Source organism: Methanobrevibacter sp. UBA212, assembly GCF_905233225.1.
GTDB lineage: Archaea > Methanobacteriota > Methanobacteria > Methanobacteriales > Methanobacteriaceae > Methanocatella.
In genome coordinates this window covers 1-57,671 of record NZ_CAJODJ010000003.1, presented here as the reverse complement: position 1 = coordinate 57,671, position 57,671 = coordinate 1, and the positions used below count along the sequence as shown (strand labels likewise).

At 38.5% G+C, this 57,671-nt stretch carries 55 protein-coding genes, 5 tRNA genes and 2 pseudogenes (1 of these 62 running past the window's edge); 25 read left to right on the top strand and 37 right to left on the bottom strand.

The features are described from left to right. The 10 genes and pseudogenes from QZ138_RS01105 to QZ138_RS01060 all read right to left on the bottom strand — a co-directional run. Positions 1-144, bottom strand: partial view of a DNA-directed RNA polymerase subunit A' gene (locus QZ138_RS01105; protein ID WP_292885123.1) — the beginning only. Its footprint begins 2,637 nt before the window's first position; only the first 144 of its 2,781 coding nucleotides appear in the window; it begins with the start codon at positions 142-144; the stop codon falls past the left edge of the window. Positions 145-168: 24 nt separating this feature from the next. After that, on the bottom strand, positions 169-1,983 hold the full coding sequence (rpoB, locus tag QZ138_RS01100) for a DNA-directed RNA polymerase subunit B (RefSeq protein WP_292885136.1): 1,815 nt from the start codon (positions 1,981-1,983) through the stop codon (positions 169-171). A 39-nt stretch (positions 1,984-2,022) separates the two neighbouring features. Then, a pseudogene (locus QZ138_RS01095) lies at positions 2,023-2,694 on the bottom strand (carboxypeptidase-like regulatory domain-containing protein); the annotation flags it as partial. Positions 2,695-2,703: 9 nt separating this feature from the next. Next, the gene (locus QZ138_RS01090) at positions 2,704-4,248 is read right to left on the bottom strand and encodes a DNA-directed RNA polymerase subunit B'' (RefSeq protein ID WP_292885121.1); all 1,545 of its coding nucleotides are present in this window, start codon (positions 4,246-4,248) and stop codon (positions 2,704-2,706) included. 233 nt (positions 4,249-4,481) lie between these two features. After that, complete coding sequence (locus tag QZ138_RS01085; RefSeq protein WP_292600363.1) at positions 4,482-4,715, bottom strand: DNA-directed RNA polymerase subunit H; 234 nt, start codon at positions 4,713-4,715, stop codon at positions 4,482-4,484. A gap of 42 nt (positions 4,716-4,757) precedes the next feature. Next, a tRNA-Lys gene (locus QZ138_RS01080) sits at positions 4,758-4,831 on the bottom strand. A gap of 30 nt (positions 4,832-4,861) precedes the next feature. Then, positions 4,862-4,933 (bottom strand) — tRNA-Asp (locus QZ138_RS01075). Between the two features lie 114 nt (positions 4,934-5,047). Next, a tRNA-Tyr gene (locus tag QZ138_RS01070) sits at positions 5,048-5,121 on the bottom strand. A gap of 6 nt (positions 5,122-5,127) precedes the next feature. After that, a tRNA-Pro gene (locus QZ138_RS01065) sits at positions 5,128-5,202 on the bottom strand. Positions 5,203-5,318: 116 nt separating this feature from the next. Next, positions 5,319-5,392: transfer RNA gene (locus tag QZ138_RS01060), tRNA-Thr, on the bottom strand. 116 nt (positions 5,393-5,508) lie between these two features. Between QZ138_RS01060 and thiM the strand changes: the two genes are divergently transcribed. Continuing rightward, entirely contained in the window at positions 5,509-6,375 is an 867-nt protein-coding gene (gene thiM / locus QZ138_RS01055) for a hydroxyethylthiazole kinase (protein ID WP_292885119.1), read from the top strand. After that, positions 6,372-6,992, top strand: coding sequence for a thiamine phosphate synthase (thiE, locus tag QZ138_RS01050; protein ID WP_292885116.1), 621 nt, complete (start codon positions 6,372-6,374; stop codon positions 6,990-6,992). Before thiM ends, thiE begins: the two co-directional genes overlap by 4 nt. Here thiE and QZ138_RS01045 read toward each other — a convergent pair. The 4 genes from QZ138_RS01045 to QZ138_RS01030 are packed head-to-tail and all read right to left on the bottom strand — an operon-like array spanning position 6,989 to position 10,680. Further along, positions 6,989-8,206, bottom strand: a complete 1,218-nt coding sequence (locus QZ138_RS01045) for a phosphoglycerate kinase (protein WP_292885114.1) — start codon at positions 8,204-8,206, stop codon at positions 6,989-6,991. The two genes, thiE and QZ138_RS01045, sit on opposite strands and share 4 nt — an antisense overlap. Before the next feature lie 9 nt (positions 8,207-8,215). Then, positions 8,216-8,884 (bottom strand): triose-phosphate isomerase, encoded by a 669-nt coding sequence (gene tpiA / locus QZ138_RS01040; RefSeq protein WP_292600369.1) that lies wholly within the window; start codon positions 8,882-8,884, stop codon positions 8,216-8,218. Between the two features lie 46 nt (positions 8,885-8,930). After that, on the bottom strand, positions 8,931-9,809 hold the full coding sequence (locus QZ138_RS01035) for a site-specific DNA-methyltransferase (protein WP_292885111.1): 879 nt from the start codon (positions 9,807-9,809) through the stop codon (positions 8,931-8,933). Position 9,810: 1 nt separating this feature from the next. After that, positions 9,811-10,680 (bottom strand): hypothetical protein, encoded by an 870-nt coding sequence (locus QZ138_RS01030; RefSeq protein ID WP_292885108.1) that lies wholly within the window; start codon positions 10,678-10,680, stop codon positions 9,811-9,813. A 131-nt stretch (positions 10,681-10,811) separates the two neighbouring features. Here QZ138_RS01030 and twy1 point away from each other — a divergent pair, with 131 nt between their 5' ends. Beyond that, positions 10,812-11,729, top strand: coding sequence for a 4-demethylwyosine synthase TYW1 (gene twy1 / locus QZ138_RS01025; RefSeq protein WP_292885105.1), 918 nt, complete (start codon positions 10,812-10,814; stop codon positions 11,727-11,729). Between the two features lie 51 nt (positions 11,730-11,780). Here twy1 and sucC read toward each other — a convergent pair whose 3' ends face one another. The 5 genes from sucC to QZ138_RS01000 are packed head-to-tail and all read right to left on the bottom strand — an operon-like array spanning position 11,781 to position 15,728. Next, positions 11,781-12,899, bottom strand: a complete 1,119-nt coding sequence (gene sucC / locus QZ138_RS01020) for an ADP-forming succinate--CoA ligase subunit beta (RefSeq protein ID WP_292885102.1) — start codon at positions 12,897-12,899, stop codon at positions 11,781-11,783. A gap of 8 nt (positions 12,900-12,907) precedes the next feature. Further along, positions 12,908-13,456, bottom strand: a complete 549-nt coding sequence (locus tag QZ138_RS01015) for a 2-oxoacid:ferredoxin oxidoreductase subunit gamma (protein WP_292600861.1) — start codon at positions 13,454-13,456, stop codon at positions 12,908-12,910. A gap of 9 nt (positions 13,457-13,465) precedes the next feature. After that, complete coding sequence (locus QZ138_RS01010) at positions 13,466-14,326, bottom strand: 2-oxoacid:ferredoxin oxidoreductase subunit beta (protein ID WP_292885099.1); 861 nt, start codon at positions 14,324-14,326, stop codon at positions 13,466-13,468. A gap of 1 nt (position 14,327) precedes the next feature. Then, positions 14,328-15,458 (bottom strand): 2-oxoacid:acceptor oxidoreductase subunit alpha, encoded by a 1,131-nt coding sequence (locus QZ138_RS01005; protein WP_292885097.1) that lies wholly within the window; start codon positions 15,456-15,458, stop codon positions 14,328-14,330. Positions 15,459-15,467: 9 nt separating this feature from the next. Further along, complete coding sequence (locus QZ138_RS01000) at positions 15,468-15,728, bottom strand: ferredoxin family protein (protein WP_292600867.1); 261 nt, start codon at positions 15,726-15,728, stop codon at positions 15,468-15,470. A gap of 135 nt (positions 15,729-15,863) precedes the next feature. Here QZ138_RS01000 and QZ138_RS00995 point away from each other — a divergent pair, with 135 nt between their 5' ends. Further along, positions 15,864-16,355 carry a fumarate hydratase C-terminal domain-containing protein gene (locus tag QZ138_RS00995; protein WP_292885095.1) on the top strand — a complete coding sequence of 164 codons (492 nt, stop codon included), beginning with the start codon at positions 15,864-15,866 and terminating at the stop codon, positions 16,353-16,355. 99 nt (positions 16,356-16,454) lie between these two features. Here QZ138_RS00995 and QZ138_RS00990 read toward each other — a convergent pair whose 3' ends face one another. Continuing rightward, positions 16,455-16,817, bottom strand: coding sequence for a hypothetical protein (locus tag QZ138_RS00990; RefSeq protein WP_292885093.1), 363 nt, complete (start codon positions 16,815-16,817; stop codon positions 16,455-16,457). Positions 16,818-17,181: 364 nt separating this feature from the next. Further along, entirely contained in the window at positions 17,182-17,916 is a 735-nt protein-coding gene (locus QZ138_RS00985) for a peptidylprolyl isomerase (RefSeq protein WP_292600851.1), read from the bottom strand. Between the two features lie 194 nt (positions 17,917-18,110). On the opposite strand from QZ138_RS00985, the gene QZ138_RS00980 reads away from it, so the two are divergent. Continuing rightward, the gene (locus QZ138_RS00980; RefSeq protein WP_292885090.1) at positions 18,111-19,205 is read left to right on the top strand and encodes a DUF763 domain-containing protein; all 1,095 of its coding nucleotides are present in this window, start codon (positions 18,111-18,113) and stop codon (positions 19,203-19,205) included. On the opposite strand, the gene QZ138_RS00975 is transcribed toward QZ138_RS00980, so the two are convergent. The 3 genes from QZ138_RS00975 to QZ138_RS00965 all read right to left on the bottom strand — a co-directional run bounded on the left by QZ138_RS00975 (position 19,202) and on the right by QZ138_RS00965 (position 21,845). Then, a complete protein-coding gene (locus tag QZ138_RS00975) occupies positions 19,202-19,741 on the bottom strand; it encodes a tRNA (cytidine(56)-2'-O)-methyltransferase (RefSeq protein ID WP_292600847.1) in 540 nt (179 codons plus the stop codon). The two genes, QZ138_RS00980 and QZ138_RS00975, sit on opposite strands and share 4 nt — an antisense overlap. A gap of 242 nt (positions 19,742-19,983) precedes the next feature. Next, positions 19,984-20,766, bottom strand: coding sequence for an adenosylcobinamide-GDP ribazoletransferase (gene cobS, locus QZ138_RS00970; RefSeq protein WP_292885087.1), 783 nt, complete (start codon positions 20,764-20,766; stop codon positions 19,984-19,986). Positions 20,767-20,768: 2 nt separating this feature from the next. Next, positions 20,769-21,845 (bottom strand): phosphatidylglycerophosphatase, encoded by a 1,077-nt coding sequence (locus QZ138_RS00965; RefSeq protein WP_292885084.1) that lies wholly within the window; start codon positions 21,843-21,845, stop codon positions 20,769-20,771. 65 nt (positions 21,846-21,910) lie between these two features. Here QZ138_RS00965 and larC point away from each other — a divergent pair, with 65 nt between their 5' ends. Together larC and queC are read left to right on the top strand one after the other, a co-directional pair. Next, positions 21,911-23,080 (top strand): nickel pincer cofactor biosynthesis protein LarC, encoded by a 1,170-nt coding sequence (larC, locus tag QZ138_RS00960; RefSeq protein WP_292885081.1) that lies wholly within the window; start codon positions 21,911-21,913, stop codon positions 23,078-23,080. Then, positions 23,077-23,739, top strand: a complete 663-nt coding sequence (gene queC, locus QZ138_RS00955; protein ID WP_292885078.1) for a 7-cyano-7-deazaguanine synthase QueC — start codon at positions 23,077-23,079, stop codon at positions 23,737-23,739. The genes larC and queC overlap by 4 nt, the downstream gene beginning before the upstream one ends. On the opposite strand, the gene QZ138_RS00950 is transcribed toward queC, so the two are convergent. The 3 genes from QZ138_RS00950 to QZ138_RS00940 form a co-directional block, all read right to left on the bottom strand. Next, positions 23,736-24,350, bottom strand: a complete 615-nt coding sequence (locus QZ138_RS00950) for a vWA domain-containing protein (protein ID WP_292885075.1) — start codon at positions 24,348-24,350, stop codon at positions 23,736-23,738. The genes queC and QZ138_RS00950 overlap by 4 nt on opposite strands. Positions 24,351-24,465: 115 nt before the next feature. Then, positions 24,466-24,717 carry a transcriptional regulator gene (locus QZ138_RS00945; protein ID WP_292885073.1) on the bottom strand — a complete coding sequence of 84 codons (252 nt, stop codon included), beginning with the start codon at positions 24,715-24,717 and terminating at the stop codon, positions 24,466-24,468. Between the two features lie 10 nt (positions 24,718-24,727). Next, positions 24,728-25,741, bottom strand: a complete 1,014-nt coding sequence (locus QZ138_RS00940) for a M48 family metallopeptidase (RefSeq protein ID WP_292885070.1) — start codon at positions 25,739-25,741, stop codon at positions 24,728-24,730. A 254-nt stretch (positions 25,742-25,995) separates the two neighbouring features. Between QZ138_RS00940 and QZ138_RS00935 the strand changes: the two genes are divergently transcribed. From QZ138_RS00935 to budA, 10 genes and pseudogenes are all read left to right on the top strand, one after another. Continuing rightward, positions 25,996-26,718 (top strand): DUF4012 domain-containing protein, encoded by a 723-nt coding sequence (locus tag QZ138_RS00935; RefSeq protein ID WP_292885067.1) that lies wholly within the window; start codon positions 25,996-25,998, stop codon positions 26,716-26,718. Positions 26,719-26,860: 142 nt separating this feature from the next. Beyond that, positions 26,861-27,177, top strand: a pseudogene (locus tag QZ138_RS11370) (TfoX/Sxy family protein). Positions 27,178-27,375: 198 nt separating this feature from the next. Next, positions 27,376-28,533, top strand: a complete 1,158-nt coding sequence (locus QZ138_RS00925) for a KamA family radical SAM protein (RefSeq protein WP_292885063.1) — start codon at positions 27,376-27,378, stop codon at positions 28,531-28,533. Between the two features lie 354 nt (positions 28,534-28,887). Continuing rightward, positions 28,888-30,225 carry a type I glutamate--ammonia ligase gene (glnA, locus tag QZ138_RS00920; RefSeq protein ID WP_292885061.1) on the top strand — a complete coding sequence of 446 codons (1,338 nt, stop codon included), beginning with the start codon at positions 28,888-28,890 and terminating at the stop codon, positions 30,223-30,225. Positions 30,226-30,486: 261 nt separating this feature from the next. Further along, entirely contained in the window at positions 30,487-31,404 is a 918-nt protein-coding gene (locus QZ138_RS00915) for a glutamine amidotransferase (RefSeq protein WP_292885059.1), read from the top strand. A gap of 13 nt (positions 31,405-31,417) precedes the next feature. Next, complete coding sequence (locus QZ138_RS00910) at positions 31,418-32,071, top strand: tributyrin esterase (protein WP_292885057.1); 654 nt, start codon at positions 31,418-31,420, stop codon at positions 32,069-32,071. 11 nt (positions 32,072-32,082) lie between these two features. Continuing rightward, positions 32,083-33,156: a Coenzyme F420 hydrogenase/dehydrogenase, beta subunit C-terminal domain gene (locus QZ138_RS00905; protein ID WP_292885054.1), complete on the top strand. Its 1,074-nt coding sequence runs from the start codon at positions 32,083-32,085 to the stop codon at positions 33,154-33,156. Beyond that, positions 33,157-34,638: a glutamate synthase-related protein gene (locus QZ138_RS00900; protein ID WP_292600816.1), complete on the top strand. Its 1,482-nt coding sequence runs from the start codon at positions 33,157-33,159 to the stop codon at positions 34,636-34,638. It begins immediately after the preceding gene. Between the two features lie 24 nt (positions 34,639-34,662). Beyond that, entirely contained in the window at positions 34,663-37,308 is a 2,646-nt protein-coding gene (locus QZ138_RS00895) for a PEP/pyruvate-binding domain-containing protein (protein ID WP_292885051.1), read from the top strand. Positions 37,309-37,771: 463 nt separating this feature from the next. Then, complete coding sequence (budA, locus tag QZ138_RS00890) at positions 37,772-38,575, top strand: acetolactate decarboxylase (protein WP_292885048.1); 804 nt, start codon at positions 37,772-37,774, stop codon at positions 38,573-38,575. Between the two features lie 90 nt (positions 38,576-38,665). On the opposite strand, the gene QZ138_RS00885 is transcribed toward budA, so the two are convergent. The 5 genes from QZ138_RS00885 to QZ138_RS00865 form a co-directional block, all read right to left on the bottom strand. Beyond that, positions 38,666-38,836: a hypothetical protein gene (locus QZ138_RS00885; RefSeq protein WP_292885045.1), complete on the bottom strand. Its 171-nt coding sequence runs from the start codon at positions 38,834-38,836 to the stop codon at positions 38,666-38,668. 39 nt (positions 38,837-38,875) lie between these two features. Next, positions 38,876-39,118: a hypothetical protein gene (locus QZ138_RS00880; protein WP_292600808.1), complete on the bottom strand. Its 243-nt coding sequence runs from the start codon at positions 39,116-39,118 to the stop codon at positions 38,876-38,878. Positions 39,119-39,289: 171 nt separating this feature from the next. Continuing rightward, a complete protein-coding gene (locus QZ138_RS00875; RefSeq protein ID WP_292885042.1) occupies positions 39,290-40,291 on the bottom strand; it encodes an NADH-dependent flavin oxidoreductase in 1,002 nt (333 codons plus the stop codon). 105 nt (positions 40,292-40,396) lie between these two features. Then, positions 40,397-42,115: a sodium-extruding oxaloacetate decarboxylase subunit alpha gene (gene oadA / locus QZ138_RS00870; protein ID WP_292885040.1), complete on the bottom strand. Its 1,719-nt coding sequence runs from the start codon at positions 42,113-42,115 to the stop codon at positions 40,397-40,399. Between the two features lie 155 nt (positions 42,116-42,270). Beyond that, positions 42,271-43,365, bottom strand: a complete 1,095-nt coding sequence (locus QZ138_RS00865) for an inositol-3-phosphate synthase (protein ID WP_292600802.1) — start codon at positions 43,363-43,365, stop codon at positions 42,271-42,273. A gap of 347 nt (positions 43,366-43,712) precedes the next feature. Between QZ138_RS00865 and QZ138_RS00860 the strand changes: the two genes are divergently transcribed. From QZ138_RS00860 to QZ138_RS00850, 3 genes are all read left to right on the top strand, one after another. Next, positions 43,713-44,558 (top strand): UbiA family prenyltransferase, encoded by an 846-nt coding sequence (locus QZ138_RS00860; RefSeq protein WP_292885037.1) that lies wholly within the window; start codon positions 43,713-43,715, stop codon positions 44,556-44,558. A gap of 38 nt (positions 44,559-44,596) precedes the next feature. Continuing rightward, positions 44,597-46,165: a glycosyltransferase family 39 protein gene (locus QZ138_RS00855; RefSeq protein WP_292885034.1), complete on the top strand. Its 1,569-nt coding sequence runs from the start codon at positions 44,597-44,599 to the stop codon at positions 46,163-46,165. 429 nt (positions 46,166-46,594) lie between these two features. Next, positions 46,595-48,133 (top strand): NERD domain-containing protein, encoded by a 1,539-nt coding sequence (locus QZ138_RS00850; RefSeq protein ID WP_292885031.1) that lies wholly within the window; start codon positions 46,595-46,597, stop codon positions 48,131-48,133. 276 nt (positions 48,134-48,409) lie between these two features. Here the strand turns inward: QZ138_RS00850 and QZ138_RS00845 are convergent, their stop codons facing one another. After that, positions 48,410-49,462, bottom strand: a complete 1,053-nt coding sequence (locus tag QZ138_RS00845) for an N-acetylneuraminate synthase family protein (protein ID WP_292885029.1) — start codon at positions 49,460-49,462, stop codon at positions 48,410-48,412. Then, on the bottom strand, positions 49,446-51,131 hold the full coding sequence (locus tag QZ138_RS00840) for a cytidylyltransferase domain-containing protein (RefSeq protein ID WP_292885026.1): 1,686 nt from the start codon (positions 51,129-51,131) through the stop codon (positions 49,446-49,448). The genes QZ138_RS00845 and QZ138_RS00840 overlap by 17 nt, the downstream gene beginning before the upstream one ends. 87 nt (positions 51,132-51,218) lie before the next feature. Here QZ138_RS00840 and hypD point away from each other — a divergent pair, with 87 nt between their 5' ends. From hypD to QZ138_RS00825, 3 genes are read left to right on the top strand one after another with little or no spacing between them, the layout of a single operon-like run. After that, positions 51,219-52,265, top strand: a complete 1,047-nt coding sequence (gene hypD / locus QZ138_RS00835) for a hydrogenase formation protein HypD (protein ID WP_292600865.1) — start codon at positions 51,219-51,221, stop codon at positions 52,263-52,265. Position 52,266: 1 nt separating this feature from the next. Continuing rightward, positions 52,267-52,971 carry a phosphoglycolate phosphatase gene (locus QZ138_RS00830; protein WP_292885023.1) on the top strand — a complete coding sequence of 235 codons (705 nt, stop codon included), beginning with the start codon at positions 52,267-52,269 and terminating at the stop codon, positions 52,969-52,971. A 7-nt stretch (positions 52,972-52,978) separates the two neighbouring features. Beyond that, on the top strand, positions 52,979-54,286 hold the full coding sequence (locus QZ138_RS00825) for a TldD/PmbA family protein (protein WP_292885020.1): 1,308 nt from the start codon (positions 52,979-52,981) through the stop codon (positions 54,284-54,286). 23 nt (positions 54,287-54,309) lie between these two features. On the opposite strand, the gene QZ138_RS00820 is transcribed toward QZ138_RS00825, so the two are convergent. From QZ138_RS00820 to glp, 3 genes are read right to left on the bottom strand one after another with little or no spacing between them, the layout of a single operon-like run. Then, entirely contained in the window at positions 54,310-54,561 is a 252-nt protein-coding gene (locus QZ138_RS00820) for a hypothetical protein (RefSeq protein WP_292600785.1), read from the bottom strand. An 8-nt stretch (positions 54,562-54,569) separates the two neighbouring features. Next, entirely contained in the window at positions 54,570-55,031 is a 462-nt protein-coding gene (locus QZ138_RS00815; RefSeq protein ID WP_292885017.1) for a GyrI-like domain-containing protein, read from the bottom strand. Between the two features lie 26 nt (positions 55,032-55,057). Further along, a complete protein-coding gene (gene glp / locus QZ138_RS00810) occupies positions 55,058-56,281 on the bottom strand; it encodes a gephyrin-like molybdotransferase Glp (protein ID WP_292885014.1) in 1,224 nt (407 codons plus the stop codon). A gap of 109 nt (positions 56,282-56,390) precedes the next feature. On the opposite strand from glp, the gene eif1A reads away from it, so the two are divergent. Both eif1A and QZ138_RS00800 read left to right on the top strand, forming a co-directional pair. Next, positions 56,391-56,696, top strand: coding sequence for a translation initiation factor eIF-1A (eif1A, locus tag QZ138_RS00805; RefSeq protein ID WP_292600781.1), 306 nt, complete (start codon positions 56,391-56,393; stop codon positions 56,694-56,696). Positions 56,697-56,723: 27 nt separating this feature from the next. Continuing rightward, a complete protein-coding gene (locus QZ138_RS00800) occupies positions 56,724-57,497 on the top strand; it encodes a serine protein kinase RIO (RefSeq protein ID WP_292600779.1) in 774 nt (257 codons plus the stop codon). Positions 57,498-57,671: the final 174 nt, after the last annotated feature.

The following is a 57,671-nucleotide window of genomic DNA, read 5'->3' as shown; positions in this document are numbered from 1 at the left end:
ATCCATTAAACCTTTATCAATAGGGAACCCATCATCCTCATAGGTATCCGGAGTCTCAACAGTCACAACAGACATAGCACGAATATCTTCAGGAGACATTAGCCCAAAGTTGATTTGTTCTATTTTTTTTATAAATCCTTTCATGTATTGGCTCCTTTATAACTGTAATTATGCTTTGTCTCCTAAAACTAATTTAGGGAAAATACATAAACTCTTAAGTTCGTCTAATAATAATTTAAATGCGTATGAAATTTCAACAGGATATGTTTCTACATCTCCACAGATTGGACAGTATTTCTTATTTTTGTTTTTGTCATAAACTGCCAACATACCACAGTTTTCACAAACGATTGCTTCATATTTGTCAGATTCATCAAGAAGTCTTTCCTTTAAGGTCAATGCAGCACCGTGTGCAATGAGACAGTCTCTTTCCATTTCTCCGAATCTTAAACCACCTTCACGTGCTCTACCTTCAGTAGGTTGACGTGTAAGCACTTGCACTGGACCTCTTGAACGGGCATAAACCTTATCTGTGGTCATGTGGTGTAATTTTTGATAATATGCTACACCTACAAAGATTTCAGCGTCCAATCTTTCACCGGTTACACCATTGTATAGAGATTCACATCCTGCGGATTCAAATCCGTTATCAATAAGTTGCTGTTTGATTTCATCCTCAAGGGTCTGGTTGAACGGAGTTGCGTCAACACGTTCACCTTCAAGACAACCAGCCTTACCTGCGACCATTTCCAGCACCTGTCCGATGGACATCCTGGATGGAATCGCATGAGGGTTAACTATCAAATCAGGAACTACACCGAATTCAGTGAATGGCACATCTTCAGGGGACAATATTAAACCGACAACCCCTTTCTGACCGTGTCTTGATGCGAATTTGTCACCAAATTCAGGTTGTCTTGTATCCCTTACTCTGATTTTAGCTAATCTTGAACCTTCAACGGTTTCGGATAAAAGCACTGCATCAACAATACCCTTTTCACCGTGTCTTACAGTTACAGAAGTTTCCCTTCTTCTGTCTGCAACGGTTCCAAAGTCCTCTTCCAAAAATCTTGGAGGTGAAGTTTTACCGATTAACACATCACCGGATTCCACATATGATTCCGGGTTGACGACACCGTCTTCGTCAAGGTTTCTGTAAGCCTCTTCAGACCTGTATCCTTTGATGTTTTTGTCAGGTACCTCAAATCTGTCAACCTGACCACCGGCATACCTTTTTTCTGAAGTGTCATATGCCCTGAAGAAAGATGACCTTGCAAGACCCCTTTCAAGGGATCCCTTGTTGATGACCATTGCGTCCTCCATGTTATATCCTTCATAAGACATCAATGCAACAACAAAGTTCTGACCGGATGGCCTTAAATCATAATTGGTTGAATCGATGATACGTGTTTTAACGATAGGAGTTTGAGGATGGTGCAATAGATGTGCCCTGGTATCAGTACGTAATGCATAGTTGGAGACATATAATCCTAATGCCTGCTTTGTCATACCTGCTTCCATTGTGTTCCTTGGAGAGGAGTTGTGGTCTGAAAATGGAATGATTCCTGCACAGATACCTAACATTGTGGCAGGGTCGATTTCCAAGTGAGTATGATCTTCATTTATTTCAGCCAAACTCATAGCAATGTATGAATTTTCTTCCTCTTCAGCATCAAGATACTCTACAAGACCCTTGTTGATTAAATCGTCCCATTTTAATTTACCATTTGCAACTTTGTTCAAATGTTCTTCTCTTAATAATGGAACTCCATCTTTTACAATGATTAATGGTCTTCTTGCTCTTCCAGGATCATTGAATATGTAAATTTCCTCATTATCTTCATAATAAGTGATGTTCATTTCATAAGAGATTTCACCATTTCTTCTTTTCTCTCTCATCTCTTGGGTGAATTCGACTGGGTTTTCACAGTATCCTAAAAGTTCACCGTTAATGTAAATTTTGGTTTTGTTTGTAGTGACAATCTCTTTGGTCAGTATTACTTTGAAAACTTCATCATCATCTGAAACAGTGAATTTTCCATGGAAATCATTATATCCTCCTGCTTTTACAAGAACTGAATAATCGCCTAAAGGCACTTCCGGGATAATGCATTTTCCATCATTGCCAGTTACACCTTCAAATCTTGTACCTGAAGTTAATGAGACTGTAGCAGATTCTATAGCATCACTGTCCCTGTCAACTACTATGACATTAACATCTGTAACTATAACAGGTTCAACTTCACCATCATCTTCATCCGGCTCAATTTCACCATCGCTTTCCACTTCTTCAGGTTCAGGTTCTATTTCACCTTCATCTTCAACAGCTTCCTCAACAGGTTCAACTTCACCATCATCTTCACTGTCTTCAACAGGCACAATATCCCCAATAGATTCTACATCACCTGAAAAGATATCTTCAGGGAAATCTTCAGTATAAGATTCCCAAGATTTTCTAGGTTCATCTTTTGCAAATTCTGCAGAAAAGTCAGAATCTTCCCTTTTATCAGAGGTGTTGAAAAATTCTTCAATTTCAGACTCATATTCTTTTACTTTAGTTGATAAGGATTCATCATCAGCGTTTTCCAATAAAATATCAATGTTCTTTCTGACTTTTTCATAGGAAACTACTTCTTCAAATCCGAAATAATAATAAGCTCTTTTTATTTTTGCTTTAATATTTTTAGCCAACATCTCACCTCCCTAAATCAAATCTACATCCATAGTTTTAATAACATCAATAATCTCTTGTTCATCAGAACCTTCTGAAATATTACACATTAAAGCCAAGTTCTTTACCAAACCACAGTTAGGTCCTTCCGGAGTTTCGTTAGGACAAATCTTACCAAATTGTGTTGGATGCAAATCTCTTGCTTCAAAGTGAGGTTGACTTCTAGTTAATGGGGATACAACACGTCTTAAATGAGAAAGAGTTCCCATATAACTTGTTCTATCCAACAATTGACTTACACCAGCTCTTCCACCAACCCAGTTTCCAGTAGCGATTGCATGTTTGATGTTTTCTGTTAAAACATCACTACGTACCGCTTGCTTGATTGAAAGTTCTTTACCACGAGAAAGGCTTCTTTCAAGTTGGTAACTCATATCTCTTGTTAAGTTTGTGAAAGCAACTCTGAATAAATCTTCCATTAAATCTCCAGAAACTCTGAGTCTTTTGTTAGTATAATGGTCCTTGTCGTGAGGTTCTCTTTTTTCTTCAATAACCTCTAATAACATTTCAGTCATTTCAGCCAAATAGATAGCCTTATCATAACATCTTTCTTCTTCAGTTCCCATATGAGGTAATAAATAACGATTTACAACATCTTTTGCACGTTTTAAACGATAATCTTTAGGCATGTTTTTAGCTACCCTGTTACCAATGTATTTGATAGCTGCAAGTTGTAAGTAATCTCTTCTTTCTTCGTAAGACATGCCGTCCATTTCATTTTGATCTAATTTTAATGATTCATCAGACACCTGCAAATCATCCGCTATCATCATTTGGAAGTTATTATCATCTGAAATTGCAGTGATGATTTCTTCATCTGTAGCCAAACCGAGAGCCCTTAACAATATTACTAATGGAATTTCCCCTGGAAGGTATGGGAAAGAAATTCTTAAAAATACCCCATTTTTACGAGGTTTTTTATATTCCAAAGTAATCCTGGCTCTGAAACCACTTTTAATGGAAGTAACAACTGCTTTTGCATGTCTGTCTTCTGGTTCATCAAGACGTTCAAGGATAATTTTATTTGGAGCGATTTCTTCCATTGTCACAACAGCCCTTTCGGAACCGTTTACAATGAAGTATCCTCCTAAATCCTGAGGGTCTTCATGCTTTTCCATCAATTCTTCAGCACTGAGTCCATTGAGATGGCAAATGTCAGACTTAAGCATTACCGGCAATTCACCGATGTATACTTCTTCCAATTCGTTTTCTTCTCCGTCTTCATTTAATGCCATTTCAAGGTACATGTCTGCAGAATAATTTAAGTTTCTAAGTCTTGCTTCGGTTGGATCAATTTCACTACGAGAACCATCCGCCTCTTTATTAGACGGTTTTTCAATACGTACTTTACCGGTTTTTAAAGTGTATTTACCGTCATCTAAAGTGATAGGTTCGGTAATATCAATGATATTCTGAATTCTGTTATTCACAAAATCATTGTAGGATTTGATATGGTGATCCACCAAATCATATTTGTCAAAAAATGCATCAACTAATTTCCAATTATTCTCTGTCATGGATATCCTCCAACATTACGTACGCAATAAAAATAATTAACTAAATAAAAATAATAGTCTATTAGGATAAACCTAACTTAATTCATTTAATCATTATTCTTAATTTACTCCTAACTATCTCCTTTAAGATAATTCCTCTCAAACTAAGTTCAAATTTATTATAATGAATTTCTAAAAAACAAAAAAATACAGAAATTATACTATATTAAATTTCACACACTCTAAAATTATATTTAATCTTCAACAATTCTGTAGGTTACAAAAACACCTGCAGTTTGACTTTCTCTAGTAATCCTTAAAACGTTTCCAGGTTCAGCACCTATAGCTTTTACAACAGGATCATTAGATTTTATTTTAGGAAGGTCTTTAAAATCATAATCCACATCACTAAATTCGTCAGAAATCTCTTCTTCAGTCATGATTTCATGCTTTGGTACTAGCATATGGTCTTGAATATCAATTTTCAAATTTTTTCCTCCAACTAAAAAATTTAAATATAAAATTAGAAACAGGCCTGACGGGAATTGAACCCGCGGCCGCCTGGTTAAAAGCCAGGCGCTCTGCCAGACTGAGCTACAGGCCTATATGACTTTCATACTACTTAAGATATGAGCGCCCTGGCCGGGATTTGAACCCGAGTCGCGGGCTCGACAGGCCCACATGATAGCCCCTACACCACCAGGGCATATCCTCAAATAGTACACTATCAATTAATATAATTTTCATCATATATAAATGTTATGGAAAAATGACCATTTTTCACAAAAATATATATGAGTTCAAATAAATAAATTGAAAATCCCGCCTGCCGGACTTGAACCAGCAACATTTGGATCTACAGTCCAACGCTCTGCCAAATTGAGCTAAGGCGGGAAAAGATGGGTCCGCCCGGATTTGAACCGGAGTCTCAGGCTCCCAAAGCCCAAAGGATCGACCAAGCTACCCTACGGACCCACATACACATTGTATGTAGATGACATACTAATAATAGTATTGCACTTACAAGTATATAAACATTACTATTATTTTAATAATAGTCTAAAAAAATTATATAAAATTATAATATTAAAAGCCCCGGACGGGAATTGAACCCGCGACCACGAGATTACAAGTCTCGCGCTCTACCAGACTGAGCCACCGAGGCAATATAATAAAATCATATAACAATATAATTTATGCCAAAAGTCATTTAAATACTTTTCTATAAATCATATTTTTTTCATTAAAATTTAAATAATAAAAAATTTATAATTAATAATCATGACAAATGCTGAAAAAGAATTACTAAATAGAATAGACCTGAATTTAAAAATCATTAAAGAAAAAAACGCTTTAACACACTGCATAACAAATTCAGTTACTATCAATGACTGTGCAAATGCAGTGCTTGCCATCGGCGGCTCACCATTCATGGCAGAAGATGCCGAAGAGCTTGAAGAAGTAGTTACAATAGCCGATGTTCTTGTAATCAACATAGGCAAGTTAAGCAAAAATCAAATTGAATCTATGAAAATTAGCGCTAAAACCGCAAACAAAACTAATACCCCAATTATTTTGGATCCAGTTGGTGTCGGAGTGACCGAACTTAGAAACAAAACCACAATGGATTTAATTGAAAATTATGATATAACCGCAATTAGAGGAAATATCAGTGAAATAAAAGCTATTGCCAAATTAGCAGGAGTTTTGGATGAAAGCAACACTGCAAAAGGTGTTGACGTTAATGCTGATGACATAATAACTGAAGAAAATTTAAAGGCAAATGGAGATTTAATCTGCGAACTTGCAAAGAAATTGAATACCGTGATTTTAGCTAGCGGACCTCTTGATATATTAAGCGATGGCGAAACCACAGTCGTTATTGACAACGGTGACGACATGATGCCATTGATAACAGGCAGCGGCTGCATGCTATCATCAATCGTTGGAAGCTGCATTGGAGGATCCAATCCATTTGAAGGAAGCCTTGTTGCAATATTGGCAATGAACATTGCCGGAGAAAAGGCAAGAGCAAAAGTAGATGCAAAAGATGAAGGAACCGGTTCATTTAGAGCATACCTAATAGATTATCTCTATAAAACCGATAGCGAAACCTTGATAAATGAAGCAAACATTAAGATATTATGAAAAATCTAGACTTATCCCTTTACCTTGTCACCGACAAAAGCGATGATGTGGAAAAATTCCTAAAGACAATTGAAGAAGCAATTAAAGGCGGAGTCAGCTTAGTGCAAATCAGAGAAAAAACCGCAGAAACACTTGACTTTTATAATTTGGCATTGAAAGTGAAGGAAATAACTGAAAAACATGACGTTCCGTTAATCATAAACGACAGAGTCGACGTTGCACTCGCAGTTGATGCCGAAGGAGTTCATGTCGGCCAATCAGATATGCCATGTGATGTCACAAGAGCATTGGTCGGACCTGATAAAATAGTAGGCGTTTCAGCAGCGACAATTGAAGAGGCTCGAAAAGCCGAAAGTGACGGTGCCGATTATATTGGTACTGGAGCGGTATTTCCAACTGCAACAAAAGATGACGCTCCAAAAATCACAAAAAAAGATTTGAAAGAAATTGTGGAATCAATAAGTATTCCAGTTGTAGCCATTGGAGGCATTACATTAAACAATGCTCATGAGCTAAATAATACTGGAATTGCAGGATTATCTGTAGTGAGTGCTATAATGAGCTCAGAAAATCCAAAAAAATCATCAGAAGAGCTATTAAAAATATTTAATAGCTAATCTTTACTATTTTTTAAAGCTTCAACAGCTGCTAATTCTTTACCTGCAAGCATGCTTATGCAAGCTCCGCCACCACTGCTCAAATGGCTCATGTACTCTTCCAAACCAAGACCTGCGGTAGCAGCTGCAATGTGTCCTCCGCCAATCAATGTGAAACCATCTGAATTGGCCATAGCATTAATCAAATCCTCTGTACCCATTGCAAATTGAGGGTCTTCAAACACTCCTGCCGGACCATTGGCAAATATGTATTTTGCATTTCTGATTTCTTTTGCATAAAGTGCAATGGTCTTTTCGCCTATATCAAAAATGGATTCGTTTGGAATTTCACTGCTGTCGATATCAACCCTGTTTCCATTAATTTGGCATGCCACATCAATTGGATATTTTACCTTATCACCAAACCTTTCAATCAGCTCTTCTGATCTGGTAACCATATCCTCATATCCTTTAGCGATGATGAACTGCTTGTTGACTTCACCGATGTCTGCACCGGATGCCCACAAAACAATGTTTCCAACAATACCTGTTGTTAAAACTGAATCTGCGGTTCCGTTGCTCAATACATTTTCCATAACATCAATTGAGTCATCGGGCTTCATTCCACCAAGCAAAAATACGCAAGGATGTTCCACATTGTCAAGAGCATCCTGAATTACAGTCAGCTCCTTTTCCATTACCCTTCCGGCTGCGGAAGGAGTGTTCACTGTAAAACCTACCAATGACGGCTGGGACCTGTGGGCCGCTGCAAACGCATCATTTACAAAATAGTCAATTAGCGGAGACAATTGGGTTACAAGATGAGTTTTTGACTGTTCCAATGGAGTTCTTGAAAGGGTTTCTTCAGAGTAAAATCTTGCATTTTCAAGCAAAAGAATTTCATGAGGCTTTAAAGCTTTGATGGCTTCTTTTGCAGCATTTGAAAATAATGAATCAATATATTTTACCCTTAAATTTAAAATACCGGACAATGCATCGGCATGTTGGGCCAAAGTTGAAAAATCCTTTTTACCAGGACGAGATTGATGAGCCAAAAGAACCACTTTTGCACCCTTGCTGGAGAGTTCCTTAACCGTTTGAGCATGAAGCTTCAGTCTGGTATCATCAAGAATGATTCCGGAACTAGGATCCACAGGAGAATTAATGTCGATTCTCACAAGAACCGTTTTGTCTTCAACATCAAAATCGTCAATAGTTTTAAATTCCTTAGCCATTTTCTCACTCTATAATTTACTTACCAAATCAAGCAAAGCGTCTTTTGGACTTTCAGCCTTGATAATTCCTGATGCAAGCAATACTCCGTCTGCACCCAAATCCATAGCTGCCTTCATATCGTCCCCGGTAGTGATGCCTGCACCGCACAATACCTTAACATTTTTATTTATTGCTTTTACTTCGCGAACTGTATCCTCAACGACTTCAGGTTGAGCCTGAGATACCGGAATTCCTGTACCGATGAGTTCAGGAGGCTCAACTGCAACTGCATCCGGAGCAAGTGTTGCAACAGCCTTTGAAGTTTCAATATTGTTTGTGCATACGCATGATTCGATTTCATTGGCTTTGCACATTTTCACAACCTCATCGATGTCTGCCAATTTCATCCTTTGCTCTGAATGGTTAATTAAAGATCCGCTGATTCCCGCATCAATCAATGTATTGATTAGGTTGGAACCTGTGTGTCCTCCGGGAGATATTGCATCAATGTGTTGAGCAAAAATAGGCAGTGATGTTTCTTCACTGATTCTATAGATGTCTGCAGCCTGAGGAGCAGCAACCATAGTGATTCCAGATTCACTGGCAGCACTTTCAAGGTCATGTGCAAGTTCTAAAGCCTTTAAACCACTTGATTCTAAATAAGTTTTATAATTCAATATTACGATTGGAGTGTCCATATATATCCCACTAATAACTTTATGATTAAATATATTATTTACATCATTAAATAAATTTTTGATTGGAAATTCTAGTTTTTGCCAGGTCAATGTATTCCTGTTTTATGTCATAGCATATGTAGTTCCGGTTGTTTTTTCTGGCCGCAACTGCTGTTGTTCCGCTACCGCAAAACGGGTCCAGGACAACATCCCCCTCATAGCTGTATAGATTTATCAGCCTATGGGGCAGTTCAACTGGAAAAGGTGCAGGATGACCAATTCTTTTGGCGTTCACTGCAGGAAATGTCCAAACGCTTCTTGTCCATTCGATGAAATCATCCCTTTCAATGGTGTCTTTCTTGATTTGATTTTTATCCTTTGAGTAGGAGTCCTTTGAAAATACCAGAATATATTCATGATAATCCCTTAAAACAGGATTTGAAGCAGACATCCAACTTCCCCATGCGCATGATCCGCCTCCACTGGCAGATTTGTCCCAAATAATTTCTCCACGCATCAGAAACCCCAAATCCATCATTATCTCAATCACCATTGCATGCAGGGGAATATATGGCTTTCTTCCGATGTTTGCAACATTGATGCATGCCCTCCCACCTGTAACCAGCTTCTTGTATACCTCGCCAAAAACCGCAGTCAAAAGCGAGAGATACTCATCCAATGTCAAATCGCTGTCATATTCCTTTCCCACATTATACGGCGGAGAAGTTACCATCAGATGAATGCTGCTGTCCGGTATCTCATCCATAACTTCACTGGATTTACAGTAAAATTTATTCAGACCGCCTTCAGGAATTCTGTTTTCCAGATACTCTATATTTTTCGGCAGCTCGAATTCCTCAAACAGTTTTGAGCTATAAAACTTTTTTGAGTTGTGGGACTGCCTGACCACTGAACCAAATGATTTAGTTTGTGTTTTTCTTGACAAATTAAGACCTCTTCAGGAGATTTAAAAATTTCAATCCCTTTTCATGATATGTTTTTTCCCTGTTTGCAATTTCAATGAGATGACCCAACCTTTCGGGATTTTCCATTCCAGAGAAAAAATTCAGTTCCTGTTTAAATAATTGGTTCAAAGTAATATATAATTCATCGACATTGTCCATCCTGATGAATCCGTTTTTAATGCTTCTCTTTCTGGTGTTTCCATGATTAAGAGGAAATGGATTCAATGACCAGAAGCCCTGGATAATGCCCGAATTTTTCAGATAATCAGCCTTTTTGCAAAATCCGTTTGAAAGGGGAGCATTTCCCAAAACGATCAGTGGAATTTTGGATGCCTTGACGTTTGAAACCCTTATGTCAATGCATTTTCCAATCGCCTTTAAAATCGAATCCGAACGCGTGAAGCTTGGTCGTCCCTGATGGGTCCTGTAGTCTCCAATTTCTCTGACGTTGCCTGTAGCCTCATCGTATTGCCAGTTCCATACAAGAGACATTTTCACTTCAAATATCAGTTTTACATCATCAGGCATCAGCACTTTCTTGTTTTCCCTTGAGATGACGATGTCTGCAGGGGACTTGTGGGTTATTCCAATTGAGGGAATCTGCGCCTGCTGAATGACAAAGAGCTCCTCATCCTGAAGTATATGATTAAGCAAATCACAGACCCATTTTTCAGTATAATTTCCAATCAGCGAATTTCTGGCCTGCAGTGTTGATTTAGACCCGGAATATCCCTTGGGCCAATATGACACATACCTTCCATCATCAGTCCTGTAAAACAGCTGCTCATGGGATGCAAAATTTTTCGATTTATCAAAGAATAATTTTTCATGATTCTTGTTCCATAATCTCATAATAACTAATATTAAATTTAAACATATAAATAGATTTAACGAGATAAAGTAAATTTTGTTCACAAAAGGTAAAATTGCTTTTGACTTGTAAAAATGTATATACTACAAAATCCAAAAATAGATTTGATTTTATGTCATTTACCAAAAACCAGATTGAAAAATTAGAGAAAAGCGGATACAGATTTGTTGGAAAGCATGGCCATGCGGCAGTCAAGACATGCCATTGGACCAGACAAAGCATTTCCGATAAGGGAGTATGCTATAAGGAAAAGTTCTATGGGATCCAATCTCACAGATGTCTTCAGATGTCTCCGGCAGTTCCAAATTGCCAGCAGGAATGCGAATTCTGCTGGAGAGACCTGACATATACCCAAACCAGCTGGGAAGACGAGGAATATGACGAGCCAAAAGTGATTGTTGATGAGGCGATAAAGGCTCAGAATAATCTGTTATGCGGTTTTTATGGAAATGACAAGGCAAACAAGAAAAAACTTAAAGAGATGAGAAATCCGAACAATGCGGCCATATCCCTTGCGGGCGAGCCTACACTCTACCCAAAAATCGACGAGCTGATTGGTGAATTCAACCGCCGGGATTTCACAACATTTGTGGTGAGCAACGGCCAATGCGTTGAAAGATTAAGAAACCTGGAAAACGATCCGTATCAGCTATACCTTTCCTTAGATGCACCTTCAAAGAAAATATTTAATGACATCTGCAGACCTAGAATAAATGATGCATGGAATAATTTAAACGAATCACTTGAAACATTATCCAGTTTTGACTCACGCACATGCATACGAAATACCTGCGTTCGCGGAAAAAATATGGAAGACCCTGAAGGTTATGCGAAACTGATAAAAAAAGCTGACCCTGACTTTGTGGAAGTCAAAGCATACATGTATGTTGGATCATCACGTAAAAGACTAACTCTGGACAATATGCCAAAATTTGATGAAATAAAAGATTTTGCCTCTAAAATAGGTGATGCCTGTGGCAAGGAGATAGTAAATGAATCTGAAGTCAGCCGAGTGGTACTGCTCGAATGAACTTCCAGACACATCTAACCCTTAGTGTTATTTGAGTTTGAAACAGCAAAATCATTTGCCTTCGGCTTTCAGCTCATTGCAAAGTTGAACTGCTTTTTTAGCTGCCTTTTCCATTGATGTTTCATATGGAATTCCAGCTTCCTCTAAAAGCCTTTGACCTTCCTCTTCATTGGTTCCGGTTAATCTGATGACGATAGGAACCTTGCGCTCAACATTTTCCAAAGCCTTTATTACACCACGTGCAACATCATCAGCCTTGGTAATTCCTCCTAAAACATTCAGGAACACGACTTTAACAGGTTCATAGTTTAAGACGATGCTTAAAGCCTGATTGATGATTTGCTCTGAAGCTCCACCACCAATATCAAGGAATGTTGCAGGCTCTCCTCCATTGAGATTAATCATGTCCATAGCAGTCAGTGTCAATCCTGCGCCGTTACCGATTACAGCAATATCTCCGTTCAATTGGACAAAGTCCACTGCCTTTTTCTTATAGTTCATCCTTTCGACAAGGTCCTGATGCCTGTACAATGAATCGTTTTCAACAACCAATTTTGCGTCAGCTGCAATCAGGCCATCCGGAGTCAGGACCAATGGGTTGATTTCGGCAGTGTCTGCATCATATTTTTCAAATAATTGGTATAGTTTCCAGATGATGCTTCCCACAGGTGAAATCAATTCAGATGCAACACCCATTTTACGGGCGATTTCACGGGCTTCATATGGCAAGAAGTCAATCAAAGGATTTGGATAATACTTGATGATTTTTTCAGGGTTTGTTTTAGCCAAGTTTTCGATTTCGACCCCACCTTCCTTACTTGCAAGGATTACCGGCCTTCTAGCTCCCCTGTCAACAGAAACGGTGACAAAGAATTCATTTAATATTTCTGCCTTCTCTTCAATCAACAAATGATTTACCTTTTCGCCTTTAATTTCCATTCCTAAAATTTCATTGGCAACTTTTAGGGCTTCACCAGGGTTGTTTGCAAATTTTATACCTCCGGCTTTACCTCTTCCCCCGGTTAAAACTTGCGCCTTGACAACTACCGGAAACCCCATTTCAGAGGCTACCGCCATAGCTTCCTCAGGATAGTTTGCAACATGACCTTCCAGGATTGGGATTCCTTCCTTTCTAAAAATTTGTTTTGCTACACTTTCAAAAAATCTCATTATAACACCTATTCAGCTAAAGCATAACCCGCTTCGAAAGCAGCAACATTCTTTTCTTCGGTTCCTTTTGGAACACTGGCCTCAATTGCCTTGATGGCTGCCTCTTTGGATATCACTTTAGTAATTTTTGTAATGGCTCCGACCATAACGATATTGGCTACAATCTTAAGTCCGATTTCATCGGTGGCTGTCTTTGTAGCGGGAGCCTCATAAACTTCAATATTATGTTCCTCAATAAAATCTCTTACATCTTCAACATCGGTTGTGCCCGGATCAACAATCAAAATTCCGTTGTCCTTCAAATCCACGATATACTTGATTAAGGCCTCATTTGACATGGCCACTAAAATATCCGGACTTTGAACCTTCGGATAGTCGACTGCAGTGTCACTAATGACAACTTCACATTTGGAAGCCCCTCCACGAGCTTCAGGACCATAAGATTGGGTTTGAACAGCTTCTTTTTCATCAAAAAGACTTGCAGATTTACCTAAGATAATGCCTGCAAGAATTATTCCCTGACCTCCAAATCCACAAATTCTAATTTCAGTTCTCATATTATCCACCTATAATTCTGTTGAATATGCAGAGTTGATAAGAGTTTTCTTACCAGATTTTTCCACACTAATCCTTTCAAGGTTTTCTGTAAATTCATCTTTTTGGATATTGGCAAATTCACCAACAACGATTTTGCCTTCCAATTCTCTTGCGCTCATTCTGTCTGCAGCAGATTTGAATATGGTATTTGCCTTCATTACTGCAGCCATAGCAGTAGCAGTCTTGAGCTTGTTTTTACGGCCGAAGTAAGTTGGACATTGTGTTGCAACTTCGATGAATGAAAATCCTTTGTTTTTCAATCCTGCCTTGATTGACAAGACAAGATTTTCTATCTGCACTGTTGTCCATCTTGCGGAATAGCTTGCACCTGCTGCTGCAACGAGTTCTGCCAATTTGAATGGAGAATCCAAATTGCCGTAAGGAGCAGTTGTTCCGAAACTGCCTTTTGGTGAAGTAGGACTGATTTGACCACCAGTCATACCGTAAATGTTATTGTTGATACAGATTACAGTCAGATTAATGTTTCTTCTGGCCGCATGAATCAAATGATTACCACCGATAGAAGCCGCATCACCGTCACCGGTAAACACTACAACATCCAAATCCTTGTTTGCAGTTTTCAAACCGGTTGCGAAGCTCAATGCCCTTCCGTGAGTGGTGTGAAGTGAATCGCATTTAAGATATCCTGGAATTCTTGAAGAACATCCGATTCCGGAAACCATTGCGATATTATCGAAATCCATTTCTGCCTTTTCCATAGCTGCCAAAAATGCATTGATGATTGCACCATTTCCACAACCCGGACAGAAAATGTGAGGCAGTCTGTCTTCTCTTAAATATGGGAGAAATCTGTTCTTATTTTCTGACATTTTAGTTTCCTCCTATCTTGTTGATTTCATCTAAAATTTCATCAGGGGTCGGCAATAATCCTCCAATCACGCCCATGAGATGAACATTAGTGTCCTTTCCGAGTACACGGTCAACCTCATAATACATTTGACCCAGATTCATCTCTACAACGAGTACGTCGCTTGCGTTTTTGGTAATCTCTTTCAATTGTTCATCAGGGAATGGCCATGGAGTGTCGATTTTGACATAACCGACTTTCTGATTGTTTGCTCTTGCCCTGTTTGCCGCTTCAACTGCGGACCTTACAGGAGCTCCATATGAAACGATTATGATATCTGCATCTTCACAGCCTTCAGATTTAACAGAGCAGATCTTATCCTTATTGTTTAAAACCTTATCGCAGATTCTTTTTATTAAGTTATGATGAGTTTCAGGAGTGTTGGTGTCAGGATAACCTCTTTCATCGTGAGTGAGGCCTGTTACATGAATATTGAATCCGTCACCGAATGCAGGCATAGGAGTTGTTCCGTTTTCAATGTTTTCAAACGGCAGATAATCATCAGTCTTTTCAGGCTTTTTCCTTGCAACGACTTCAATATTGTCATCAACGACTATCTTTTCCCTCATGTGCCCTATGACCTCATCGGCCATGACCAATACCGGGCATCTGTATTCTTCAGCCAAATTAAATGCCTTTATTGTGAAATCGAAAAATTCCTGAACGCTTGATGGGGACAATGCAATCGGTTCGTAGTCTCCGTGTGATCCCCAACGGGCCTGCATCATATCTGATTGTGAAGCCATAGTCGGTTGAGCGGTTGATGGAGAGCCTCTTTGAACATCAACAATAACGATTGGAGTCTCTGTCATGAATGCATAACCGATATTTTCCTGCATTAATGAAATACCAGGACCTGAAGTGGCAGTCATTGATTTGGTTCCTCCCCATGAACCTCCAATGATAGCTCCTGCAGATGCGATTTCATCTTCCATTTGAACGAATGAACCTCCAACTTTTGGCAATTCTCTTGCTAAAGTTTCTGCAACTTCTGTAGATGGAGTAATAGGATAACCTGCAAAGAACCTACAGCCTGCAGCTATTGCTCCTTTAGCACATGCTTCATTTCCTTGAATAAAAAATTCTTCAGCCATTTTATACACCTACTTTCCATGCCTTGTGAATAATGGATTAAAATTAACATCTTCGTTCATCCACCAGTTTTCCGGCAAATCAACTGTAATTGCTTGGTCGGGACATGCAACTTCACAAGTACCGCATTTGGTACATCTTTCTTCGAATTTCACAAAGGGTAATTGAACTCCTTTCTTGTTTACTTCAGGAGATATTGCATATACGTTCTTATAACACATGAACAAGCAAAGATGACATCCTTTACACAAATTTTCATCAATAATAATCAATTTAAAATCTCCTATCATATTTTATGATAAATAAATATAGAATGTATTATATCTATGTTAATAAACATTTAAATATCTTATGTGAAAACATCAAAATTTAAAGATTTATAAAAAATTAAAAATAAAATAATTATCATGACAAATCTGACCACCCCAATTACCGATGAGGACATTGCCGGTCTCAAGGCTGGCGAGCAGATAAGCATTTCAGGAACCATATACACCGGCCGTGATGCGGCGCTTCCCCAGCTTGTGGAACTGATTGAAAAAGATGAGGTTCCCTTTGATTTGAAAGGCTCTGTGATAATGCACACCGCATTCAGCGATGCGGGAATTGCCCCGACAACCAGCAGCAAGGTTGAAATTGAATCAACAATAGCGCCTTTGAGTGAAGCAGGAGTCAAGATACATATAGGAAAGGGAATGCTAAGCGATGAGACTGTTGAGGCGCTTTATAGAAACAATTCCATTTTTGTAATAACCCCTCCGGTTGCAGCATTGCTTACAAACAAGGTTTTGGAAAAAAAGTGTGTTTTATTTGAAAATGAGGGCATGGAAGCCATGTATGAATTAAAAGTGGAAAATATTCCTGGAATTGTTGCAATCCAGGATAAAAAAAGAATTTAAGAGAAAATTTGTTTGAAAATGATGAATATATCAAAAACACATATCTAAACCACAAATTAATGAAAAGTGGAGGATTTAATCCTCCTAATCATTAGTTGCTCAATTGTAATACCTTAATTTTACTTTAGTAACTGGTTTTTTATGACCAAGCTTGTTGCATACTTTGTGTGATTTGAGATTTTTAGCGACAGTATTCCAACCATTGTAAATAGGACTTTGTTTAGGTCCTTTCCAGACATAAACCACATATTTTCCCTTTTTACCAGAGTAACTGCCACCAGATCCTGATTTGTATTTACATTTTATTTTCACTGTTTTTTTACCGTCTTTCACTGTAACAGTCATTGATTTTTTTCCTTTGTATTTGGTGGCTGAAACAGGATCCGCAAAAGCTACACTAATGCTCATTCCAATCACAAAGATTGCCAGAACAGCTATTGTAATCTTAGTTAGTTTATTCATAATATCCTCCTTTACAGCTAATTTAAAAAAATTATTCAACTGTTATATAATAATATAAATTGTGAATAATTTATACATTTCGCCGATTTAAATAGTGCTATAAATCTTATGTTGAAAATTATTATTTTCATATAATCAACATGTATTTATGTTTACAAAGTTTTTACCATATTTAAATAAAAAATAATTGTTTCCAATAATTTATTCAAAAAATATTTTGGATGGGAAAATATGAAAAAAAGAAAAAATAAGATAAAAAGAGTTATATTTATATAACTCCAATTCAAGTCAATTGGCAAAAAACCAATAAAATTAATATTCACCGATTATATCAAAGCAGTGAATCGGATTAAGATAATAAAATCTATTCTTCGTCTTCTTCGTCTTCAGCTTCTTCTTTTTTCTCGAAAGCATCTACGAAATTGACTTTGGTAATTTCTTCAATGTTGTCCCAAATGTCTTTTGCAATTCTGAATCTTGCAAAGGTGATGTCCATGTAAGACTGTTGATCGAATTTGGACATTTCATCCAATTGGATGTTTGCAACACCGTCAACAATGTCGATTTCGGTTTTGTCGATGTCCACGTTAGGATTAGAGTAGTGTAACTCGATCATACTTTTGATTTTTTCTTCATCATCTTCAATGATTTCGGTTACTTCAACATCATATACTAAATCTCTTCCTGCTAATTCGTGGTTGAAGTCAACTCTTACTCTTCCTCCGTTGACTGTTAGGATTTTACCGGTTGCGCCTTCGGATTGGATTTTCATACCTGGGAAAGGAGTCATGTTTTGTTTTTTGAACTCTCTCATAGGGACTAATTGAATTAATGAAGGGTCTCTAGGACCGAAAGCATTTTCGGAATCCACTTCAATAGTTTTTTTGTCGCCTTCTTCTAATCCGATGATTGCTTCTTCGATTGCAGGCAATAAGTGGTTTCCTCCTACAACAATAGGGATTGCTTTGTAGGTTTTGTTTTCTTCGAAAATTCCTGCTTCCTGTGCGACTTCATCATAAGTAGTGTCAAATACGTCTTCTGTTTCTTTAATTTTACCAGTAAAGTTTACTCTTACAAAATCTCCGTTATCTATAGCCATAATAATTACGCTCCTTAATAATTTTGATTGAATAATTTGTTAATAAATATAACATTTAATAAGTATGTTAATTATTCCTTAATAAACTTTTGTTTAAAAAGCAATATTTAAGTGAATGTGGCATATCTTAAAAAAAATACTTTGCAAATGCTCTCGGAAAAAAGATAATACTTATAATTAATATAACATTATTCATGCAAAGAAGAGGTGCAGTCAATTTACCGCTTCACGGAGGCCATCCTCCAAGCTGGTTATTTTCAAGAATGGTGAAGTTATCCGGAGCGCTAGCCAGCGTAATCATTGAGGAATACAGTTTGGAGGAATTTTTAAATCGTATTTCAAATCCCTACTGGTTTCAGGCATTTTCATGCGTTTTGGGTTTTGACTGGCACTCTTCAGGAACCACAACAACAACTCTTGGAGCCCTGAAAGCCTCACTGACACCGGAAGAGCACGGAATCTATTTGACTGGAGGCAAGGGCGCCAAATCCAGAAAAACACCACAGGGAATAGAACATGCAGGGGAAGTCTTCAACCTAAGGACAAAAACAACCGAAAAGCTTGTCGAGACAAGCAAGCTCTCCGCCAAAATCGACAACTCATGCATCCAGGACGGTTACACATTATACCAGCACAATTTCTTCATAACAGAAAAGGGAGACTGGGCAGTTGTCCAGCAGGGCCTTAACACCGCAAACAAATATGCCCGCAGATACCACTGGCTCGGCAGTGAAGTGGACAAGTTACTGAATGACCCACACAGCGGAATATCCTGTGACGCGAAAAACCCCAACACCCTGAACATGTCATCAAAGGACAGCGAGGAGGCCCAAAAAATCAGCGTTGATTTGATCAATGACAATCCCAACCATTTGAGACAATACTTCAAAAGAAAGGACAATCAGATGCTTCTGGAAGACTTCAGCATGCCTGCACATCACCCTGTCCTGGACATGGACATTTCCGATTCTGAATTTGAGGTGCTGACCAAAGCATGGGAAATCCAGCCTGAAAACTATGAGGAGCTGATTCTTCTTAAGGGAATCGGTCCCAAAAAAATAAGGGCGCTTGCACTGATATCCGATCTGGTCTACGGCGAGCCTGCAAGCTGGAAGGATCCTGTAAAATACAGCTTCACCCACGGCGGAAAGGATGGTTTTCCATATCCTGTTGACCGTGAGGTATACGACAATTCCATTGAGACCATGCGGGATGCAATCGATCAGGCACGAATAAAAAAAGATGAAAAGCTTAAAGCCATCAAAAGGCTCGATGATTTCATATCCTAACGGTTTTCATCGTGAATATTAACGTTTTTGCCGTGTGCTGTCGGAATGACTTCAAGGACAGGATTTTCAAATTCCAGGTCGAATTCCTTACCGTCCATCAGAAGGTGCTGGAATACCGCCAGAGAGGACACTTCTGAATGCGGCTGTGTTGTCACTGACACGTTCCAGTCGGCAGCCTTATAGACTTTTCCAGGAACTTTTGCTCCTCCCACAACGATTAGGATATCTGATCCGTCTTCCCTCACCTCAGGAGCGGTTTCATGGGCCTGTGTTCCGTACATTGTAAGGTGAACCACTTTTCCACCATCCCTTTTCCATCTGTTGATAACTCCCATTGCGCTTTCGGTGTATTCTATTTCAAAGTTTCCTCCGAATCTTGAAGCGGTATCCCTTACGTTTTCCATCAGGCGATTGTCACGCTCACCGGCAAGGTATATCTTGCTTGCTCCGAATGCACGGGCAGTCAAGCACACATGAGTTGTTATACGGGTATCTCTTTTCAGTCTGTGGTCCAATCTTAAAACATTAACATTCATAGTAATCAGTTTATTATTACTACTTAAAATTATATAAATCTGATGAGAAATACCACTGGAAATCAATTGTGGAGGTGATACATGTATAATTCAATGAAGTATTAATGTTTAATATGAAATGGGAAATTTAACAAAAACATGCTGAAACAGTGGTAAATCTCATCAATCATACATTATACCTCATAGTATATAAAACAATGTATAATGAGACTGCAATATTGATTTGGACTTGTAAAATTTAGTTAAAGGAAGAATAAGGCAACTGCCATGAACAACAGTGAAAACAGACGTCCGACCTCATTGCTCATTCCCAAAACATCCCCGTTTGCCAAAACAAAATTCCTTTTTGCAACAACTGCTATGATGATTCCGGACACGATTGCACCGACCACCCCTATAACGCCGACGAAACCGCCGAGAAGGTATGAGATAATTGCCACAATCACTGTTGAAGCGAAATAATTGGCAGGATTGGTTTCCCTTATGAAGTAGCTTCCAATTCCGGGAACCAATGGCTTTGACAATAGAGCGGTGGTTAAAAGGGAAGTTTTTGCAGTCATTTCACAGATTACAATTCCCAATATGAAATGATAATCCAGTATATTGTAGATTCCAGTTATTGTAAGGCTTGCAACAATGAAAAGTGTTGCCATTGCACCTGCACCAACTGACGAATCCTTCATCACCATTATCTTCTTTTCAGGTTCGCCGTGAACCATGACTCCGTCAGCCATGTCCATCACACCGTCAAGATGATTATATCCGGTTATTATCATCAGAAACGCATAAACGATAGCTGCTGTGAAAAATGAATTCAAATGCAGAATTTCCAAAGACACATAACCGCAGATTGCAGCCAAGATTCCAATGAACAGATGTATGAACGGCCAGAACCATGTCAGCTTGGTCATGCATTCTATTGATGTGAAAACATTGATGGGCAGTATTGTCGAGAATGTCAAAAGCCCCAGAATAGATTTGATCGGTGAAAATTCCTCATCTTCAAAGTAGCTGTCGTCTTCCATAATTATTCCTCAAAAATTTTTGTCACACAACCTGCGACCAATCCCGCAAAAATGCCGTCAAGGACCGGCTGCAGCCCCCAGACAATTCCAGGTTTTGCTTCATCATATATCTTAAAGTTGAATGCCGCTTTTGTTCCGGCAATCTGATTTGAAATCGCAAGGCCCAATATCTTATCCGCATAAATCCCGGATGCACCTTCTTTTGAATCAATTTCACGTATTCCCCTGCCGTTGAGGTCCTGTTCGGTTCTCATTGCAGCCGCAAGCAATGCAACAACATTGACATCACTCAAGGACCTGAGAATTTGCTCCTTCATCTTATCTCTCAATTCTTCAGTTATTTCAGCACCTTCAACAAGCTCCATTCCCGCATCGACCAGATCTCCAATTTGGATTCCCCATGAAACGAAATAATCAAGGATGCCGAATGTCAAACCATAATACCTGAAGGCATCCTCCAGGCTGATTTCAACGGCTTCGGATATTCTGACTTTCAACTCATCGAAATCCATATCATCATATTCGGCGTTGTTGATGTCCAGTGACTCTCCGTCATTTTGGGGAAGATTTCCCAGAACAGCCAGAAAATCATCGGTGTTGAGAATATTTCTTATATGCAAAGGAAGCGCCATATCGGCCAGGACCCTGTCTTTGACTCCGGTTATCAGCTTGAATATCTTAAGCAGGTCCTTTGGTGAAATCGCCTTATCCAAATAGACCACATGGCTGAAATTGATTCTTGCATCGACGAACCCCTTAGGGGAATTGGCGACCTTCAGCTCATCCGTAAAATCTTCAATGACAACATCATTTGCCATGAATGTGAAAATGGTTATGTCATCATAAGCATTGGTGAAGTAATCAAGGGAATCGGTTGCCTGGGCAATGTATGATGACTGTGACTGATTGAAAGCCTGTGCCCTTTTTGCAGTGGCTCTGAAATCGTCTTTTGCCTTTAGGATGTTGACATTTTCAATTATGTCTATTCCGTCGCTTACCGTAAAATCACTGAATGCTAAAAAGTGATTTGGGTTATTAATGCAAATCCCATAATCCTTTTCAATGACATTAAATTTCATGAGATAATATATATTAATTATTTAATTTAAAGTTATATTATACCACTTTAATAGGACTTATCATTATGACAATAATTATTGACCCACAATCCAGTGGAATAGCCGGAAACATGATAATTGGAGCATTTGTCGATTTGGGAGCAGATGCCAATGAACTGAAGGAAATAATGGAAAAATCAGCACTCGAATTTGGAAGGGTTGAGGTGACTTTTGATAAAATCCAAAAACACGGAATCGATTCAACATTCTGCCATGTTGAAATGCTTGAAAACAAGCCACCCCTCAATTATCCCGAATTCATTTCAAAAATTGAAAATCTGGATTTGGAAGAAAATGTAATGGCAACTTCCGTCAATATATTTAAAAGAATAGCCGAAGCTGAAAGCAGGGTCCACGGAAAGACAATGGATGAGATTCACTTTCATGAAGTCGGCGCAAGCGATGCGGTTGCCGATGTGATAGGTTCCGTTTATGCATATTATCAATTGAGCTTTGATTCACAAAGGATTATCGGTCTTCCAATAGCAGTCGGAGGTGGAAGGGTCAAAACCGCACATGGAACAATACCTGTTCCTGCTCCTGCCGTTGTTGAAATCCTGAAGGATGCAAATATCATCGGAGGCCCTGTCGACAGCGAGCTTGCAACACCTACAGGATCTGCAATATATATGGAATTGTGCGATGAGATAAAAGAGTTCATTCCAATGGCAAAACCTGAAAAAACCGGTTACGGCGCAGGCAGAAAGGATTTTGACCATCCTAACGTTTTAAGGATAATTGAAAGTTCAGACATCACCCCAAGCGATGAGATAGATGTCATCGAAACAAACATCGACCATCTCACCGGCGAAGAAATGGGCTATCTGTTTGACGTGCTCCTGGATGCCGGCGCCAGCGACGTGTCAATCACCCCAATAATCATGAAGAAAAACAGGCCCGGAAACCTTCTTAAAGTAATTTCGCGAAAAGAAAACAGGGAGACTATTCTGGAGGTAATCTTTAATGAAACCGGCAGCCTGGGCATCAGAATCGCACCACACATCCACAGGGGAGTTGCAAAAAGGGAATTTGAGGTTGAAACATTCACCATAAACGGCAGGGATTATGATGTGACATTCAAGACAGGTTATGTTGCAGGCAAAGTCATATCCAGAAGGCCTGAATATGAAGATCTTAAAAGAATCGCAAAGGATAGCGGACTTGCCTTAAAAGACATCAAGGAGATGATTCGATGAAAAAAGCCATTTCAGTCTTATCGGGAGGCCTTGACTGCACTGTTGCAACATGCGTTTTTGATGAGGAATATGAAATCCATGCAATAACATTTGATTATGGTCAAAAGGCCGCTAAACAGGAGATCAATGCTTCAAAAAGAATCTGTGAAAAGATGGGCTGGATGCATGAAGTGATTGATTTGCCTTGGCTTTCAAATATCAGCACTTCAAGCCTGAATACCGATGCAGACATTCCTGAACTTGGCGAAGATGATTTGGATGATTTGGATAAAAGCAGTGAAACTGCAAGCAGCGTTTGGGTACCTGCAAGAAACACAGTCTTTACATCAATTGCACTGTCCTATGCTGAAAGCATCGGTGCAGAAATTATTATCGTCGGATGGAACGGCGAGGAAGGTGCCACATTTCCCGATAATTCCAAACAGTATATGGAAAAATTCAATGAACTTATTGATGTCGGTTCACCTGATAAAATAAGAATTGAAGCATCAGCCATTGATTTGAATAAGGAGGAAATTGTTGAACTTGGCATTAAGGTCGGTGCTCCAATGGAGTTGAGTTATTCCTGTTATAAAGGAGATGACAAACCCTGTGGAGTTTGTGAAAGTTGTGTGAGGCGAAAAAGAGCATTTAAAAAATTAAATATAAAATATGATTAGTCATCATATTTTTTTAGTCTCTTGTTCCAGTCTACCTTATTCAGTTTCACGTCACGTCTCATATAATCTGCAGCATCACTTACTGAACAGTATAAATCATCAAATCCTTCTTTTGATTTTCTATAGTTTGCAGTATTGGTTCTTTTGATTCCAATCTTTCCCGCTTCGGTGTATGAATCGATATCTGCACCGATGTAGATGAATTCCCAATTGTGGTTGGAAATCAAATTCCTGATTTGTTCTTTCGAATATTCGCGGGAGGCGTTTTCCAAACCGTCAGTCATTATTACAAAGAGGACTTTGTTGTCTATTTCCTTATCGAGACTATTGATTGTTTTTCCGATTGCATCAAGAAGTGCAGTGCATCCTCTTACCCAGTATTCGTTTCTGGTCAGTTCGGCCACATCGCCGATTGCTTTTCTTTTGTATAGCACTTCGTATTGGTCATCGAAAAGGATTGTAGTTACACGGGTGTTCAAGTTTTTGTCTTTTTCCCTTTGGATGAATGAGTTGAATCCTCCAATGGTGTCGCTTTCAGAACCGCCCATGGATCCGCTGCGATCCATTACAAATATTAAATCCAAGTTTTCAGTTGATGGTACTTCTTTCATTTTTTCACTTCCACTAATTTGTGTTGTTAAGTTGTGTATAACTTACACACAATATATTAACACCATATAGTATATAAAGGTTTCCACGAAGTGAAAAAAAATAAGTGAAAAAAAGTTATTTGATTTTATCCAACATGTCCAAACCGTCATCAGACAACCTATAAAGACGGCCTTTACGTGCATCAGGATTCAGGCACTCGACAAGGTCCTTATCCTTAAGTTCCCTCAACACATTTGATATATGATTCTGTAAAATGCCACTATCCCTAGCAATCTCTTTAGGCATCTTTATGTCATCCCCAATAGCTCTTAATGTACGGGTCCTGTATTTTGATCTGTTAACATATTTAATCGTTTTTTCATCCATATTATCACCTTTAAAGTCTATTTCCACAATTCATGCAAAATTTATCTCCTTCACCAACCAACGCACCACAATTACCGCATTTCAGCTCAACATCAAATTTGGCTCCGCAAGAGGTGCAGAATATACTGTCCATTTCAGCAGGAGCTCCGCATTCCTGACAGTACTTCACATTATTTCTTACCACATGAGAATCTGCAAACTCGTCCTTTGGAGTGGGAACTTCACCTAAAACGGGCCCTGAATGAAAATCCCTTTCATTTTCAATCTCATGAATCAGCTCATTCATTACTGCAATCCTTTTCGAATCTGCAGGATGTGTTGAGAAAAAATCATGCTCATTAGAGTTATGATTTGCCATTGACTGCCAGAACGCAGGGATTGGAGAAATGTCATAACCTGCCCAGTGGATTATCATCATGCCCAGACGGTCGGCTTCAAGTTCCTGGTCCCTTCCCCACGGATTCATCAACAGGAATTCCGAACCTATATCGGCAGCATAAGTGGCAGCCCTAGTCAAAGAGCCAAATTCACCCAGACCCACCAAATCCATGGCGATGCTGCCAATCCAGGCGGCGGAAGTGATTGCACCTTTTGCAGTCTGTGCACTGGCCCTTGTTCTTGAATGATCCAGAAGGGCATGAGCCATTTCATGACCTAAAATGAATGCCACCTTGTCTTCGGTGTTTGCAATTGACAGAATGCCTGAAAACATTACGATTTTTCCTCCGGGCATGCAAAATGCATTTACCGTATTGTCTGCAACCAAATGAAAATCCCAGTCATAATAATCCTCAACATAATCCAGTCTGCCTATTTCAGAGAGATAATTTTCGACCGCCTGGATTAATCTGATGGCCACGCCTCTGACAATCTGTCCGTCAGGAGTATTGTCCAGGAGCTGAGCCCTATTAATCATATTATAATATTCGTTATATGAACTCTGGAGGAAATTGTCATCATTTACAATGTCAAAATGTGATTTTCCGGTAAACGGATTTATGCCGCTTCTATCATCCTTTGCCATATTATATTTTATTAACACTTTGTGTATAAAAAACTTTTTGATTGATTTCGCCATATTGAAAATCATTTCCAAATTTAAAAAAAATCAAAAATGAAAATTAAGCTCAAATGAGTATAATTTCAATAATATTTATATAATTAGATATCGAAAAATAATAGATGAGTACAAGTTAATTTGTATCTTAATAGATTTTTATTTATTTGAAAATCATATTAAAAAAAACATAATTTTAAAATTATCGTGTGGGAAATGAAATGAGCAGAACAAAGAAATTAATAATAGCTATTCTTTTAGTTATTCTTGTGGGACTCTTGGCTTCAATTTACGGAGCATTAAATACAGGTCCGGATTTAACACAAGAAGATAAGGATATCCTTATATTGGCTGCAGATAAATACGAGCAATCCAACGGAGGAGTAGATATGGCATTCATGATTCGTTTGGAAAATGGAAGCTTTAAGAACTACACTCCAATTTATCCAGGTGACATGACACACCCAACACAGCCCGCATCCAGTGCGATTGGAGGCGGAAAGATGTTTATGCACGACAGCCTTTATGATGGCGTACAAGACGGTATGAAGTATGCAAAAGAGATTGTAGAAGCAAATACCAACTTTACTCCAGATGCGGTTATTTTAGTGTATGACGAAGGTGTGGACAATATCATTAACACTATACGGCCGATAAAGATTGACGGCCAGGAAACCAACCTCAGTGCAGCAGACATCATTCGTGAAAACGACGCATATGCAGGATATGCAGGTAATGAAGGCGTAAGTGGTACAATGTCCAGAGGAGACGCAGTTATGGTATTGGTAAAAGCATTAGCAAAAGCCGCTGCAGATCCGGATAAAAAGTCAAAAATGGTAAATGCCGCTTTAGAGGAATATTCTAAAGGAAATATTGTAATGCAACCTGAGGGTTCATTTACAAAATTGCTTGCTACGAAAGGTGTAGAAAGCTTAGGAAAATAAAAAACAAATCTTTAAAGGATTAGACATAATTCTTTAAAGAACCTTTTTCTTTTTAAAAGTTTAAAAAACCTCAACTTTTATAACAACTTTTTTTTAGTGATTAAACCCAACGATTAATCATAAATATTGTTAAGGTGCAAAAATGAGTTCAACTAAAGACTATTTAGAATATATTCTCGAGCAGTTATCCTTTTTGGATGAAATAACATACCGCTCAATGATGGGCGAATACATCATATACTATCGTGGAAAGATTATTGGAGGCATTTATGATGACCGCTTCTTGGTAAAGTAGGTGAAATCCGCTAGAGAAATGATGCCAAATGCCATATGGAATTACCCTATGAAGGGGCTAAGGAAATGCTGCTTGTTGATGACGTGGAAAATAGAGAGTTCCTCAAAGAGCTTTTGGAAGTTATGTATGACGAACTTCCAGCCCCAAAGAAAAGGCGCAAATAGGAAATGTAAGAAAATCTTGATGTGCAATATTACCCTGCTTTTCTTCCATCATTATGGAAAATAATATATTAAACAATGAACAAAACTATATTTATAATAATTCAAAAGTATGCATAAAATGAGGTAGGTAGCATAAACGCCAATAGAAAAAAATCATTAATTCGTTCAGATGAACTTGATAGGATAGCCATTAATGACATGGACCATAAAGCAGAAGTCAGAATAGGATTCAGTGAGTTTTCCAATAATTTATATGAAAACACTAAAAATAAAATTCTTAAAGAATTGAATGCCACTGAAAAAGACTGGAACGACTCAAAATGGCAATTAAAAAATCGAATCAGCAGTGTTGATGAGATTTCAAAATATATCAAACTCACTGACGAGGAATATGATAACATAAAAAAGGTTGGGGAAAAATACCGGTTTGCAATAACCCCCTATTATTTTTCATTGATTGATTTTGACAATCCCAATTGTCCAATAAGATTACAGTCAATTCCTGATGTTAAAGAATTGGATGAATCAGGAGAATTAGATCCTATGAAAGAGGAACAATCCAATCCTTCAGGAAGAATCACCAGAAGATATCCCAATAAGCTAATCATCAATGTAACCAATGCCTGCCCTATGTATTGCAGACACTGCCAACGCAGAAGACTGATTGGCAACTTTGACAAAAACACCTCCAAAGAGGACATTGACACTTCAATCGAATTCATAAGGAATCACGAGACCATAAGGGAAGTGTTGATTACCGGAGGAGACGCATTATTATTAAGCAATGCCCGATTAGAGGATATTTTCAATAAGCTATCCAAGATACCTCATGTTGAAGTGATAAGGATTGGTACAAGAACCCTGTCAACACTTCCATTCAGAATCGATGACGAGCTAGCATGCCTGCTCAGAAAATACAGGGTGCAGGTTTCAACACAGTTCAATCATGCCTGTGAAATCACCCCTGAAGCGGTCAGGGCAATCGATATATTGGTAGACCATGGAATACTTGTAAGAAACCAGATGGTGCTGCTGCATAATGTGAATGATGACAAATACTGCATTCAAAAAACCAATGAGGAGCTTCACAAGTATCGTGTAATTACATATTATCTGTTCCATCCGAAAGATGTCAAAAGCACCAAGCACTTTCAGGTCGACATTTCCAAAGGTTTGGAAATCATGAAACACTTGGAAGGCAGAACAAGCGGAATGTGCAAACCTACATATGTATATAATGCTCCAGGTGGCCTTGGAAAAGTTCCTTTAGTGCCAATGGAGAATATTGAATGTGGAGAGGACGGATATAAACTCACAACCTGGGAAAACAAAAAGATTACAAAAGGTTTCGAATAACACCCATTTAAGCCATCCCCCCAAATTACCTATCCTCCAATAATTAGGGATATTCCTTGTTTTTTATTTTTTTAAATTAAATTTTACCAAATCTATTTTTAACAGGATATTAATCATTATTTTAATCAATATTGTGCAAATATTATAGCAATCAATAAACTGCTTCCACGATTTTAGTTTATATTTTTGAGGACATTCAAAATATTTATATATCAATAATGATAAATCAATTAATCGGAAGGAATGTTCCTTCCGACTATGTATTTAATTAAATTCATTAAGTCGAAAATGGTTCTCCACTTTCCATATTGTTCAACCAAGTGGATAATATACTCAAAAAAATGACGTGAGAAAATGTCAGCAAAAGATAATAAACTAGACCAAATAATTAAAACAATAGAAGTAAACGACATAAAATTTTTAAAGTTAGAACTCTCAGACATACACGGATTACCAAAAAGTATGGCAGTACCTCTTAAAAAAGCTGATGACGTTGAAGACATAGTGAATGACGGATTACTGTTTGATGGATCATCAATAGCTGGATTAGCTTCAATAAACGACAGTGATTTACTTGCAAAACCAGATATCGACACATTCTCAACAATCCCATGGAGACCTGAAGTAAAAGGTACCAGCAGATTCATATGTGACATCTTCACTACTGAAGGAAAACCATATGACGGAGATCCAAGAGGAGTGCTTAAAAAATCTCTAGAATTGGCTGAAAAAAGAGGATACCAATTCAATATGGGTCCAGAACCGGAATTCTTCATCATAACAAAAGATGAAAATGGAAATTACATTCCTGCAGATGAAGCCGAATACTTTGATGTGGAACCTTTAGACCAAGGTACAGACATCAGAAGGGAAATCGTGTTAGGCTTAGAGAAACTGGATTTCAACGTGGAAGTAAGCCACCACGAAGTTGCAGCAGGACAACATGAAGTCGACTTCAAATATGCAGACGCTTTAAAAACAGCTGATGCTGTAATAACATTTAAAGAAGCTGTTAAAGCGGTGGTCAATAACTTAGGATTCAAGGCAACATTCATGCCAAAACCATTTTTAGGAATCAACGGTAGTGGAATGCACTGTAACCAAAGTTTGTTTAAGGATGGAGAAAACATCTTCTATGATCCGAATACCGAAACTCAAATTTCACAAAATGCATTATACTTCATTGGAGGATTATTGAAACATGCTCCTGCACTATCAGCAATCCTGTCCCCAACTGTCAACTCCTACAAACGTCTGGTACCTGGTTACGAAGCACCATGTTACATTGCTTACGGCTTTAAAAACAGGTCAACATTATTAAGGATTCCTGCATCCCGTGGATTAGGAACAAGAATCGAATGCAGATCCGCTGACCCCTCATGTAACCCATATCTTGCATTTGCAGTATTGCTTGAAGCGGGACTGGACGGTATGGACAACAAGATTGATCCTGGAGAACCAACTGAAGAAAACCTATTCGCACTTTCAGAAGACGAAATCAACCAAAAAGGAATTGGCAACTTGCCGACAAGCTTATGGGAAGCATACCATTCTTTAGAAGAAGACGATGTAATTAAAAACGCCCTTGGAGAAAAAGTATTCAATCAGTTCTACAATATCAAAAGGGCCGAATGGGATGCCTACAGAATACAGGTATTCGACTATGAAAGGGACGAATATCTAAACGTATAATATTATTCATTTATTTGAGTATATTGATGGTCAATTAAAACCTGTTTTTAGTTGATCATCATTATTTAAATTAAACAATGGAATGAATAATTTTAAAAGGTTTTCGGAATTATTTTTTAAGGCATATGGAATAATTTTTTAGGCATATTGTAAATTTAAAATCATTCATTATTTTAAGGCATATTGTATTTTCATTAGCATTAGTGAATTAGACTAAAAATCGGAATAAAGTCAACTTAAGTTTTTATTTGGAGGAATAAAATGTGTGGAATAGCAGGAGTAATATATAAAGATAAAAAAGCTCATCCTGTAGGAAAATCACTGACATCAATGCTGGAATCCCTGCAACACAGAGGACCTGATTCCGCAGGATATGCAATTTACGGCAGTTTGAATTTCCCTGAGAATTATTATCAATTAAACATTGAGGTAAAAAGAAGAAAAGGTACATTAGATCATTTAAAATCATTATTAACTCAATTCAGTCCAATCTATGAAGAACAGCTTATCGAATCTGTAGGAGACTCAGACGTATACAAATGCAAAATAGCATTGGAAGAATACTCACTTTTAAAACCTTGCATAAACGAAATTGACGAACTGGAAAACGTCAGGGTAATAAACGGTTCACATTCATTTGAAATGATCAAGGATACAGGAAAAGTAAAAGACATTGCAGAGAGATTTAATGTTTCAAACAGGATGGGAACACATGGAATAGGCCATACCCGTTTTGCAACTGAAAGCGGAGTGGACCGTTATCATGCACACCCATATCAAAGCTACATCATACCAGACATTACCGTGGTGCATAATGGCCAAATCACCAATTACTGGAAAATAAGAGATCCGTTAGAGAGAAAAGGACACACTTTCGAATCATTCAATGATACAGAATGCATTGTCCATTACATGGCTGACAAACTAAACCAGGGATATAAATTGGAAGAAGCACTCGACCAGGCAGTGATTGATTTGGACGGCCCATTTTCAATACTGGTGGGAACACCGAACGGAATAGGCATTGCAAAGGACAAACTTGGCCTTAGGCCAGGAGTAATGGTGGAAACCGATGAAATTTTTGCAATAGCTTCAGAGGAAATGGCATTGCATGACGTCACAGATTCAGACCAGATAGAACAAATAGCTCCAGGAGAAACAAGAGCTTATACAATATAGGAGAGTCTTATCTATGAAAGAATATGTTATTGATGCAAAGAATATGGATGAAAAGGAATTGAACCGCACCATCAAAGAGCAAGCAACATCTCATGATAAACTCATTATTAACAATCCCGAATCCAAACACAACATCTGTGCGGGTTTAATTGAAGATGTGGATATTGAAATCAACGGCTCTGCAGGATATTTTGTTGGAACAATGGTTAACGGAGCAAACATACACATCACAGGAAATGCCGGATGGTTTGCCGGAGACAACATGACAAAAGGCGAACTGATTATTGAAGGCACAGCAGGCGACGGTGCAGGTCAAGGAATATACGGCGGAACCGTTATAGTAAAAGGAAGCACCGGTTCAAGAACTGGAGAAATCATGAAAGGGGGAACCGTAATAATTGGAGGAAACAGCGGATACATGACCGGACTGTTAATGATGGGTGGCAAACTCATAATACTCGGTGATGTTACCGATGACGTTGGCGAATCCATTATGAGGGGAACCATATATGTTCTTGGAGAGGTTAAAAGCTTAGGGAAAAATGCGATTATGGAAAAAACCACCCTTGAAGATCAAAAAGAGCTGAAAGATATTCTAACCGAATATTATTTTGAACTGAGTGATATAGATTATACAAATTTTAAAAAAATTGTTAATATACAATAGGAGCTAAAAAAATGAGCGAAGATAGAATAGCTATGGTTGGAACACCTTGTGAAATCATGGCAGCATCCAAACTACAGTATTATACAGATAGCCCTATTGATGTTAAGCTGGGCTTATTCTGCATGGAAAATTTCTCATACAGGTACTTTGAAAACCTCCTGAAAGAGTATGACCTGAAAATGGACGACATTGAAAAATTCCAAATTGAAAAAGGGTTCGTATTTTTATTGCTGAAAACAAAAGAGACCGTGAAAATACCCCTGTCAGTAGCCAAAAGAATCATCAGAAAAAACTGCAACATCTGTGTGGAGCTGACATCAGAGACATCAGACATATCAATCGGGTCAATAGGATCACAGGACGGATGGTCAACATTAATAGTAAGAACCAAAAAAGGCGAAGAAATAATCAATGGAGCAATAAAACAGGAATTCATTGAAGCCAAAGACCTCACAGAATCACAATTCAAACTACTCAACAAGATTGCAGAAAGCAAAATAAACAAAAATCTGGAAACCATAGAAAGAAGGGAATTTTTGGCTCGGCCTGTGCTGTATCAGCGAACAAAATCAGAAGAGTCAATCAACAAGGACATTTCAGAGTCCAATTTCCAGGATTTGAAATCCAATGTCATAGATGTTGGGGCATGTGTCCTTTGTGGAGCATGCGAATACGCATGTCCGGATGATTTGATAAAAATTGATGATACAAAACCGATAATGAGAAGCGAATGTCCGGATGACTGTCATGCATGCTTTACAGTGTGTCCAAGAACATTCATTCCTGAAGACTTGCGAAACGACAATTCAAAGCCTGTAGGCGACTTCATAAAAATACTGACAGTCAAATCCCTGAAACATACACAGGGTCAGAACGGTTCCATCGTCACAACACTGCTTGACTATCTATTGACAAACAAAATCATAACTGAGGCAATAATTGTTGACAAGGAAGATCATCTGGCCTGGAAACCTTATGCAAAACTAACAAATGCGATTGATGACGTTGTCAAATCCGGAGGAACAAAATATTCCGTATGTCCGGTATTCAAACCATTGAGAGATATAAAAGAGGAGGTGAATTAGATGTCATTTACAGTTGAAAGGAAAATAGAGATATGCAAACAGAACAATAACCGACCTGGGTGCTGCTGGTATCTATGTGACAATCCAAAACACTCAGCCTGTAAAAACTGTTACAGCTGCTATTCAAACTGTCCTCACGACGTATATGAAGTGATCAATGATGAGCCTCTACCAATCCATCAGGAAAACTGTGTAGGATGCAAAATATGTGAGGAAATGTGTCCGACACATGCGATATACGTAAGGCCTCTTGCCGATGAGGGAAGGGGAATCTGGTCAAACTCAACAATGGTTGAAATCAAACGTAAAAGTCAAACAGGTTCATATAAAGTGAGAGGTTGCGGATTGACCCGGAAAATCCCAACATTCGACGACTTAAGCATACTGCCTGCACAGGTTTCAAGGCCTCCAATAGACTCCTACAGGGAAACATGCAAAACTTCAGTGGTGCTTGGAGACAGGTTTGCTGAAAATCCAATTGAGATAGACACACCTATCATGATCGGGGCAATGTCATTCGGTGCGTTAAGCAAGGAAGCCAAAATTGCATTGGCTATAGGAAGCAGCAAAGTGGGATCAATCGCCAACACAGGTGAAGGAGGAATGCTTCCTGAAGAAAGACATTATGCGGACAAACTGATTGCCCAATATGCGTCAGGCCGTTTCGGAGTTTCAGCCAGTTATTTGAACAATGCAGAAGCTGTCGAAATAAAAATAGGTCAGGGCGCAAAATCCGGTATGGGAGGACACCTGCTTGCCCATAAGGTAACAGCAGAAGTGGCAAGAGTCAGAAACATTCCAGAGGGAACCTCCGCATTAAGTCCTGCCAGACACATGGACATTGTCGGACCTGAGGATTTGGGCATGAAAATCAATCAGCTAAGAGAGATTACAGATTGGAAAATACCAATCATTGTCAAATTCGCATCCGGAAGAGTGGAACAGGACGTGAAAATTGCAGCAAAAGCAGGTGCAGACATAATTGTAGTTGACGGTATGCAGGGAGGAACCGGTGCCGGACCTGAGGCAGTTACAGAACACGCAGGCATTCCTACAATAGAAGCAATAGTGAAAGCCGATGACGCTTTAAAAGACGTGAATTTAAGAAGCGAAGTGAGTCTTGTTGCAGCCGGAGGAATAAGGTCCGGAGCAGATGTTGCAAAGGCAATAGCATTGGGCGCAGATGCGGTATATATTGCAACCTCCGCACTGATATCAATAGGATGTAAGGTCTGCCAGACATGTTCTGAAGGAATCTGTCCGAAAGGAATTGCAACACAGGAAAGAGTCCTCAGAAGAAGACTGGATCCTATAAGAAAAGGACAGCAAGTTGCAAATTATATTGAGGCAATGACTCAGGAAGTGACCGCATTAACCCAGCAGGCAGGAAATACCGATGTGGAGAAACTTGAACGTCAAGATCTAGTTGCATTAACAATGGAAGCTTCACAACTGACTGGAGTACCAATGGTTAGAGATTAAAAACAGATATTAGGAGACATTATTATGGCGCCATTTGAGAGAGCTAAATCCGGAATTCCGGGACTTGACAAAGCCTTGGACAATATCCGTTTAGGGGATAATGTAGTATGGAACGTCACCAACCTACATGAATTTTCCTACTTTGTCGACCCTTACGTAAAGCAAGCAAAAGAAGACAACAGGAATTTGATATACATCCGCTTTGCCAATCACCCTCCATTGATAGATATGAGCGATGAAGATTTCAGATTACTTGAAATCGAAGAGGAAAATCCCAAAAGCGAATTTTGCATGATAGAACGTGACGGGATTAAAATATATAAGGTAAATCCCTATAACCAATTTGAAACATTCACTCTGGAAGTCCACAGAATAATCGAAAAAGAGGGATTTGATGCATTCTACGTATTTGACTGCCTAAGCGACCTTCAGGCGGTCTGGTCAACAGACCTGATGATGGGCAATTTCTTCAAGGTCACCTGCCCATTTCTGTTCCAACTGGATACAATAGCATATTTCCCAATCATTCGGGGAAGGCATTCCTATGATGCCATAGCAAAAATCCGTGAAACAACACAGCTGTTTTTAAATGTGTACTCCAATTCTCCAGAGGAAGTTTACGTATCCCCTTTAAAGGTATGGAACAGGTATTCGCAGACCATGTTTTTGGGACATAAGTTCAACCCAATAACAGGTTCTGTCAAAGTTCTAAAAGATGGACAGGAAGTCAGCAAATACTACAAAACCATTAATGATTCTGATAAATACCAAAACGGACAGATTTTGGACAGCTGGGAAAGGTACATGCTTCAGGTCAGAATGAAATATGGCGAAGGCGAGAACATTGATGACGAGTGCGATAAAATCTGCGAGCTGATGATGACAAAGGACAAGAGGATGCTTTCCAAAATCAAGGAATACTTCACCTTCGAGGATTACACCACCATCTATGACCGCCGCGTAGGCAGCGGACTGGTAGGGGGAAAATCATGCGGAATGCTGCTTGCAAGAAAGATAATTGAAAAGAACTGTCCCGACATCTACAACAACAGCTTTGAACCGGATGACTCCTTCTATATAGGTTCCGACTTGTTTTATACATATATCGTTTCAAATGACTTATGGGACCTTCGGGTAAAGCAGAGAACACCTGATGGATATTACAAATACGGCAGGGAACTGGAGGAAGCGCTTAAGAACGGTACCTTTTCCGATGAAATCAAAAAGGAATTCATACACATACTGGATTATTTCGGACAAAATTCGATAATTATCAGATCAAGCAGTTTCCTTGAAGACGGATATGGAAATGCATTTGCAGGAAAGTACGAATCAGTGTTTTGCGCAAATAGGGGAAGCCTTGAGGAACGTCTGGAGGCTTTTGAAGAGGCTGTAAAAATTGTATACTCAAGTACCATGAACATTTCCGCTTTGGAATACAGGAAACTGAACGATCTTGACGATACCGATGAACAGATGGCACTTCTGGTTCAAAGGGTTTCAGGCTCATACTATGGAAACTACCTCTTCCCAACTGCAGCAGGAGTAGGATTTTCATACAGCCCATATTCCCCTCTTCCGGATATGGACAACAGCAAGGGGATGCTGAGGCTTGTAATGGGTCTCGGTACAAAAGCCGTCGACAGGACAAAAAAGGACTATCCGAGAATTGTCAATCTTGACAAACCTGAAGTGACACTAACAAAAGACATAAAAGAAAAGCACAGGTATTCCCAACATTATCTGGATGTCATTGACCTGAAAAATGTAAGTCTGCATGACATTCCGGTTGATGAAGGCCTGGACGTGATTCCAAGATATTCCAAAAGGGTGCTGATTGAGCATGACCGTGAAGCGGAAAGAATGTTTCGTGACCGTGGACAGCGCCGTGAAATTGTGTTCGTCAATTGTGAGGGCCTCGTTAAAAACGAGGAGTTTATAAGAGTCATGAAGGAGATTCTAAACACTCTTGAAACCGCCTACGACTATCCTGTCGACATAGAGTATACCGTCAATGTCGGAGAGGATGGCACATTCAACATAAACCTCCTGCAATGCCGTCCGCTTCAGGTTTCAGTCAATGACAAAGCCATTGAAATGCCTGAGGACAAGAACGTCTTCTTCCACATTAAAGAGTCTTCCATGGGAATGTCACGGAAAAACAAGATTGACACAATCTGTTATGTTGACCCCCACAAGTATTACGAGTATCCATATGCCCAAAAAAGTTCAATTTCACGGGTTATAAGTGACGTGAATGCATATTGCAAAAGCAATGACAAAACAGCAATCCTGATAGTTCCGGGAAGAATAGGTACATCCTCTCCCGAATTGGGAATTCCGGTAGTGTTTGCAGACATCAGCCATTTCACTGCAATCCTTGAGGAATCCTACAGTGAAGTGGGTTACATGCCTGAACTGTCATTCGGAAGCCATATGTTTCAGGATCTTGTGGAGGCTGAAATATACTATGGGGCACTGTTTGAAAATGAGAAGAAAATAGAATACAACAAGGACATGGTCTTTGATTATCCGAACATCCTGAAGGATATAAATCCAAATTTGAATGAGGAAGTATATTCAATGATACAGGTCATAGATTTTGAGGACGAAAAGGCGGAATTCTATCATGACATGACCAAGGATGAAACAATGTGCATTTTCAAATGATTATAATGAAAGAGATTTCATTATTTTAGGGCAGGCGGGTGGGACATATGCCTTTTTATTTGTAATAAACCTTTTGCACAAAAAAGATTTTTTCAAATAAAAACAAAAGTATGACAAAATTCCGTGTGTTAATGGCCCTATGAGCTAGGGTCATTTCACATTTTAAAAACACCATCTATTTTTGACATTCCATGAAAAAAATAATTTAATCATCTAACTAAGCCGCAGAAGTAGCCTCATTAGCTATGTGAGATTAAAATACTGAAAGAAGCGGATGAGATATTAACTTTCAAATCGCAAAAGCTTTGAAATGTTGAAGCTGCATTTGATAATTATACAGGTGGCTTTTGTATCAGCATATTAATGAATATTCGGCAAACGATACAGAGAGCCATACACCAGTACATAAACTTATTAGACAATTCCCATATAAATTTAATTATCGAATTAGGAGGAAAATATCATGAATAAGAAAATAGTGTTTGCATTAATCATAATGGGCCTGCTTGCTGTTTCAGCGGTCAGCGCTCAGAATTCATTATTCTTTGGAAACAATAATGATGATTCAATGTATCAGGTCTCCCTAATGCAGGCTTTCATGCATGGGGAATATAATGGGGTAGTCACTGTTGGCGATTTAAAGTCACATGGTGACATCGGCCTTGGAACATTTGAAGGAGTGAACGGTGAGATGATAATCTTGGACGGCGTCATATATCAGGCGGCCGCTGACGGAAGCATCAATGTCATGTCTGATAATGAAAAAATACCATTCGCCACAATCACCAAATTTGACGAAGACGGAAAAATAGACGATATAACTGCCAAAGACTTTAACGACTTGACCTCCCAATTGGACAAGGAAATTGAAAAATATGGCACAAACAACATGTATGTAATCAAAATCAAAGGTGATTTTAAAAACATTACCGTCAGAAGCGTTGAAAAGCAAGAAGAACCATATAAGGAATTCACCGAAGTTGCAGCGGTAGACCAAAAGGTATTCAACCACACTGACCAGACCGGAACACTTGTGGCAGTATACTTCCCTGAGTACATGAACGAGCTGAACATGCACGGATGGCATCTCCATTTCCTCTCTGACGACAAGACAGTAGGAGGCCATGTTCTAGGATTAAATGACTTTAAAGGATCCGGACAAATTGATGAAATCCACGAATTCAACATGATTCTTCCAACCGATGATTCATTTAAAAATATGAATTTCACCGAAGACATGTCCAACAAAATAAGCAGCGTAGAATAACTCCCTTTGAGTTATTCTTCTTTTTTATTTTTAACACCATTAACTAGGTTCACAAACCATCTAAAAAAACACCCACTATTTTAAAATCCTCTAAAAATTTCGAACTTCAACTATCGAAAACTGACTTCTGTAAAACCTTTGATATATATCAAAAATCCTGTCTTTACCTTGCCCATCAAGATAATGGCCGTTTCCGTCGATTGTAATGCTTTTAGAAAATTCAACTGTTTCAGTGCCCTTATAATCATAATCCCTGTCCAAATAAATTGTAGAACCCTCTTCAGCACCATCAATTAAATCCTACAAATCCTTAAAGCTGCCTTCATCGGCACCTAATTTTTCGCCGTCGGCAGAGGTTAAAATAGTGTTGTTTTCATCAATCTGATTGTCGGTTGATTTTAAAACATCAACACTTTCTACTGTATGTTCGTTCGTAACTTCGCCGATTGTATCTGTATCATTCACATCATTTGCAGCAACCGCCGCCAATGAGAATGAAATGACAAATAAAATCGCAAAGATTACCACTATAATATTCTTCATGAATAACTCCTCATTAATATCAAATCATAATTCAATTATACTATACTATAATTTATTTTTAACATAATATAATTATTTTTAAAATTGAAACAAATAAAATAATTGCTAGAAAAATGAGTTATTCACAAGAAAAATAAAAATATAATTAAAAATAGAGTAAAAAATCTTATTTTAGTGTTTAAAACATGTACTGGTCTTTTTAGAGTAGCAGTTATTGCAGCTTTGACAGATTGATTCTCCCTCACCGTTCGTTTTCCACTCGGCCAGAAAGTCGGCCTGTGCCACAAACGGCTTGGACATTGACATGAACTCCACCTTTGAATGGTTCAAGACATCGTTCATTGATTTCATGTCCCTTAATGATCCTCCCAAAATAACCGGAATCTCTAAAGAGCCAATCAGCTCATCGGCATATACAAGGAATGGATTCTTATCCTTTCCGTCATAAAGATATGATATTGTACGTGCAGTCAATTGAATGCTGTCTGCACCTGCTTTTTCCAATTCCTTTGCAACCTCGATACTCTCTTCTGCAGTCATTCCATCCTTTCTAACATCCCACGGATTGATTCTGATGCTTACATGAAAACCGGGCATTGTCTTTTTGATTACCTTGATAATCTCTGAGGCGATTCTCACACGATTTTCAGTGTTTCCACCATAATTGTCCTGTCTTTGATTGAAGTAAGGGTTTATGAAACGTGCCAAATAGAAATTGTTTCCCATATCAATCTGAATTCCGTCAAAACCTGCAAATGAGAACTTCTTGGCAGCCATTATCACTTCAGCCTGCAGTTTCCTTATTCCTTCAGAGGTTAAATCATTCGGTTCCGCCTTCTGATTGTCACCGTCATCATAGTAAAAGAACGCCAATTGACCTAAAATTGGAACATCAAAATTATGGCAGATGTCGGTTAGCATCTTATATTCCTTAACGAACCCCAAATAATTCAGGTTTGCTGAATATGGTGCAAAACGGTCCTTGCGGTCAAGCACAAACATCTCTGATATTATCAGACCGGTTCCACTACCTGCAATCCTTTCATACTTGTCATAGATTGCAGGAGATAAAAATCCTCCATCTTCAGTTTCGGTTTCCCATGTGCCGGTCCTCACAATCCTGCTTTTAAGCTTCAAATCTCCAAATTGACATTCATCAAAAATATCTTTCATAATCATCACCAAAATAACTACTCTCTACAATAGTTAACTTTTAAAAACATATAAATTAACAGGTAAGTTTGAAATTACTAAAAAAAAAGAAAAAATAAAGGCAATCTATTTGATTACCATTATACAGTCATCTTTCTTGAGTTCGTCACCATCACTCACGAAGATTTCCTCAACGACACCATCCACTTCGGATTGGACATCGTTTTCCATTTTCATAGCTTCAACAACACAGATGGTGTCTCCCGCTTTGACCTCGTCGCCCACTTCAACAGTGAGTCTGATTACCATACCCTGCATTGAGGACAATACTGCACCTTCCTTATCCTTACAGTCGTTTTTCTCCTCTTTAGGTCCGATGTCAATACCGGTAGGCAATATTTTTACATTGAAGATGTCACCGTCAACTTCAACATCATATTCGTTTGGAATTTCCTTGGCGACAACAACTTCCACAGATCCTCCACGGGTTCCAGGAATAGGTTCAGGTTCCAAATCACCTTTAAGGAATTTCGGAGCTATTTGAGGATATAATGCATAAGTCAATGCATCTTCATCAGATTTGACAAATCCTGCCTCTTCACCTTCTGATTTGAATTTTTCAAATTCATCTTCAAGCAGGTCAGCCGGCCTGCAGGTAATGACCTCCTCATCACCGATTACCTTCTCAAATATTTCAGGGTCAACCGGTGCCGGAGATTTACCGTACATTCCTTTCATGTATTCCTTAACCTCATTTGATACGTTCTTATATCTTTCCCCACCCAACACGTTCATTACTGATTGGATACCGACAATCTGACTGGTTGGAGTTACAAGCGGAGGATATCCCATGTCTTTTCTGACTCTTGGCATCTCCTCAAGCACGTCAGTGTATCTGTCCATAGCATTCTGTTCCTTTAACTGTGATATGAGGTTTGAAAGCATTCCGCCAGGAATCTGATATAACAATACGTCAGTGTCAACACTTTCTGAAATAGGATCGATAAGTCCACCATATTTTGTCTTGAGCTGATCGAAGTATTCCTTGATGGATGTCAATAATTTTAAATCCAGTTCAGTGTCAAATTCAGTTCCCTGGAGCGCAGCAACCATACTTTCTGTCGGAGGCTGTGAAGTACCCCAAGCAAGAGGTGAAATAGCTGTATCTAAAACATCAACGCCGGCCTGACATGCAGCATAATAGCTGATCGGAGTCATTCCACTTGTACAATGACAATGCAAGTCGACCAACAAATCAGTTTCATCTTTCAGTTTTGTAACCAATTCGGAAGCGGCTGAAGGAGTAATCAAACCAGCCATGTCCTTGATGGATACTGAATCACAGTCAAGAGCTTCCAATTCCTTTGCAAGCTCCACAAAATTATCCAATGAGTGTACCGGACTTATGGTATAACTTATTGTCCCTTGAACATGTGCACCCTGATCCTTTGCCACTTTAATTGCTTTTTCCATATTTCTTATATCGTTTAAAGCATCGAAAATTCTAAAAACATCCACTCCGTTTTCATAGGATTTTTCCACGAATTTTGTTACAATATCATCAGGATAATGCTTATAACCTACTAAATTCTGTCCCCTCAAAAGCATCTGTATTGGAGTGCGATTAAATGCAGCTTTCAAATCCCTTAACCTTTGCCAAGGATCATCATTTATATACCTAATACAGGTATCAAAAGTAGCTCCACCCCAAGCTTCAACAGAGAAATATCCGACTTTATCCATCGCTTCTGCAATAGGAATCATGTCTTCGGTTCTCATCCTGGTTGCAAGTAAAGACTGGTGAGCATCACGAAGTGCTGTTTCTGTAAACCTTACTTTTGCCATTAATTACACCTCTTTTAATTTGAATTTATAAAATAATCTTAAATTATCCAACTATAATATATGTTTTTTGTAATATATAAATTGAATTATAAATCGGTTAAAACAAGAGAAAAAAGAAGAGAAATAAAAATAATTAAAAAAAAAGTAGTGAAAAATTATCTTTCCAATTCGCCGGAAATGAATTTTTCAACGTTTTCATATGCTTCGTCATCAGTGTATTGAATCGGAGGATGTTTCATTGTGTATGAAGAAATTGAAGTCAGCTGACCGCCAATGCCTCTTTCCAAACCAATTTTACAACATCTTACGGCATCAATTACACATCCTGCGGAATTCGGAGAGTCCTCCACACTCAATCTCAATTCGATGTTCATAGGAACGTCACCGAATGTGCGGCCTTCCATCCTGAGGAAGCATAACTTATTGTCGTTTTGCCATGGGACATAATCACTAGGACCTATGTGAATGTCACGGTCATCCATTCTTTGAGTCAAGACTGACTGAACAGCTTCAGTTTTGGATTCCTTTTTGGAGTCCAGCCTTTCACGGTTAAGCATGTTTAAGAAATCAGTGTTACCACCGGTATTGATTTGATAGGTTCTGTCTAATTTCACTCCCCTATCCATGAATAAACTAGCTAGTGTTCTGTGTGTGATAGTAGCACCAATTTGAGCCTTAATGTCGTCTCCTACAATTGGAATTCCTTTTGCCTTGAATTTAGCATCCCATTCATCATCACTTACAATAAATACAGGCATACAGTTGACGTATGCGATTTCAGCATCAAGAGCGCATTGAGCATAGTATCTTGCGGCCTCTTCGGAACCGACAGGCAGGTAGTTTACCAATATTTCAGCACCGCTTTCCTTAAGGACGCTGACTACATCCACAGGTTCCTCGTCACTTACAACAAACGTGTATTCATCGTCATAATTTGACATGTGATCGGCAACGCCGTCCAGAACATGGCCCATGCTTACCTTAACGTCATATTTTGGAATATCTTTTTGAAATACAGTAGTACAGTTAGGTTTGGCGAATATTGCCTCGTCGATTGTTTTTCCAACTTTTCTTGCATCCACATCAAAAGCCGCAACAACTTCAATGTCACTAGGAGCATATCCTCCAATGTCCCAATGCATCAATCCTATTGCGTCTTCCGGGTTTTTACCATCATAATAATGTATACCTTGAATTAAGGAACTTGCACAGTTCCCCATTCCTACAATTGCTATTTTAATCTTGTTCAATATAAACACCAGCTATAATTATAATAAAAATAATACTTTAGTTAAATAAAATACTAATATTATCTTGGTCATATCTATTTATATAATTTATCCTTATTCATGAATTTCGTTGACTTTTTTCAGGTCCCCCCATATAATGTCAAAACTCAATTTCAGAATTTTTCGAATTGGAATGATTTAGGAAACAGTTATTTGATTGCATAATATTTTAAAACTGAATAATGAAAGTCAGAGAAAAATTAATTTAAAGATTAAATTAAAAATAATAGTATTGGAAATGAATTTGCAAAGGATCATTCATCATAGAATACTGCAAAGAATTTTTCAAAAATCATCGGGGAAGTCGTATGAATCCATATATAGAAATTTTAAGACCTGGAAATGCATTAATGGGAGCAATTTCCATTATTCTAATAGCAATAATTGATAAGACAATCAGCATACCAATCATTCTTGCAATGTTGGCCGTGTTTTTTGAAACCGCCGCAGGAAACGTGATCAATGATTATTTTGACTATAACATAGACCTCATAAACAAGCCCAAAAGACCGATTCCATCTGGACGGATTTCACTTGAAAACGGGAAAAGATATGCATATCTTCTGTTTGCCGCCGGAACAGTCTGCGGATTCCTGATCAGCTATCTGACTTCCAACTGGATTCCTTTCATAATAGTTCTGATTGCCGATGTGGTTCTTTATCTGTATGCATATAAATTAAAGGCAACCCCACTGATTGGAAATCTTGCAGTCGGATTCATGACCGGTTTCGGATTTGTATTTGGAGGATTTACAATAAACAATCCAAGCATTGTGATGACTTCAATATTTTTAGGATTCTTTGCATTTGTCATGACAACCGCACGTGAAATAATCAAGGACATCGAGGATGTTGAGGGAGACAAAAAGGACGGGGCAAGAACCCTTCCCATCATGATTGGCAAAAGGAAACCAGCAATACTCGCCACTGCCCTAATCATTATCGACTGCGCATTATGTCCTTTGCTATACCTCTACCACATTTTTGGAGTGTTATACCTGGCAGTAATTGCAGTTGCAGTAATAATATTCATCTACTCCGCAATACTGATCATGAAATCACAGGAAGAACCTGTTGCCCACAAATCATCAAAACTGTTGAAGATCGGAATGCTTATTGCATTTCTATCCTTTGCACTTGGATCATTTTTTTAACATAAATTTAAATAAAATTATTAGAAAAAATAATAACAATGTTTGAGGAATTCAATATAAGACAAAAAGATAAATATTGCCTGCTGTTTATTCTGATTTTCAGCGTCATTTTGGTCGGATACTACATTAACTTCAACAATAGCATTGGAGTCTACTGTTCCGATGTTTACGTTTATCTTTTAAATGCTCTTTATTATACGGGAATCAATCTTCGTTCAACATCCACGATTTACTTATCACCCGTAATATGTCGATTGACCTCAATATTCTTTTATTTTGGCTTTGTAAACAAGCAGGCCATTTATATAGTGACAGGAGCCTTTGCGATATTTGGAAATCTTGGATTGTATCTGCTGTTTAAAAGATATTTCAATGAGATTCTAAGCCTTGCTGGCACAATAATCTACTGCTCACTGACCCTTTATCTGACATGGCTGGCAAATGGGACCTTGGACATTCCCGCAGTGTCAATGATCATCTGGATAGTGTTATTTAGCCTCATGGCCATAGATGACAATCCCAAATACTATCAACATGCAATATTATTCCTTGTATTGGGCATCTTTACAAGATACACAATCCTACTGGTGGTGCCTGCACTTATACTATACTATGTCTATAAAAAAGGGTTCAGGATGGATAGGAAAGAGCTAAAATATATCCTGAGAGGAATTGCAATAGGGCTGATTCTGGCGGCCATAATCATGATTCCAGTAATAATAATGGGAAATGGACAATTTGATGCAGGAAGCCAAATTTCATCGGGAATGATTGGTGCCCAGGGAACACAATCCGATCCTGCATATACTGAAGACACAGGCTACTACATAGCCAATCTCCCCAATTTCATTTCAAATTCACATACAGTAATTGACGGAAATCCTACTTTAGACAATCCTACACCTCTGGCCTGGGGAATTATCGGCATATTAATACTTGGAATGTGCCTTTGGATATATGACAATAAGCAAAAACCACAGAAAAAAGATATAATAGCACTTGTATTTTTTATACTGGCAATAGCGAGCTTTACACGAATCAGTTCCGTAATTACAACCATACTTGTTTTAATAGGCATTTATTTCATGGGCAGGGACAGCAAAAATAAAAACGAATATTTCATGCTTGCATGGATATTTTCAAACATAATATTTTATAGCTACTTTACAATCAAAGTAAACAGATACTTTTTACCGGCATTTCCGGCCATAGTCTATTTCATTCTGCTTTCAATCGAAACCATAAACAAGCATATTAAAATCAACAAAAACATAATACCGATCATACTAATAGCATTGTTTATCATTCAGGCTTTCGCATTCACATACACTTTTGAAGAGACAAATAAATTTAAAGCCATAGAAGAGATTGCAGATTACATTATCGTCAACCATCCGGATTATGAAAACATTAAAATTGGAGTGTACAATGTAAGAGCCTACAACTGGTGGTTAGGTGAAAACCTTCTGCCAATAAAAAGCAGCGACACCGGAATAATTGACTCGAGCAATGCCACATATTACATATCGAACAAAGACATAAATCTGACAAACTATACCATGATAAAAAACATAGACACCATTTACCTATATGAAAAAAGTGTCTAAAGATGAAAAGCCTGTCTTGTTTTAAGGAAATGCCGAAATTGCGGCGCCGGCTGACTGCAACATATTCATCATACAGCTTGATATGAATCATTCACCACAGGCCCGCTTGAGGCCAAGGATTGCTTCAAGCCACTGATTTTTGACAAAAAAACAACCCCCTGCAAACATTAGTAAAGGATAATGCATGAGTTGTTTGCGAATTTAATGGAAATAATATGTCCAATCATATTGAAACATCGTTAAATGATGAATTATTAAGTGAAATATTTGGAAACAATGAAAAAAAATTAATTGAAGAAAAATATAAGTGTAACAAGGTTTCAAAGCAAAAAGAAAGCATTTATCATGACTGCATCAATAGTTATTAGAAACATATATAATAAAAAAAATTTATAACTAATATCATAAAGCAATTTTTAAGAGGATATTATGAAAGTTGTATGCTGTAAGAACTGTGGTGCAAAATACCAACTCGATGATGATGACGATATCACAACATTTGAGTGTTCTTCATGTGCAGGTGACTTAGAATACTTAGAAGACTATTCTAATGAGGAAACCAAGGATGATTCTTCATTCACTGACTCATTCAAATATGATAATTCATATATTGTCCAATGCCAAGACTGTGGATTAAAATATAAAATAAAAAGCAGCGATAGCATACTTGATTATGAATGTGACAGTTGTGGAGGGTCTTTAAGATATTTGGATAGTGACATGAACAAGGAATTAGACAAATATCTTGAAGAAAGACAAAAAGAAATAAACATCATTAGACAAAACTCTAAAACTGAAACTCCGACATCTGAAGAATCCGCAAATGACGAACCAGATTTCTCTATAAAATCATTCACCGGCAAACTTGGAAGTTTCTTTTCAGAAGAACATATGCAAAAAATTGCAGATGATGAGCAACTAGAAGAGGAATTGGAATTAGAGGAAAATTATCCAAGAACTGCAAGGACTACAATTCCAGACGAGGTCATGACCAAATTCGGAAGAGAATTTGCGGTTCCAAAAACAAATGATTACAATATTTTGAAGAGTTTCCTCAAAGATGAATTTTTCAAAAGCGTAAGCGAATATTACCCGAAAGATAGTGAAACTAATAAAAAATCATCTGGAAGTTTGTTGGAAAGAATAAGTATTGCTGAACCTGACAACGGCGAAGTGATACCTGAAAAGAACTCCATTCACAATCCCGACATAGGATTTGATATGAATAACCTGGACGCCAATAGCATTGTTTTGATTGTGGGTATCGGTATTTTCATAATAAGCATTATTGAAATTCTGCTTCTCAATACAGGTATCGGTATCATTGCGATATTCATTGGAGTGATAATGGTCTGTATTGGACTTTACAGATCAAGAGATGAAAAACAAGTGGAAGAAAGAACAAGAATTATTAGAGAACATTTATTAACCCTTTCTGATGATTTCTATGTATTCTACAATTTAAGAACCCCTACATCTTCATCAAGCATTAACCACGTAGTTGTCGGCCCAACTGGAATTTATGCTCTTCTTTCACAGAAATACAATCCTAAACTCAGATTGGAATCAGAAAATGAAAACTTGAATCTTATCGGTTCCACTGAATTAGATGAAGATAAGATTGAGGAAATCCCTATCGACGGAAACAAAAGAAGATTTAGATACACTACAAAACAGGCTAAATTTTCTCAAGATGATAAAATCAAGCAAAAAGCATTGTCTTTAGGTGAAGATCTGATTAACTTCTTAAACGATAATAATATCAAAAATTGCTTTGTTGAACCGCTAGTTGGTTTTATTAATAATGAAGTTGTTGTGATAAACATGCCTTTGACTGATGAAGACCTGTTTATTGAGGAACTGTTGAATAAAATTACAACCAGCACAATAAAATTAGATCAAGTAACAATTGACAAATGCGCTGTTTTACTCAGCAAATATTCTGCAGACTGTTCTGCAGAAATTTAATTTCTTTTTTTTGATACTCTATTTTTAACAATTTCACAAAAATTTTATCGCAGATGTGCGTGAAAGTGTTGCAAAAAGCTATAGCAAAGAGTTCAATTCAAATTATGAAAGAGGCCTCACGCCAAATACAACTTAATAAGAAACAATATAATTTTAATGGAACGAATATTCAAGAAAAACAGCACTGCAATTATGAGGATAATTTCCATCCAGCATATGCCACGGCATCCACAATTCCGACAATGATTCTATGCAACACAGAGGTTTTAAAAGAGACTAATCCAACATGTCAAAATTAATTAATGTATCTTCTGAAATATCTGTCTTGGCGGTTTTTCCGATGATCTCATCAATCCTTGACGGATAAATCCCTGTGCCCGGACGTTTGAATGTCAAATCATCAGCAGTTATTACATCGCCCTGTTTAATGTCCCTAATAGCAACAATTGACCTTCTTGCAAGACGCCTTGAAGATGATTCGCAAATCAAAGGCTGCTTATTTTTCATGCCGTTGATTTTAGAGAGGAAATGAACATTCCACTTGAATCTGATAACATCATCAGGGTCCATTGCATGATAATGGTCATTGCCCGGCAGGGTCTTGTCCACAGTAAAATGCTTTTCAAGAATTGTTGCCCCATAATTATAGGCAGTTGTTAAAACAGCCATATTTTCATCAGGTTTTGTATGGTCAGAATATCCTATCTCATAATTCGGGAAATTTTCAGCCAAATCCTTAATCATCATGAGATTTGCATCCTCATATGCGGTAGGGTATGACATAACAGAATGCATTATCGCAATGTCAACTGTTGAAACCTCCTCAATTGCATTGACCGCATCTTTTATTTCATTTAATGTTGCAGCGCCTGTTGAAAGTAAAATTGGCTTATTCTTGCCCGCAATATATTTGATGAATGGAATGTTGGTCAAATCAGAAGAGGAAATCTTGTAAATATCCATAAATTCATCCAGGTAGTCCACAGCTTCAAAGTCAAAGGGAGTGGATAAAAACTTTATTCCAAGCTGTTGGCAATACTCTGCAAGCTCCCTGTACTCGCCCACACCGAACTTGTCGAATTTTTTAAACATTTCGTATTGGGAAGTTGTAGGTTCTTCAGACAAATCCCGATATGCAGGGGAATTTCTTGATGCAATTGTTTGCGCTTTGTAAGATTGAAACATGACAGCATCAATACCACATTCCTTTGCCTCATTAATCATGAATTTGGCAGCTTCCATATCTGAAATTCCTTCCTTTTCGGCAAGGTCAAAAAAATTAACTCCGATTTCTGCAATCAGATATGGATATTTATTGAATATTTTCATGTTTTTGCCTCTTTAACTCAAATTTCCTATATCTTTCACGAACAATTGCCCAAATGTTTTCAAAGCCATCTTTTAAATCAATATCCAACATCTTCCGATTCATTTCAAGCCTTAATTCATAATCGTTTACCAGACTAATGAACTGGTCTATAATCTGCTGTTTATCAACATCGACCCCGAGACCCATGTTAACAAATCCGTTTGTCTCATTTGCAAAGACATGTGTCATCTCACGGTCATTCTGACACAGGCAAATTGTCGGAACTCCCAATGAACAGGCTTCATACATAGTCCTGTCGGGCGAAGTGAATATTAAATCAGCCTTAAACATGAATTCACTGACATCTGAAACATTTCTATAAATTTGAATTGATTGGTTTGATTCATATTTATCGATCAAGGCCTCCAGGCCATCATATCCCAATCCCAGAATCACGTTTATTCTTCCGCCATAGTTAGTTGACAAAATCGAATCTAGGACCTTTTCTGTGAAATTGTTCTGATCGGTTCCTCCGAAAGTGATCAAGACGTTTTCAACCTGCTGAGTAATGACCTTTTGAGGCTGGAAATAGAATTCATCCTTAAGCATATAGTATTTGTAACCTGTGAAAACGTTCTTTTCACCAGCTTCATGTTCATAGAATGCATCAATCACAATATCAGCCACTTCACTACCTACTCCCAAATCCTCAAAGTTAACGACAAAATACCCCTCCTCCTTCAGTTGGGTGACATATTCCTTGGAAGTGTCAAGAATATCATTGGCAACAATATGCGGAGAGTATTGCCTTAAAATTTTTATCAGGTCATCTTCCCCATCATAAATCTTAAACGGATAATTGTAATTGCTTACAATATCTATTCCAAGCTGATGCTGTTCATCCATAAGGAACAGAACATCATGAAAATCCAGTTTAGAAGCAAGGGACAGACATCTGTAGACATGGCCGGTTCCGATTTCATCATATGCATTTACAACGAAAGCAACCTTTCTCCTAATAAGGTAATTTTCCGCAATCCACCAGCCCTCATAATTGTCAATGTCAACGCTTTCCTGACGGGACAGTTCAATCAGTTCCAGATTGGTTCCCAGCCTAGAATCCTCATGGACAAAGTGTCTGCGAGTTATAAAAATGGCTCCGGTTTCCCTGAAATCCTTCGGAAGGAACTGCCTGTTTTTTCGCTCAATATAGTTTGGGAAATACCTCTGATTTTTCTCATCATATCCCCAACTCAAATGCCTGTCATCCACAACAGACAGTACGCTGTCAATAGAAAAATCATCAAACTTTTCAATTGCAGAATCAAGAGAGGATGGCTTCAATAAAGGCGAAGTGGGCTGAAGCGTTACAACAATATCATACTCGTCAAAAGTTTGCTTTTCCTTTTTAACCATTGCATCATATACAACAGGGTCAAGCGGAACATCATCACCGGACAACTCCTCGGAACGCATTATTACGCTTGCTCCAAATTTTTCTGACAGCGATGCAATTTCAGAATCATCAGTAGTTACCACAATATCATCAACATACTCTGATGATTTGGCTATATTGATGGGGTAGGAAATAAGGGGCCTGCGGTTAAGCAAACGAATGTTTTTGCGCGGAATGCCTTTTGAACCTCCCCTTGCAGGAATAACTACTAAAATTTTATTATTGTTAAACATAAATCTCCCTTAAAATACAATAAATTTAATAATACAATAATAGATATAGTAATGATATAATATTAAATCTTCGGTGTTATTATGAGTATGAAAGAAATGTCAAAAAAATTAATAGATAAAATTAATGACTTAGCAACACCCGTTAAAATAATGCACGTGTGCGGTTCACACGAACATACAATAATGGAAAACGGAATTAGAAGCCTGCTTCCGGAGGAAGTTGAAATCATTGCGGGGCCGGGATGTCCCGTATGTGTAGTTCCATCACGTGAAATCGATGAAGCTCTGGAGCTGATTGACAAGGGAGTTACAATAACCACCTTTGGAGACATGCTAAGGGTTCCGGGTTCAGAAAGATCACTTGCAGATGCCAAAGCGGAAGGCGGAGACGTAAGGGTCGTATATGGTATCAACAAGGCAATTGAAATAGCTGAAAAGACAGACAATGATGTGGCATTCATTTCAGCAGGATTTGAAACAACCGCCCCTACAACCGCCGCAGAACTTCTCTCAACTCCGCCGGAAAACTTCTCAGTACTGTCCTGCCACAGGCTGATTCCACCGGCAATCGACTTTCTGATCAATTCAGGCGAAACTACCTTGAACGCATTAATCCAGCCCGGACATGTCTGCACAATAATCGGAACAAAACCCTTCGAATACTTCTCAACAGAATACGGAATTCCACAGGCAGTAGCCGGATTCAACCCATTGGACATATTGATGTCCGTTTACATGATTTTAAGACAAATCCATAACGAAACACCGAAAATAGAAAATGAATACAAAAGGGCCGTTAAAGAAGAGGGAAACGTAATAGCAACAGACATGATTGACCAGGTGTTCGATGTGACATCCAGGGAATGGAGAGGATTTCCAAAAATACCTAATTCCATTCTTGAAGTCAAAAAGGAATTTGCAGACTTCAACGCCCGTGAAAAATATGACATTGAAGTCAAGGACGTGAATGAAGCGCCTAAAGGATGCATCTGCGGACCTATCTTAAGAGGCCTTGCAAGACCTGAAGACTGTAAACTCTTTAGAAAAGCATGCAATCCGCTGCACCCGATTGGAGCATGCATGGTAAGTAAAGAGGGAACCTGCAACATTGCACACAGATATTCAAGGGGATAAAATGGCAATCGAAGCGATAGCAGTGGACATCGACGGAACAATAACCGACGACAAAAGGCAAATATGCATATCAGCGATTGAAGCCCTAAGGAAAGCTGAAGCCGCAGGAATTCCAACAATAATCGTTACCGGAAACGTCGTGAACTATGCCTATGCAACAGAAGTTCTGATAGGATGCAGCGGAGGCCTTGTAGCAGAAAACGGAGGAGTCGTGTTTAAGGAAGGAGAAAACAACAATGCCGTTGAAACAATGGTTGAAAGGGATTTCGTAACCTCAGCAGAAAACCACCTGAAAGAGAAGCTGGGCGAAAAATTCGACAGGAACGCATCACACGACAACATGTACAGGCTAACCGAAACCGTATTCTACAAGACAATTTCCAGAGAAGAACTTGAGGATGCCCTCACAGACTTCGAATTCCTAGACCAGCTTGAAATCTATGACAGCGGCTTTGCACTGCACATTACCGACAAACGCGTAAATAAGGGAACATCACTTAGATATTTATGTGAAAGAAACGGAATAAACATGGAAAACGTTATGGCAATCGGAGACAGCCAAAACGATGAGGATTTCCTGAAAGAAGTTGGATATAAGATAGCTGTCGGCAATGCAGACGACAAACTGAAGGAAATAAGCACATATACCTGTGAAAACATATTCGGCGACGGAGTGGCCGAAGCGATTGAAAAATTTGCATTATAGTGATAAAATGATATACGAAATTGCAGAAGACGTTAAAAGGACACTTGAAAACAAATGTGACGATTACGAAATTTATATCGATGAGGGAAGGACAATCGAACTGGATTCCCTCAAGGATGAGCTGAACTTTGCAAAAGAGGAAATCGAATTGGGTCTTGGAATAAGAATCATTAAGGACAACAAGCAGGGCTTTGCATTTACATCAAACATCAATCAGATTTCACAAACTGCACTTAAAGCCATTGAAAATGCCAAACTGACCAAAACCGATGAAAATTATGCATTTGCGGAAGTCGAAAAGGTAAGTGATGTCAAAAATGTTTATGACAGCAAATTCAGTGATTTGAGCGTTGACGATTCTGTCGAATTTCTAAAGGATACCATAGCCATCGCAAACGACAGCGGATGTGAAGTGACAGGCTCAGGGTTCAGTGCAAGCGAAGGAAGGTCACTGATTGTCAATTCAAACGGAGTCTCAATCGAAAACAAAGGAACTGGATTCGGTTTAGGATTATCCGTAATAATGCAGAATGACGGCAAGATTGCAACCGCATACAACTCCCAGTCTTCAAGATTTTTCGATATCGATGGTGAAAAACTGGCCAATGAGGTTTGTGATTTGGCAAAAAGTTCACTCAATACAAAACCGGTAGAAACCGGAGACTATAGTGTTGTGCTTGACTATTATGCTGCAATCGGATTGCTTCAAACGTTCCTGGGCGCATTTGACGGTGAAAATGTGCGCAGAGGAAGGTCAATTCTTAAAGGAAAAACTGGCCAGGAAATCGCTAACGAGTCATTGACCATTACCGACAATCCATTGCTTGAAAGGGGAATGTATTCATCAAAATGCGATGGCGAAGGAAGTGCATCCCAGAAAACAGACCTGATTAAAGATGGAAAATTAAATTCATTCATTTATGACATATATACCGCAAATTGCGAAGGGGTCAAAACAACCTCAAACGGACTTAGAGGGTCATATTTCTCAACTCCAATGATCAGTCCGACAAACCTTGAGTTTAAGTTCAGCGAAAAAAGGGATCTAAGCGAAATCAAAAGCGGCGTTTTGACAACAAGCGTCTTAGGCGCACACACTGCAAATCCGATTTCAGGTGATTTTTCAGTTGAGGCAAGCAACGCATTCAAAATAGAAAATGGTGAGCTCACAGAACCGATTTCAAAAGCAATGATTTCAGGTAACATATTTGAAATCATGAAAGGAGTTGAAGGCCTTGAAGGCGAAATCAAACAATACGGATCATTCATCATTCCAAAACTGCTGGTGCATAATTTAAGGGTGGTTGGTCAGTAGTCAAAAAAAGAGATTGAGAAAAATTAGATTTTTTTCAATTTTTCTCTGTATCTGTCAATTGTATCGTGTTTATTATATTCAACGGTCATGTGCTTTTCGGCCAATTGCTTGTCTTCATCAAATAACTTTATTTTATCATTTAAGGCCTTATCCATTTCCTTATCCAATCTTTCGAGTTGTTTTGAATAGGAATATTCTGCCTTTTTGATGTTTATATTTGTTTTGCGGGAAAGCCTTTGGATTTCCTCTTCAATATCAACTTCTTTTTTAGCCATTTTAACACCTACATTTCAATGATAGGCAATTGAATCTCGGTTACATAATCCTTTTCATCATCACAGTTGTATACGCCCTTAATAAGGACTTCCTTAGGTGATCCGATAATGTCATAGTGGTTTGCCTGGGCAACTTCAACAAGTTCCGCATAAGTGTCCATGATGCTGTCGGTCGGGCCGAAATGCCTGGCTGCCAAAACCTTATTTTCAATCATGTCAACAACGCGGATCCTTTCGGTTTCATCAGGATTGCCTTTGAGAGGTATGCTTACATCATAAACAACATCACCCTGATTCACTTCATGCCTTGGTGAGAAATAAACAATAAACGGTTCTCCATCAGTTTCGATATCTTCAGTATCAACCCAATCCATCAACATGGACAAAAACACTTCCAAATCTCCAATTGGGGTTTTGCAGTTAATAACTCCGAGCTTTTGTTCTGGAATTACCTTCACTTCATAATCCATAATTACACCTACATTAAATTTTAATCTTAATTGAATAAATATACTTCGACTTCCTCGCCTTCGTCAACAAGTTCGACCAACTTCGGAATCTTTACATAGCCGTCAGCGGTGGACAGTGAGAATATCGCTCCTGAATCCTTAAATATCGGATGGACGTTTTCCCCATCAACCTTGACCAACTGGTATTGCATTCTTCCAACCTGTGAGTGGATTCTTTTTGTGATTTTGCCCTTATGGGTTTCCAGCTCGAAGTTCCTGTCGATTCCCGCAAGCCTTGTCAATGGCTCAGCTACAAAAGCATTGAATATCATCAGTGCGGATACTGGATTTCCAGGAAGCCCGATTACGATTTTGCCGCCAATTACGCCAACGATTGTCGGCTTTCCAGGCTGGACTGAAATTCCGTGGATATGCACTTCGCCCAATTCATCCAGAACATGCTTAAGCACATCTCCCAGACCGGCAGAGGTCCCTCCGGAGCAGAACAATACGTCAACTTCCTTCAGGGATTCGGTTATCTTCTCTTTGACCTCATCATAGTCATCCCTCATGACCCCCAAAAATCGGGCATCAGCACCGCAGGAAACGGCATCGTTTTTAATCATTCCTCCGTTTACATCATAGATTTTACCATATTCAAGCTCTTCGCCCTGAAGGGTTATTTCATTTCCTGATGAAAGTATACCGACACTCGGTTTTTTAAACACTTCAATGGTTTCAAAGCCCTGTGACAACAAAACGCCGATTTTACCTGGATTTAAGAAATCGCCTTTTTCAAGAATCAATTTTCCCTCTTCAATGTCTGAGCCTTTCTTGGCGACATCCTGAAATGGGGTTGCGGTAGTCAACAAATCGACAGTCCCTTCACCTTTCTCGGCATATTCGACCATGACAACTGCATCAGCGCCTTCAGGCATTGCGGCACCTGTGCTGATTTCAATGCACTTGCCTTTTTCCACATTCCTGTCGGTGGTGGCGCCGGCTTCCAAAAAGTCAATGACCTCCAAAGTATTCGGAGACTCTTCTGAAGCTCCAAAACTGTCGCTTGAAAGGACTGCAAAGCCATCCTTCAAGGCTTTATTAAAAGGAGGAAAATCCATTCTGGAATAAACGTCATCAAATAATATTCTGCCGTAAGCGTCAGCCACATCAATCTCTTCGCTTTCAGGCTTTAAATTTTCATCGAACAACTCTTGAATAATGTTAATTGCTTCGTCGCATTCCTTAATTTTTAAAAATTCTGTTCCCATAATATCACAATATAGTAAAATCCAATAAATTAATATATAATATATTACTATAAATATAAATAATTTAATCTATTGGATAAGATTATATTATTATTTTGGAGGAGAGTATTTGTCTAAGCCTAATAACAACCAACAACAAGAGTATAGAAGGGTAAGAACTCCTAAAAAAGGAGAAATACCTGGAGTAGTTGAACAAATTATGGGACACGGTAAATTAAAAGTTCGTTGTGCTGACGGCCATATCAGAATGACCAGAATCCCTGGAAAAATGAAAAAACGTATTTGGATACGTGAAGGAGATGTAATTTTAGTAAAACCATGGGATTTCCAGTCCGACGAAAAAGCCGATGTGATCTGGAGATACACCAAAACAGAATCCAACTGGCTTGAAAGAAAAGGCTACCTGAAAATGTAGTCTCACTTACTTATTTTTTTGATTATAATGGATCCTAAAATAGCTAAAGCAGACGCCAAACATGCAAAAATTCATTCCGAAAAAAGAAAGAAGGACAACTCCGAGAGAAAGACCGGAAATGAAGTTTTTGACAAAATTACACTGGAGACATTATATAAATTAGCTAATCAGGGATACATTGATGTTTTAAACGGCGCCATAAGTACCGGAAAAGAGGCAAATGTCCTGACAGGAATAACAGACGACGAAAAGTTCGTTGCGGTCAAGATTTACAGGATTGCCACTTCTGATTTTAAAAAGATGGATTATTACCTCAAGGGCGATCCGAGATTTAATGTCAAGACAAAAAACAAAAGAAAAATCATCTATTCATGGGTGACAAAGGAGTTTAAAAACCTGACAAGACTTGAAAATGCGGGAGTCAGAGTTCCAAAACCCATAACAAGTGCAAACAATGTACTGTTAATTGAATTCATTGGTGATGAGGATGGAAACCCTGCACAACCTGTGAGAAATCAGCCTCCGCAAGACCCGGATGAATTCTGGAACCTGCTTCTTGTCGATTTGAAACGATTCGTAAACGATGCAAAGCTTGTTCACGGAGACCTATCCAATTACAATCTCCTGAACCTGGATGAAAAACCTGTGATTATTGACGTTTCACAATCAGTGGTTCTGGACAATCCGATTTCAAAGGAATTGCTTGAGAGAGACATCAACACACTTGTTCGTGAATACACCAAGCTTGGCGTTAAAACCAGTTTTGAAGAAGTTTGGGAATATATTGACCCAAAGTTTTAGAGATATCATGAATGCCTTTCCTCATCGATGTTGGTAAAGATATAACTCAATATTAAAATGATTACTGCAATTACCACTTGAACCACCCCACCCTAAAAGAGGGTGGGGATTCCTGAATTTTTTTTCACTTAATAATGGTTAATTTAAGTATTTTTTCAGGCTATCCCCGTTGAA

Bases quoted from the DNA above. Each gene is read 5' to 3' on its own strand.
- QZ138_RS01090 (WP_292885121.1), bottom strand. From the start codon at position 4,248: ATGACAGAGAATAATTGGAAATTAGTTGATGCATTTTTTGACAAATAT.
- thiM (WP_292885119.1), top strand. From the start codon at position 5,509: ATGACAAATGCTGAAAAAGAATTACTAAATAGAATAGACCTGAATTTA.
- thiE (WP_292885116.1), top strand. From the start codon at position 6,372: ATGAAAAATCTAGACTTATCCCTTTACCTTGTCACCGACAAAAGCGAT.
- QZ138_RS01045 (WP_292885114.1), bottom strand. From the start codon at position 8,206: ATGGCTAAGGAATTTAAAACTATTGACGATTTTGATGTTGAAGACAAA.
- tpiA (WP_292600369.1), bottom strand. From the start codon at position 8,884: ATGGACACTCCAATCGTAATATTGAATTATAAAACTTATTTAGAATCA.
- QZ138_RS01030 (WP_292885108.1), bottom strand. From the start codon at position 10,680: ATGAGATTATGGAACAAGAATCATGAAAAATTATTCTTTGATAAATCG.
- twy1 (WP_292885105.1), top strand. From the start codon at position 10,812: ATGTCATTTACCAAAAACCAGATTGAAAAATTAGAGAAAAGCGGATAC.
- sucC (WP_292885102.1), bottom strand. From the start codon at position 12,899: ATGAGATTTTTTGAAAGTGTAGCAAAACAAATTTTTAGAAAGGAAGGA.
- QZ138_RS01015 (WP_292600861.1), bottom strand. From the start codon at position 13,456: ATGAGAACTGAAATTAGAATTTGTGGATTTGGAGGTCAGGGAATAATT.
- QZ138_RS01010 (WP_292885099.1), bottom strand. From the start codon at position 14,326: ATGTCAGAAAATAAGAACAGATTTCTCCCATATTTAAGAGAAGACAGA.
- QZ138_RS01005 (WP_292885097.1), bottom strand. From the start codon at position 15,458: ATGGCTGAAGAATTTTTTATTCAAGGAAATGAAGCATGTGCTAAAGGA.
- QZ138_RS00995 (WP_292885095.1), top strand. From the start codon at position 15,864: ATGACAAATCTGACCACCCCAATTACCGATGAGGACATTGCCGGTCTC.
- QZ138_RS00990 (WP_292885093.1), bottom strand. From the start codon at position 16,817: ATGAATAAACTAACTAAGATTACAATAGCTGTTCTGGCAATCTTTGTG.
- QZ138_RS00985 (WP_292600851.1), bottom strand. From the start codon at position 17,916: ATGGCTATAGATAACGGAGATTTTGTAAGAGTAAACTTTACTGGTAAA.
- QZ138_RS00980 (WP_292885090.1), top strand. From the start codon at position 18,111: ATGCAAAGAAGAGGTGCAGTCAATTTACCGCTTCACGGAGGCCATCCT.
- QZ138_RS00975 (WP_292600847.1), bottom strand. From the start codon at position 19,741: ATGAATGTTAATGTTTTAAGATTGGACCACAGACTGAAAAGAGATACC.
- cobS (WP_292885087.1), bottom strand. From the start codon at position 20,766: ATGGAAGACGACAGCTACTTTGAAGATGAGGAATTTTCACCGATCAAA.
- QZ138_RS00965 (WP_292885084.1), bottom strand. From the start codon at position 21,845: ATGAAATTTAATGTCATTGAAAAGGATTATGGGATTTGCATTAATAAC.
- larC (WP_292885081.1), top strand. From the start codon at position 21,911: ATGACAATAATTATTGACCCACAATCCAGTGGAATAGCCGGAAACATG.
- queC (WP_292885078.1), top strand. From the start codon at position 23,077: ATGAAAAAAGCCATTTCAGTCTTATCGGGAGGCCTTGACTGCACTGTT.
- QZ138_RS00950 (WP_292885075.1), bottom strand. From the start codon at position 24,350: ATGAAAGAAGTACCATCAACTGAAAACTTGGATTTAATATTTGTAATG.
- QZ138_RS00945 (WP_292885073.1), bottom strand. From the start codon at position 24,717: ATGGATGAAAAAACGATTAAATATGTTAACAGATCAAAATACAGGACC.
- QZ138_RS00940 (WP_292885070.1), bottom strand. From the start codon at position 25,741: ATGGCAAAGGATGATAGAAGCGGCATAAATCCGTTTACCGGAAAATCA.
- QZ138_RS00935 (WP_292885067.1), top strand. From the start codon at position 25,996: ATGAGCAGAACAAAGAAATTAATAATAGCTATTCTTTTAGTTATTCTT.
- QZ138_RS00925 (WP_292885063.1), top strand. From the start codon at position 27,376: ATGGACCATAAAGCAGAAGTCAGAATAGGATTCAGTGAGTTTTCCAAT.
- glnA (WP_292885061.1), top strand. From the start codon at position 28,888: ATGTCAGCAAAAGATAATAAACTAGACCAAATAATTAAAACAATAGAA.
- QZ138_RS00915 (WP_292885059.1), top strand. From the start codon at position 30,487: ATGTGTGGAATAGCAGGAGTAATATATAAAGATAAAAAAGCTCATCCT.
- QZ138_RS00910 (WP_292885057.1), top strand. From the start codon at position 31,418: ATGAAAGAATATGTTATTGATGCAAAGAATATGGATGAAAAGGAATTG.
- QZ138_RS00905 (WP_292885054.1), top strand. From the start codon at position 32,083: ATGAGCGAAGATAGAATAGCTATGGTTGGAACACCTTGTGAAATCATG.
- QZ138_RS00900 (WP_292600816.1), top strand. From the start codon at position 33,157: ATGTCATTTACAGTTGAAAGGAAAATAGAGATATGCAAACAGAACAAT.
- QZ138_RS00895 (WP_292885051.1), top strand. From the start codon at position 34,663: ATGGCGCCATTTGAGAGAGCTAAATCCGGAATTCCGGGACTTGACAAA.
- budA (WP_292885048.1), top strand. From the start codon at position 37,772: ATGAATAAGAAAATAGTGTTTGCATTAATCATAATGGGCCTGCTTGCT.
- QZ138_RS00880 (WP_292600808.1), bottom strand. From the start codon at position 39,118: ATGAAGAATATTATAGTGGTAATCTTTGCGATTTTATTTGTCATTTCA.
- QZ138_RS00875 (WP_292885042.1), bottom strand. From the start codon at position 40,291: ATGAAAGATATTTTTGATGAATGTCAATTTGGAGATTTGAAGCTTAAA.
- oadA (WP_292885040.1), bottom strand. From the start codon at position 42,115: ATGGCAAAAGTAAGGTTTACAGAAACAGCACTTCGTGATGCTCACCAG.
- QZ138_RS00860 (WP_292885037.1), top strand. From the start codon at position 43,713: ATGAATCCATATATAGAAATTTTAAGACCTGGAAATGCATTAATGGGA.
- QZ138_RS00855 (WP_292885034.1), top strand. From the start codon at position 44,597: ATGTTTGAGGAATTCAATATAAGACAAAAAGATAAATATTGCCTGCTG.
- QZ138_RS00850 (WP_292885031.1), top strand. From the start codon at position 46,595: ATGAAAGTTGTATGCTGTAAGAACTGTGGTGCAAAATACCAACTCGAT.
- QZ138_RS00845 (WP_292885029.1), bottom strand. From the start codon at position 49,462: ATGAAAATATTCAATAAATATCCATATCTGATTGCAGAAATCGGAGTT.
- QZ138_RS00840 (WP_292885026.1), bottom strand. From the start codon at position 51,131: ATGTTTAACAATAATAAAATTTTAGTAGTTATTCCTGCAAGGGGAGGT.
- hypD (WP_292600865.1), top strand. From the start codon at position 51,219: ATGAAAGAAATGTCAAAAAAATTAATAGATAAAATTAATGACTTAGCA.
- QZ138_RS00830 (WP_292885023.1), top strand. From the start codon at position 52,267: ATGGCAATCGAAGCGATAGCAGTGGACATCGACGGAACAATAACCGAC.
- QZ138_RS00825 (WP_292885020.1), top strand. From the start codon at position 52,979: ATGATATACGAAATTGCAGAAGACGTTAAAAGGACACTTGAAAACAAA.
- QZ138_RS00820 (WP_292600785.1), bottom strand. From the start codon at position 54,561: ATGGCTAAAAAAGAAGTTGATATTGAAGAGGAAATCCAAAGGCTTTCC.
- QZ138_RS00815 (WP_292885017.1), bottom strand. From the start codon at position 55,031: ATGGATTATGAAGTGAAGGTAATTCCAGAACAAAAGCTCGGAGTTATT.
- glp (WP_292885014.1), bottom strand. From the start codon at position 56,281: ATGGGAACAGAATTTTTAAAAATTAAGGAATGCGACGAAGCAATTAAC.
- QZ138_RS00800 (WP_292600779.1), top strand. From the start codon at position 56,724: ATGGATCCTAAAATAGCTAAAGCAGACGCCAAACATGCAAAAATTCAT.